Raw genomic sequence first — 55658 nt, 5'->3', positions numbered from 1 at the left:
CTCGCCGACCGTTTCGGCTGTCACGTCACCTGCCTGAACCTGTCGGAGACCCAGAACGCCTTCAACCGGGAGCTGACGGCCAGGGCCGGCATGAACGACAAGATCGATGTGGTCTACGGCTCCTTCGAGGAACTCGACGATCCGGACGACAGCTATGACATCATCTGGTCGCAGGACTCCTTCCTGCATTCGGGCGAGCGGCTGAAGGTGATGGACGAGATTGCCCGCATCATCCGTCCGGGCGGCGAGCTGATCTTCACCGACCCGATGCAGGCCGACGATTGTCCCGACGGTGTGCTGGACCACATCCTGCGCCGTATCCACCTGCAGACTTTCGGCTCGGTCGCCTTCTACCGGCACGCGCTGGAAAAACGCGGTTTTAAGGCGCTCGATCTCGACGAGACGCCGATGAATCTGCGCACGCACTACAACCGGGTGCGCGAGGTTCTGCTGGATCGCCGCGAGGAGCTCACGCGCCTGTCCGGCGCGGACTATGTCGATGGCATGATCGACGGGCTGAAACACTGGGTCGACGGTGCCGACAAGGGCTATCTCAACTGGGGCATCCTGCACTTCGCCAAGGCCTGACAGCCTTGTAACGCGCAAGCCGATGGACGCCGCCGCGCGCACGCCCTAGCGTGGCGGGGTCTGTCGTCGCAGGATATTCCCATGTTGTCGCGTCTGGTCCTGAGCCCCGTCCTTCTCGCCCTGTGTGCCATGCCGGCATCGGCCCAGAACGATGTGCGCCACGCGGAACGCATGCGCTACCAGTCCTGTATCGCGATGAGCGGCGACGATCCGGCCGAGGCGCTGGAGGAGGCCCAGATCTGGCGCATCGAGGGCGGCGGCTGGCCGGCCGAGGTGTGCGAGGCGCACGCCTATATCGCGCTTGGCGATTTCGACGTGGCGGCCGGGATCCTCGAGGAGCTGGCATCGGAACGGCGCGCCGGCATGGTCGATGCCGAACGGGTCGACTTCCTGACGCTGGCCGGCGAGACCCGCGCACGCAATGGCAATGCAGACGCAGCCTTCGACAATTACGCGGCCGCCCTGGCCCTGGACCCGTTTTCCATCCTCACCCTGTCCGGCCGGGGACGCCTGTATCTGGCCGAGGAAAACTGGGGCGGTCTGGCGCGCGACGCGCAGAGCCTGGTCGATCTGGTGCCGGAAAGCGCCGAGGGCTGGTATCTGCGCGCCGCCTTCCATCTGAATACCGGCAATCTGGATGCCGCCATGTCGGACATCGAGGCGGCCCGCGAACGGGCGCCCGAACGTATCGAGATCCTGGTTCTGCGCGGACAGATCAACGAGGCACGCCGGCTCGCCGCGAGCGGCGGCTAGGTCCTAGCCGGCAGCACGAACCGGCGCGTCCTCGCGGCAGGAGGCGGCCTCGACCACGCGATTGCGGCCGCCGGCCTTGGCGGCATAGAGCGCCTCGTCTGCTGCATGCAGCAGGCCTTCGGCCGTCTCCATCATCTTGTCGCCTTCCAGCACCGCGACACCGAGACTGGCCGTGACCGGAATCCGGTCGCCATTGTCCACACGCACATCCACAGCGGCTATCGCTTCGCGGATACGTTCCGCCGCGGCCACGGCAGACGCCGCCGTAGCGCCGGGCAGGACGACAGCAAACTCCTCGCCGCCCAGCCGGCCCAGCATGTCGCAATCGCGCAGGCAGGCTTGTACCTGACGCACGGTCTGGACCAGCACCTTGTCGCCGACGGCGTGTCCGTAAGTGTCGTTTGTGCGCTTGAAATGATCGAGATCGACCATGACGGCGGCCAGCGGCGCATCCTGGCGCCGGGCGCGATCCACCAGCGTGTCCAGATATTGCATGAAGGCGCGGCGATTGGCGGCGCCGGTCAGCGCATCGGTCTCGGCCATGTGGCGGAACTGCTTCTGCATCCGCACCAGGCGCGTCGCCGCCCGCAGGCGGGCGCGCAGCTCGGTCATGTTGACGGGTTTGCGGATAAAGTCGTCCGCGCCGGCATCCAGCGATTCCTCGAGCCGCTTTTCCTGACCGGATGCCGTTACGACGATGGTATAGACCGTCTCGGTTTCCGGATTGGACTTGAGCAGCCAGCAGGCTTCCAGCCCGCTGGTCGTGCCGACCTCGATCCCCGTCAGGAAGATATCGATCGGCATCAGGTTCAGCAGCGTCAGTGCATCCTCGGCATTGCTCGCCGTATGCACTTCATAGCCGGCATCCCGCACGGCTTCGCTCAGTATGCGCAATTGCACCTGGCTGTTCTCGCACACCAGAACGGATGTCCGGTCCGAGAAAACCTGTCCTGCCAGATGCGAGACCCCACTTGGCCTGTCGACCTGCATTGTGTCAGACGCTCCCCGTGCGTCAGCCCCTCCAAGGGGCGGAGCCTTAGCCCCAAAAAACTAACAAGCCCTCAACCCGAGGTAAGTTTCTTATTCACGCGCGCCCATTCTTCACGGACATGGGGATCGGTCTCCGTGTGTCCCCTGGCTTCGGCCTCCCGCACGGCCCCTTCCGGATCGAGCCGGGCCAGCGCCCAGACGGCCATGCCACGCACTTCTGGGGCGGCGTCCTCAAGACGGTCCAGCACGACAGGAATGAGCACCGCATCACCGGAATTGCCAATCGCTATAAGCACGTTACGCAAAAACCGGTTGCGTCCGATCCGTTTCACCGGCGAGGCGGTGAAGACCTGCCGGAATTCTGCGTCATCCAGCGCCGCCAGCTCGGCCAGCAGCGGCCCTTTCAACTCGGGACGCGGATGGAAGGCGGTCTCCTCGGCGACCGCCGCGAACTTGTTCCACGGGCAGACCGCCAGACAGTCGTCGCAACCATAGATGCGATTGCCCATCGGCTCCCGGAACTCCTCCGGGATCGGCCCCTTGTGCTCGATCGTCAGATAGGAAATGCAGCGCCGTGCATCGAGCCTGTAGGGCACCGGAAAGGCGTTGGTCGGGCAGATATCGAGACAGGCCCGGCACGAGCCGCAATGATCCGTCTCGGCGGCATCGGGCTCCAGATCGGCCGTGGTCAGCATGACGCCCAGAAACAGCCAGGAGCCGTGCTCGCGGCTGACCAGATTGGTGTGCTTGCCCTGCCAGCCCATGCCCGCCTTGCCGGCCAGCGGCTTTTCCATCAGCGGGGCGGTGTCGACGAAGACTTTCACATCCTCGCCGGTGTCCTGCGCAAAGGCCCGCGCCAGATGCTTCAGGCGCTTCTTCATCACATCGTGATAGTCGGCGTTGCGGGCATAGACCGATATCACGCCCTCGGACCGCCGCTCCAGCAGCGGCAGCGGGTCGAAACCGGGCCCGTAATTCATCGCCACCACGACCGCCGACTTCGCATCTGGCCACATGGCGGTGGGATGCTTGCGCCGCTCCAGCGTGTCTTCCATCCACGCCATCGAGCCGTGCAGCCCTTCACCGACAAACTGCGCCAGCCGCTCCCCCGCCTCCCAGGCCTCATCGGCCCGGCAGATGCGGACGTCGGTGAAGCCGAGTCCGGTGGCGAGGGATTTGACGGTGTCAGCGTGCATGCTGGCCTGCCCTAGAAATCCAGATCCGCATAATGCGCCGAGGGCGGGGTGCCCGGGAGTTTGTCGGTCAGGAGGCCGCGGAAGGCCGGGCGGCATTTGACGCGCTGATACCAGTGCTTCACCGGTTCGAACGCGTCCCACGGCACGTCGCCGAGATAGTCGGCGCAGGACAGGTGGGCCGCGGCGGCGATATCCGCGAGCGTATAGCGTGGGCCGGCCAGCCCGTCGCGGCTCTCCAGAAGCCAGGCCATATAGTCGAGATGCCAGCGCAGATGATCGCGGCCGGCCCGGAGTGCGGCGGGGTCCGGAGAGCCCAGCCCCTGGGCCCGCTTTTCCAGCTTCTCGTGCAGGAGGTAGGCGTTGACCTCGCCGTCATACTTGCGGTCGAACCAGTCGACGAGCCGCCGCGCCTCGGCGCGCTCGGCCGGACCGCCGGGCAGCAGGCAGGGCGTCGGCGTCGTTTCTTCCAGATATTCCAGGATGGCCCGGCTTTCCACGATCACCCGCCGCCCGCCGCCGGACTCGTCGATCAGCACCGGTGTCGTGCCTGCCGGATTGAGCGAAACGAGATCGTCCGGACGCTCCCAGGGAACCTCCAGCTGCAGGTCGTGCCGCAGGGATTTCTCCTCCAGCGCCAGCCGGACCTGGCGGGAAAACGGATCGAGGGGCCAGAAGTGCAGGATGCGCATGGTGCAAGGCTAGCCTGTTTCGGCGCGCGATCTAAGGGTCATGTGCTTCGACCGGATCGTCGCCCTTGAAGAATTCCGCACCATGCGGCTCGGCCGCGCCGTGAGGGTCGGCGTGGATGATGATGTCGGCAGCGGGCCAGGCGGCCAGGATGCGCCTCTCGCAATCCACCAGGATGGAATGGGCGTCGCGCAGGCTCATGTCCGGCTTCAGCGCCATGTGGAACTGGATGTGCAGCAGCGGGCCGGCCGCCCGCGTGCGCAATTGATGGATATTGATGATGCGCGGATCCTCTGCCGCGATGTGCATGATGCGGTCGCGCTCTTCCTCGGGCAGCTCCCGGTCCATCAGCTGATTGCCGGCCCCTCGGGCCACGCCCCAGGCCGTCCAGCCCAGCCAGGCCGCCACACCGAGCGCTGCCACCGCATCGAGCCAGAGCCAACCGAGAAGGGTGGCGCCTGCAATACCCGCGATCACGGCCACATTCGAACCGAGGTCGGAGAAGTAGTGTGCCCGGTCGCCTTCCACCGCGATCGAGCCGGTCTTTTCCAGGGCCCGGGTCTGGACGATCAGCAGAACCAGGGTCAGCGCAATCGACAGCCCCATCACGCCCAGCGCCCAGCCGCTCGCCTCGATCGGTTGCGGCTCGATCAGGTGGGCGATCCCCTCGCGCACCAGAAGCGCAGCGGAGACCGCGACCAGGATCGCCTGCAGGATGCCGGCAAAGGCTTCCGCCTTGCCATGACCGAAGCGGTGTTCCGCATCCGCCGGTTCGGCGGCATAGCGCACGGAGAAATAGACCGTCAGGGAGGCCGTCAGGTCGAGCAGGCTGTCGGCGGCAGAGGCCAGCAGCGCCACGGACCCGGACAGGTACCAGACAATCCCCTTGGTGATCGTCAGGACCAGCGCCACGGCAACGGACGCCGCTGTTGCGCGGCCGGTATGGCTCAGCGCTTCCCGGGGCTCCAGACGCCCGGGCCCGCCCGGCGAACCAATGTGATCATGGGGCATTGCTATTGTCCTTCCCGCTGCCGGTGTAGGGCCGGCCGCCAAGCGGCGTCAATTCCGCCGAGACCGCCAGGCAGGTTTCAATCCAGTCCAGCGCCCGGGCTGCATCGACATCGCGCGCCACCTCGATCCGCCGCGCCGCCGGATCCGGTCGCAACAGCCCGGTGAACGCCCCGTCTTCGCCCAGCGCGTAGCGGCCCGGCTCGATGGTGAACAGGCCGGCCCCGGGCGCCAGCGCCGCGGCCACCGCCAGGGCGTCGTGCGGATAGCAACCGTCAATCCCCTCCATGGCCTGGTAGGCATCCATGTAGTGGGCATGGGCCCGGCGCAGGAAGGTCAGCACCGGACGGTTATACCGGTCTGCCAGCCGGGCCAGCCAGGCCCGCTCCATCATGACGCGGCGGCAGGTATCGAGCGGCATGACCAGGAGGTTCGGCGCCCGTTCGAGCACGATGCGGGCGGCCTCGAGGTCGGAACTGGCATTGAATTCGGCCCGGTCCCGCCGGACGTCGGGAACACTCAGGCTTGTCCCCATGCACACGATGCGGCCGATCCCGGCAAAGGCTTCGGCGTCGCGCAGGAGTGCCCGCGCCAGATTGGTCATCGGACCGGTACACACCAGGCGTCCGGCTGCACCGGCCTCACGCGCGAAGGCGGCCAGCGCGTCGGCCGTCTCGTCGGGATGGGCCTCGCGAACGACGCCGGTTTCGAAGGCCAGCGCATGATCAGCCGTCACACCGCCCAGACCGTCCTCGCCATGGATTGCGTGCGCATCCTGCCAGGGATGCCCCGTCAACGGACGGTCGGCGCCGACATGGACCGCAGCGGACTTGCCGGGATAGAAGGCCTGGACCAGGGCGGCATTGCGCGCAGCCCGGCGCGGCGAGACATTGCCGAACACGGTCGATACGCCGGCCAGCCGCCCTTCGGAAACCGCAAGGGCGCAGACCAGGGCCAGCGCGTCGTCCACGCCGCCATCGGTATCGATCCAGATCCGCATCCCGTCTCCCGCTTGCCTGCGCAGTCGCCCACTGGCCAAGCACTGTGAACTGGCGGAATATGCCGCCGGCCCGTCCAGGGGAAGACCCGCATGCCACTCATTCAGCTGATTGTTCTCGCGCTCGTCCAGGGCCTCACCGAATTCCTGCCGATCTCGTCCTCGGCCCATCTCATCCTGGCGCCCGGTGCGCTGGGCGTGGAGGACCAGGGTCCGCTGATCGATGTGATGGCGCACGCGGGCTCGCTGGTTGCGGTCCTGGTGTATTTCTGGCGCGACATATTCGATGTGGCGCGCGGCAAGCTGGCTCTGCTGACCGGACGGATCACGCCGGGCGGGCGGATTGCTCTGCTGGTGGCCGCCTCCATGCCGCCGGTCTTCATCTTTGCCGGCGCGCTCTACGCCTTCGACCTGGTCGATGCATTGCGCTCGCCGGCCGTGATTGCAGGGGCCACGCTGGTCTTCGCCGTGCCGCTCTGGCTCGCCGACCGCTATGGCAAGCAGACCGGCACGCTGGAGACACTCGGCTTCAAGGACGCCGCCCTGATCGGCATCGCCCAGCTGTTCGCCCTCATCCCCGGCGCGTCCCGCTCCGGCGTTACCATGACGGCAGGCCGGGCGCTGGGCCTGAAACGCTCGGAAAGCGCTCGCTTCTCCATGCTGATGGCCATCCCCGTGATCGCCGCCTTCGCCCTGGTCTCGGTGATCGACCTGGCCGGCGCCGACGATGCCGGCGCGTCGCTGGAAGCGGGTCTGATCGTGGCTGTGCTGTCCTTCTTCGCGGCCTGGGCGTCGATTGCCGTGATGATGAAGCTCGTCGACCGTATCGGCTTCCTGCCCTTCGTGCTCTACCGGCTGGCCCTCGGCCTGGCCCTGATCGGCTTGATTATCCTCTAGCTTCCCGGGCACTGTGCCTCTGACACGCTTCAGCGGGGGGACGGCATGCGGGCCATCGGTGTTTTTCTGGTCGTGAGTTTCGGTGTCAGCTGGGCGATCGGGGCCTGGTTGCACAGTGAAGGCGGCCTTGCGGGCGCCGGCGCCTTCTCCACGCTCTACATGACGGGCTTCATGTTCGGACCGGCCATCGGTGCGATCGTGGCCACCGCCCTGTTCGACCGCAACCGCTTCCTGACCGCTCTGGGCTTCAGGCCCGGCCGCGCCGGTCCGGTTGTCGTCTGGACGGTCTGGGGCTGGCTTGTTCCCGTTGCGCTGGCAGCGCTGGCCTCGATCGTGACCCTGGTGCTGACCCGGTCCGAACCCGCCGATGCCGCAGCAGCCCTGGCTGCCGTGGTCGAAGCCTCGGGCCAGGAGGTGCCGATGTCGCCGGAAATGCTGCTCACCCTGCAGCTGGCCATCGGCGTGCCGGTCGGCATCCTGATCAATACCGTTCTGCTGACCATCAGCGAGGAGCTGGGCTGGCGCGGCTGGCTGCAACCGCGGCTGTCCGGTCTGGGTTTCTGGGTGCAATCGCTGGTGATCGGCGTGATCTGGGGCGTCTGGCACGCACCGCTCATACTGATGGGATACAATTATCCGGGCCTGGGCTGGACGGGCGTCGCCGTGATGACGCTCTTCACCGTCCTGCTGACGCCCTATCTCGCGCTCGCGCGCGAGCGGGGCGGCGGTGTCTATGCCGCCGGCGCCTTTCACGGCTCCATCAATGCGGTCGCCGGCGTTGGGCTTATCTTCCTGCCCGACCAGAACTGGCCCTGGAACGGCCTTCTGGGCCTGGGCGGCTTTGCGGTACTCGCGGCCGGTCTTGTGCCGATTGCGCTCTACCGGCAGGCCCGCACCAGACCCGGACAAGCCACTATCGACGTGTAATTGCAGATTGAACAGTTTAAGGTTACCCTCCTTCTGAAGGAGACAACCGATGCGCGACCGTGTTTTTCCGCGGACAGCCAGGGCGCGGATGGCCCTGGCGCTACTGACCGGTCTGGCCCTCGCCGCCTGCGGAACCCCGCGCCAGGTGCGGGACTTGTCGACAACCCAGCTTGCCACCCTGACGGCGATGGAAACGGCCGTGGGCGCGCAAGGACAGGCACTGGTCCGGCACGCCGACCAGCTGAGACAGCAACGCAAGGCCCGCTTCGAAGCGGAACTCGCCTGCGCCGATGCGCGGTTCTACGTCGCCGCTGGCGTGCTGTCGCCGGCCAGCGACGATCATTGCGACAATCCATCGGACGGCCCGGGCGGCGCCACGCTCGACGACGAGACCGCCCGTTGGTCCATTGAACAGCACAATCTCGGACGCGCCGGTATCCTCGCCAATATCGCCGCACTGGACACGCTTCACGCCCGCATCGTGGCCAAGTCTGCCGAGCTGGACGCCCTGATGGACGAGGTCGTTGCGGCACAGGCGCTGCTCAACACCCACATCCAGACCCCCACGGCGCTTGAACGGATCACCGGCCGGATTGTCGATGCCGACACCATCGCCGCACTCACCGAGCGCCTGGCCCGCATCCGCGCAGAAGCCGGCAGTACGGCAGACGATATCCAGGCCCTGCTCGACAGCATGGTCGCGCCCAACCCCGCCCGCGAGGTAACCCCGGATGACTGAAGAGGAAATGCGCGCACAGATCGCGGCGCTTGAAGACAGCCTCGACGCCCTGCCGCCGCTGGCACAGGCCGGCGTCCGCACCCGCATGACGGACCTGCAGCAGAAGATAGACCTGATCGGCTATGCGCAGCTGGCCGACGCCTACCTGACGCTGGACCTTCCTGACCGGACGGCGTTCAAGGAGGCTGTCGAAAAGGCCGGCAAGGCCCAGGCGCAATACACCGAGCGCCTGACCTGGCTCGACAAGGCGCTCGAACTGCTCGACAAGATCCTCTAGCGGGGCCCGGCTAGCTGGGCTGGCGCTCGTGGAACTGGCCGTAGCGGCGATAGCGCACGAGGTAGGACGGCACGATCGCGTCCACCGTTTCCGGCTCGATACCCAGGTCGGCGAGCGTCTTTGCTCCGTCAGCAACGACATTGTCGCGCTTGAGCTGGGTGAGCTGGTCGCGGGTGATGACCGGCTGCACGAAGGGCAGGATCGCTGCCATCTCGGACAGCATGGCGATCACCTGGCCGGCCGCCCAGGGCAGCGGCAGCAGCAGGCGCGGCCGGTCGATCTCGTCGAGGATGAAGCGCATCAGCTGTTCGAACGTGTAAACGCCCGGTCCGCCAAGCTCGAAGGTCTCTCCGCGCGCCGTGTCGCTCTGCAGTGCCTTGACCACCGCGGCTGCGACATCGCCGGCAAAGACCGGCTGGAAACGGGTCTTGCCGCCGCCGAACAGCGGCAGGGCCGGCACGAATCGCGCCATGGCGCCGAAACGGTTGAAGAAGCCGTCATCCGTTCCGAACACGATGGACGGCCGCAGCACGGTCGCGCCCGGCAGCGCCTTGCGCACAGCGGCTTCGCCTTCGGCCTTGGTGCGGGCATAGCGCGATGCGCTTTCGGCGTCGGCGCCGATGGCGGAGATATGCACCAGCCGCTCGATCCCCGCCGCAGCGGCGGCTTCGGCGACCGTCTTCGCGCCCTGGGCATGAAGGCGGGTGAAGGTCTGGCGGCCGTTCTCGTTCAGCACACCGACGAGGTTCACCACACCGCTGGCGCCTTCCAGCGCGCGCTCGACCGAGGCGGGAACGCGCAGATTGGCCTGGACCAGCTGTACCTGGCCCACCACGCCCATCACACGCAGGTCCTGGGCGATGTGGGGCCGCCGCGATGCGACGCGGACCCGATAGCCTTCACGGGCGAGCGCCCGGACCACATGACGGCCGACAAAGCCGGACCCGCCGAACACGGTGATGATTTCGTCTCGCAGCATGGCTGTCCCCCGCAAAAATGGGCTTGGTGCGGATAGACCAAAAAACCGCCCGCCTGTCCATGCGGCATTGCGCTTGAACGGCACCCGGCCCTGGTCGCCGCCGCTTTGCGCGGCCTCCTCGCGCTCGGGGAAGCTCAGGGACGAAGACCGCACCCCGCGCACCCGAACGGCTGTTTCCTGCAGGAATACTCCCCGGTTTCCGGACCGCACTGAGACGTCGCTTTGCCTCTCCTTGCCCGCACGGCGGCAGCACTCACGGCGCGATTTCGCGAGCATCGGCACAGGCTGCAAAAAGCGCCGCCAAATTGCGCATCACCCGTTGACTTGGCGGCATGGCGGCTTTAGGAACCGCGCCTCGACACCTGCCCAGGTGGCGGAATTGGTAGACGCGCTGGCTTCAGGTGCCAGTTCCCGTTAGGGAGTGGAAGTTCGAGTCTTCTCCTGGGCACCATCCTCTCCGGACCATTGATGAAGCCGCGGCGCATGCCGCGCCATAATTGATCCGGATCACTCTCCCCGAATGATGAAACCATTGCTGTGTCGTTCCTGCGTTCGCTGCTCGGCCAGTGCGGCCTCGAATGCCGCCAGAACCGGTCCGGCCCGGCCATTGTGGTTGGACAGCACCACCAGAACGACATCCAGCTGCGGATAGAGGGCCAGCTCGGCGTTGATGCCCGGCGCGCCGCCATTATGTCCCCAGCGCTCAATCCCCGGCGCCAGTTCGACACCGCCGCAGGCATGGCCGAAAATCCGCCCCGGGATCGGCACCAGGCTCTCGCACATCCGATCCAGCCGGTCCCGCTTTGTGAGCGTGCCGTCCAGCGCCGCACGCCCCACTGCGGCCAGTTCCGGCGCACTGATATAGAGGCCGCCCGCGGCCGAGCTGATCATGCTGCCCAGCGGGGTTTCCACGAGCCGGGGATAGGTTTGGGGCAAGGCCGCCTCGCCCCCGCCACGCGGCCGCATCGGCGCGCGCATGTCGAAATCCGCATCGACATAGGGCAGGGCCAGGCCCAGCGCATCCGCATCGCCTTGCCTGGCGAAGACGGCATTGTCAGCACCGGCCGGCGCCAGCACCAGATCGCGCAGCGCAGCCTCATAGGACTGCCCGTGCAGGGCCGCGATGATCTCACCCAGCACGATGGCGTTCGAATTGTTGTAGGCCAGCCCGTCCCGGCGCCGGGAAACCGGCACGTCCTGGGCTTCGCGGACCAGTTCGAACACATCCGCATTGCTGCGAAGTCCCGGCATGCGCTGCTCCGCCCCGTCAGCCGCGCCGAAACTGACGATCGTCGTGCGATGGCCCATCAGATCGCCCGCCGTTACATCCGCATCGAACAGGTCGGCATCGCCGGGCAGGAGCGATCCTGCAGGCAGATCCAGAAAATCGTCCGGCGGGCCCGCGACAGTCTCACTGGCGCTTGCAAAGGCGAGCCCGGTCAGGAACTTGCCGACCGATGCGATATTGAAACGGGTCTCCAGCGTGTTGCGGCGGCCCGCCGACTGATCGGCCAGACCCCGCACCTCAGCCAGTCGCGTCTCGCCGCGCTCGAGCACCACGACGGCGCCGGAAAAGCCGGGCCGGTCGATCTCCTGCCTGACGGCTTCCAGCGCCGCATCCAGATCCACAACAGGCGCCGGCCAGACCGGAGCTGTCAAACAAAGCGCCGCACACAGACCGGCCAGACAATTGCGCATGATCCATCTCTCCTGAAACTCGTTCCGGACAGATTGATCCCCGGACCGTCAAACGCGCGCGACTGCGGATTTGAGCCTCGCTTGAGCCAACGCGCGCTAAACTCCGCCCATCAGCGGAGGCCGAATGCGCATACTTCTGGTCGAAGACGACAGCGATATCGCCGCGAATATCAGCGACTTCCTCACTGCGACGGGGCATGTCGTCGACATCGCCCATGACGGCGCAGACGGGCTGCGGCTGGCGCGCGAGCATGCGCATGACCTCTTCCTGCTCGACGTCAATCTGCCGGTCCTGAGCGGTTTCGAACTGTGCCGGGTGCTGCGCGAGACCCTGCACATCGAGGCGCCGATCCTGTTCACGACTGCGCGCAGCGCGCTTCCGGACAAGCTGTCGGGCTTTGAAGCGGGTGGCTGGGACTACCTCGTCAAACCCTTCTCCCTTGCCGAACTGGACGCCCGCATACGGGCGACACAGCTGCGAACTTCTGCAGCCAGTACCTGCCGGCTGGGGCGTTCGAGCTTCCGCCCGGCAACGCGGTGCCTGACCGTCGAGAACACGGATATCCAGCTGCCGCGCATCCAGGCCGCCCTGCTCTCTGCCCTGCTGCGCGCTTATCCCCACCCGGCGGACCGGGGCGGGCTGATCGCGGAGATCTGGGGCGAGGAAGAGCCGGACAGCGCCCCCCTTCGCAGCCATGTCTCGAGCCTGCGCAATGTGCTGGCGCGCCACGGCGCCGGTATCGAAGTCCAGCTTGTGCGAGGACTGGGCTACCGTCTGGTCGAGACACGCCAATGATCAGATGGCCGGGACAGACGGGCGGCTTCACCCGCCATGCCGCAATCATTTTCGGGGCATGGGCTGCCTGTCTCGGCGCCATATTCATTGCCAGCTTTCTTGCGCTGATCGCCTCGGTCGAGAATGATCTCTACGCCCGCGTCCTGCGCGGCGAGAGCGAGGCCTTCCGGGCGTCGGACGAGCATGGCGGGGAGGTCTGGCAGCCCTATCTGCCCGGGGTTGATGGCGGTCCGTCGATGGATGCCCTGCGCGACCGGCTGCCGGACGGGTTCGACCCCAGCAATCCCGACCCCCAGATCCTCACAGGGCGGAACGGACGGGAAATCCGCGCCATCGCGCTTGACCCCGAACGCGGCGAGCACTCACGCGTGATCATGATGGATACCAGCGTCCTGCTCGACCGGCCGGAACGCAGCGTGCGCTATCTGGGCTATCTTGGCCTGGCAGCCCTGCTTGTCATTCTGTCGACTGCCTCGGTGAGTTATATCGCCGGCCGTCAGATCGCGCAGCCCGTGCGGCGCTTGTCCCGGCTTATCAGTGCGCCCCGGCAAACACTGCAGAACGGCGAACTCGTCCGGCAGTCCGGCCCCAGCGAGCTGCGGGAGATGGCGGCCGCGCTGGACGGAAGCCTGTCGGAAACGCGGGCCGCGCTGCAGCGGGAACGCGTTTTCAATCTCGGCCTGTCGCATGAGTTGAGGTCTGCCCTGCAGACGGCAGAGCAGGCCTTGGAGCTGCTGCAGATGGACGCGCCCGGCATGGACCATCCCGCGATCCACAAACGGCTTGGCCGCGCGCTGGGCCAGATGCGCGGTGCAGCTGAAGCTGTGTTGTGGCTGTCGCGCGAAGAGTCCGTAGAGCCGCGCGACCTGTCCGGGGATGTCCGAGCGGTTGTTGCCAGCTTCGAAGCCGACGCCCGCGCACGTCATTGCTCGCTGGAGCCGGACATCCAGCCGTCCGTCCGCGCCGCCCTTCCGCGTGAAGTCGTTCAGGTCCTGGCCGGCAATCTGCTGCGCAACGCGATCCAGCACTCCGGCAGCAAGCGGGTCGAGGTGATATTGACGGACGGCGCGCTATCGGTGCGCGACTTCGGGACCGGGCTGACAAGGCAGCAGCTCGACGCCGCACGTGCGGGATATCCATTGCCCGATGCCTCCGGAGCCGGGCTGGGCCTCAGCCTCTGCTACCGGCTGGCCAGGCGTTTCGAGGCCGGTCTGACCCTGACCTGCCCGGAAGACGGCGGAACCCTGGCTCGCATCGAATGGCACGCAAGCGACTGAACGGTCGACACACAAAGCAAAACGCCCGGCCGATTTCCCGGCCGGGCGTTTCATTGACCTGCAAGTGCTTCGTACAGGTTGGGGGACTTGCGCCGGTCGCTTACGAACCGGTGACAGCGCTCGCACCGGCCGAACGGCGGGTGATCTGGAAGCTGCCGCTATCGCCCGGCTGGAGATAGGCGCGGCAGAAGCCGGCCTCGGTCACCGTGAACGGGCAGTTGAACGCCGTGTGCTCGACATCCATCGTCAGGCGCAGCTCGCCGCGCTCGGGCACGGAGTAGGAGCACAGACCGCCGGTCACGTCGCCGATGGCGAAGCGGCCATTGTCGTGCAGGCCGCGGCCGCCCTCACGGGTTTCGATGGCATCGCCATCACCCTGGGTGAGGCGGCAGGACACTTCCCAACCGCGCTGACCCAGCATTTCGAGAACGAAGGCTTCACCCTGGACCGGGGCGCGCTGAGCGGTGACCTGACCGGCCAGGGCGAGGGCGCCAGCGAGGGAAGCAGCGATCATCATGCTTGTCTTTTTCATGACTTCTCCTCCTGTGAGAATCTGAAACAGCGTTTGTATGACGCTTATGTTACAATACCCACAACGCTTGTAAAGTCCGTACACGGATCATACGTGATTTCACGCAAATCCCTGCATGCGCTGATTTTTAAAGGTAATATGACAGTTGTTTCGTGATTTTACGATGAATTAAGATTTGGCTTCCGGCCAGTTTGTCACGGGTTCGTCACAAAACTGCGCGGCGTGTGCCCGACCGGAACGGGCCTCCGGCGTGCAGGCCTGTCTTGCCGCACCGGGCCCGGGCCGCTAGCGTCCCCGCACCTCGGGGGCCGGGCCGCGACATGCTCTTCAATTCGTTCGAATTCCTGTTTCTTTTCCTGCCCGGCGTGCTGGCAGCCTACTATCTGGCGCGGCGCTATCTGAGCCATCTGGCAGCGCTGTTCATCTTGAACCTCGCCTCGCTGGTCTTCTATGCTTGGTGGGATGTGCGGAATCTGCCGCTGCTGCTGTTTTCGGTGGCGATGAACCACATCGTGGCGCGCGCCATGGCGCGATGGGGAAACCAGCCCTTCCTCGCGATCGGCATCATCTTCAATCTGGCCCTGCTGGGCTTCTTCAAATACGCCGACTTCCTGATCGGCAATGTCAACGCGCTGACCCCGCTGGAACTGCCCCTGCTCAATGTCGGTCTGCCGCTGGCGATCTCCTTCTTCTCCTTCCAGCAGATCTCCTTTCTGGTGGATATCGCCCGCAAGAAGACGGCCCCCGGCCACATCTTCTCGCACACGCTCTTCGTCAGCTTCTTCCCGCACATCGTCGCCGGCCCGCTGGTGCAGCACCACCAGATCGCGGCGCAGTTCGCCGACGACAAGCGCAAGGACGACCTGTCGGCCAATCTGGGCATCGGCCTGACCATCTTCTCCATCGGCCTGGCCAAAAAAGTGCTGATCGCGGAAAATATCGAGCCCTTCGCCTCATCGCTGTTCGCGATGGCCGAGCGCGGCGGCGAGCCGGGCCTGATCGCCGCCTGGATTGGTGCGGTGGCCTATGCGCTGCAGATCTTCTTCGACTTTTCCGGCTATTCCGACATGGCCCTGGGCCTGGCCCGCTGCCTGGGCTACCGCCTGCCGGTGAATTTCAACGGGCCCTACAAGTCGGCCTCGGTGGTGGAGTTCTGGCGCCGCTGGCACATCACGCTGAGCCACTTCCTGCGCGACCACCTCTACATACCGCTCGGCGGCAACCGCAAAGGCGAGGTGCGCCGCTATGCGAACCTGTTCGCCACGATGCTGCTCGGCGGGCTCTGGCACGGCGCTGCCTGGACATTCGTCATATGGGGCGGACTGCACGGGCTGGGCCTGACGGTGAACCATTTCTGGGCGAAGTGGGGGCCGAAGAAGTGGTTTGCCGGCCGGCGCAAGGTGATCGCGATCGGGCTGACCTTTGCCTTCACAACGATTGCCTGGGTCTTCTTCCGGGCCGAAAGCTGGTCCGGTGCCGGCCGCATCCTGGCCGGCATGTTCGGCTTCTCCGGTCTGGGGCTGGAAGGCGTCACCGTGGAGGCGATCGCGTGGATCGTGCTGGGCCTGGGCATTGTCTGGTCACTGCCGGACACGCCGGAAGTCTTCTCCGACGTGATCGACGAGCAGACGATGAAGGATGCAGAGATCCGGCCGAAGCCCGGTCCGCGCTGGAAATTCTCGCGCGGCACCGCGATCGCCGCAGCGGCCTTGCTCTTCCTGTCGGTGCTGAACGCCTGGAAGACGTCCGAATTCATCTATTACACATTCTGAGGGGACAGGGATGACGCGCTACGCCTCGACATTGCTGATCGCCCTTCTCGCCGGCCTGGCCCTGTTCGGCGGGTTCAACGCGCTTGTCGATCCGTTCGGCATCACAGGCGCGCCGGATATTCCCGGCCTGACGGCGCGCGATACGCGCCTGCTGGAAGACGGTGGACGGGTGCATGTTGCCGACCGGCTGGCACGCGGTGGCGACCGGGCCATCCTGCTGGGTTCGTCGCGCACGGTGGACGGCTTTCCGCACGAGCCGGAACACTGGCCCGGCGGTATCTACAATGCCGGCATGCGCGGCACGAATATCTTCGAACTGTCGCAAGCCGCCGCCCTCGCGGCGCGGAATGAAGAACTGCGCTGCGTGGTGATCGGGCTCGATCTCGACGAGTTCGGCGTCCACTCCAAGGCCAAGGCGACCTACTGGCTGTCTGCGTTGACCGACGGGCGCCGCTGGCTGTCGCTCGCCCGCGTGTCGCTCTCGCCCAACACGTTTGGCGCCTCGCTGCAGCTGATCGCCGACAATCTGACAGGCGGCGCGCCGCGGGTGCCCTGGGCCGAAACCTATCCGGCCGGTGCCCAGCGCGAACGTTATGAAAGCGGCGCGCGCGGCATCTATTCCTGGTATCAGGGCTACACCTTCGACCCGGAACGCCTGATGATGTTCCAGGATGTGCTCGATGCGCTCACCGCCTCGGGCATCCAGGTGACCGGCTTCATTCACCCGCTGCATGCCTGGCGCGAGGAAGCGCTGGTCCGCTCCGGCGCGCTGGACGAATATCTCGCCTTCCGGCAATTGCTGGCAGAAACGTTCGAGGCCTACTCCGACCGCGAACCGGTCGAAGCCTGTGTTCCGGGCGGCGGCGCCGTATTGTGGGACTTTTCGGGCTTCCAGCCCTTCGCGCGCCAGCCGGCACCGGGACCGGAACAGACCGGCGCACACCCGGCCTTCTATGAGCCCTCGCACTATCTGCCGCATGTCGGCCAGGCGATGCTGGAGCGCATGCGCCTGGAACGGATGGAAGCCCCGTCAGGCACAGTGCCCTTCGGTGTGCGGCTGACGCCCGGGACCGCCGCCTCGACGGCCGACGCCCTGCGCGAACGGCGGCAGGCCTGGCTGGAGCGTCCGGACGGGCTGGCGGCAACTGCGCTGTTCGACGATCTGGAGCAGACCCGGCCGGAGCCCGAGGTGCCGACACCGCAATTCCTCAACCGGGACGACCGGCGCAGCCTGGACGACAAGCTCGAGCGCATTGCGCCGGCGGCGTCGCGGCGCTAGGACCGGTCTTCAAGAGCAAGGAAATCCGATCATGACCGTGCACTACCACAAGGGCGATCTTCCCGCCGGCCTCGACCTCGGCCCGGCCGTTGCCGTCGATACCGAGACGATGGGGCTGTCGCTGACGCGGGACATGCTGTGTGTGGTGCAATTGTCGGCCGGTGATGGCGATGCCCATGTCGTGCAGATGGACCGCAAGAGCTATGACTGTCCGAACCTGAAGGCGCTGCTGTCGGATCCGGGCACCGAGAAGATCCTGCACTTCGCCCGTTTCGATGTGGCGATGGTCGAGCGCTACCTTGGTGTGACACTGGCACCCGTTTTCTGCACCAAGATTGCCTCGAAACTGTGCCGTACCTACACCGACCGGCACGGTTTGAAGGACGTCACGCGCGAACTCATCGGCGTCGACATGAACAAGCAGCAGCAGAGCTCGGACTGGGGCGCCGACGAGCTCAGCCCGGCGCAGCTGGAATATGCTGCCTCGGACGTGCTGCACCTGCATGCCCTGCGCGACCGGCTGACGATGATGCTGGAACGCGAGGACCGCATGGCGCTCGCCAGGGCCTGTTTCGACTTCCTGCCGACGCGCGCAAGGCTCGATCTGGCCGGCTGGCCGGAAACCGACATTTTCGCGCACACCTGAACCGGATTGCCTTGAAAAGGCCTGCGAAGACTGGTCTTTCTACTGCCGCGCCCGGCACTGCGCCGGACGCCGCCAACCATTGACGGCTCATGAGCGTGACTGCCAACCCCGGCCTCGAGGCCTTTCAGCCCCCGCATCACGGCAGCTGGGAACCGCGCCGCGCGCTGGCACTCGGCGTTGCCCGGCGTCGTACGGCATTCGTGCGGCGGCTGCGCCTGGGCTTCATGATTGCCGCAGCTGCGATCGCGCTTCTGCTGGTCGTGCAGCTGATCATGGGCAGCCAGGGCAGCGTCACCGGCGAGACCGAGATGGTCAGCTCGGACAGCCGCATGGTCAATCCGCGCTTTGTGGGTCGCGACGACGCCCTGGTCCCCTATGTCCTGACCGCCGACGCCGCGATCCGGCAGCGGGGCGGGGCGCCGGACATCACCGATCTGGAACGTCCGCGCCTGGACTATGACTTCCTGGAGACCGACGCCTCCAGCGTGCTGGCGCAGACCGGCCGCTATGATGCCAATAATCGCGTGCTGGACCTCTATTCCGACGTCAATCTGGACACCGATGACGGCTACAGCTTTGCCTCCGAGCATGCGCGGATTTTCCTGCGCGAGGCGCGGGTTGTCGGCGAGCGTCCGGTCGAGGGCTCCGGGCCGATGGGCACGATCCGGGCCGACAGCTATGAAATCCGCGAAGGCGGGGATCTTTTGATTTTTGACGGAAACGTCCGCATGACTCTCGTTCAGGAGCGCACCGACCTGTCGCGCACCGCGCAAGAAGAAGGAAGCGAATGATGCGACTGACAGCACTCCGGGCCTGCGCCGCCGCACTGGTCGCCCTCGCCCTGGCCCCGACAGTCCTGACATCGGCCAGCCTGGCGCAGATCGGCGATTCCCGCCTGCCGCTGGACATCGAGGCCGACCATTCCGAGCTGTTCAACCCGGAAAACCGGGCCGTGTGGACGGGCAATGTCAATGTCGTGCAGGGGACCAGCAGCCTGCGCGCCGACCGGATCGAGGTCTTCTTCGACGGCCAGAGCACCGGCTCGGGCCCGACCGGAAACCTCGGCAATATCGAGCGTATCGTGGCGACCGGGAATGTCTTCTACACCACGCCGGAACAGCGGGCGCGCGGCGATCGCGGCGTCTATCTTCTGGCCGAGGAAACCATCACCCTGACCGGCGATGTCGTCATTACCCAGGGCGAGGACGTGTTTACCGCCACGCGTTTCGTGACCGATCTGGTGACCGGCAACTCCTCTTTCGGCGAGGCGGGCGATGGCGAGCGTGTGCGCATGGTCATCCATCCGCGCGGCAATGACGAGACCGCTGCGCCGGACGAAGGCGATGGCGGCGGCACCGAAGAGACGGACGGGTAGAACCGGCATGGCCTTCAGCGAATTCCATCCGGCGCCTGCGCCCGAAACCGCCACCGGCAACGGCCTCTTTGTCGAGAAGATCGGCAAGGCCTATGGCAAGCGCCCGGTCGTGAAGGGCGTGTCGGTTTCGCTCGAGCGCGGCGAGGTTGCCGGACTGCTTGGCCCGAACGGCGCCGGCAAGACCACCTGCTTTTATATGATTACCGGACTGGTGGCGGCAGACTATGGCCGCATCCTTCTCGACGGCGAGGATATCACCCGCCTGCCGATGTATCAGCGGGCCCGTCTGGGCATCGGATACCTGCCCCAGGAAAAGTCGATCTTTCACGGCATGACGGTCGAGCAGAATGTCCTGGCCGTCGCGGAAGTCGTTGAAAAGGATCGGGATGCACGCCACGAACTGGTGAACCAGTTGCTGGAGGAGCTGCGCATCGCCCACCTGCGCGACGCACCGGCACCCTCGCTGTCGGGCGGTGAAAGACGGCGTGTGGAAATTGCCCGTGCGCTGGCGACTCGCCCCTCCTTCATGCTGCTCGACGAGCCTTTCGCGGGCATCGATCCGCTTGCAATCACCGATATCCGGGACCTGATCCGCTTCCTCCGCGAGCGCGGGATCGGGATTCTCATTACCGACCACAATGTCCGTGAAACGCTTGAAATCACTGACAGAGCAACGATCATCCACGAGGGCGAGGTGCTGTTCGAGGGCTCGCCGGCGGAGATCCGGGCCGACCCTGACGTGCGTCGCGTTTATCTCGGAGAAAGTTTTGCCTGATTAACCTCTGCAGGAAACGTACCAAACAGAGGTTCACATGGCTGGATTGATGCAGAAGCTGGACATGCGCCAGGGCCAGTCCCTGGTGATGACGCCCCAGCTCCAACAAGCCATCAAGCTGTTGCAGCTCTCGAATATCGAGCTGGCCGAGTTCGTCGAAGGTGAGCTGGAACGCAATCCGCTGCTCGAACGCGACGACAGCGAAAGCTCGACCGAATCGCTGCGCCAGGAAGGCGAAGGCGAGCCGCGCGAACTGGAACTGTCCGCCCCGTCTGCCGATGCCAATGATTCCATCGATGCCGATTCGGACGTCATCCACGGCGATGACTCCAAGTCCGACCTGTCCGGCGTCGACAATGCCGGCGCGACCGGCGATGCACTGGGCGCCGGTCACTGGTCGCCCACGGGCGGCGGCGGTGCATCCGGCGAAGATTATGACGCGATCGCCAATTCCTCGCGCGAACTGTCCCTGTCCGAATACCTGCACGCCCAGCTGGCGACCGCCACGGCGGATCCGGTTGAAAAGCTGATCGGCGCCCATCTGATCGATCTGGCCGATGATGACGGCTATATGCGCGCCGATCTCGACGAGATTGCCGACCAGCTCGGCGTCGCGCGCGGCCGCATCGAAGCGGTCCTCGAACTGACCCAGGGCTTCGACCCGGTGGGTGTGATGGCCCGCGACCTGACCGAATGCCTGGCCCTGCAGCTGAAGGACAAGAACCGGCTCGATCCGGCCATGGCGACGCTGCTGGACAATCTCGAGCGTCTGGCCAAGCACGATTATGCCGCCCTGAAATCCCTGTGCGGCGTCGACAATGAGGATCTGGACGAGATGATCGCGGAGATCCGCGACCTCACGCCCAAGCCGGGCCTGGCCTTCTCGTCGGACACCACCCGCGCCGTCGAACCGGATGTCTTCATCCGCCAGTCGCCGGACGGCAGCTGGCAGGTCGAGCTGAATTCCGACACCCTGCCGCGCGTTCTGGTGAATAACCGCTATTTCAACGAGATCACGGCGGTCGCCCGCTCCGAGGCCGACAAGACCTTCATCACCGAGTGCTCGCAAAATGCCAGCTGGCTGGTGAAGAGCCTCGACCAGCGTGCCCGCACCATCCTGAAGGTCGCCAGCGAGATCGTCCGTCAGCAGGACATGTTCCTGGCCTACGGCGTTGCCTATCTGCGCCCGCTGAACCTGAAGACCGTGGCCGATGCGATCGGCATGCACGAGTCGACCGTCAGCCGCGTCACCTCGAACAAGTATGTCGCCACACCGCGCGGCATGTTCGAGATGAAGTATTTCTTCACCTCCGCCATCCCGTCTGCCGGCGGCGGGGACGCCCACTCTGCCGAAGCCGTCCGTTTCCGGATCAAGACCATGATCAACCAGGAAACCGCCGAGGATGTGCTGTCCGACGACAAGCTTGTCGAACATTTGCGTGACGAAGGGATTGAAATCGCACGCCGGACTGTGGCCAAATACCGGGAGGCGCTCAACATCCCCTCCTCGGTCCAGCGTCGTCGAATTTTGAAACGTGCTGGCTAGGGAAGGCCTGAACAAGCGCCCCGGCGGACCCCCGTCCGCCGCAGTCGCGGTTCGTCGGCTGACCGGAGCTCACACGCATTGACTCCCGGCCCGCCCCGCGACTAGGTTCCGCCCGCTTTCCGGGGAGGGGCGGCACCGTGATGTCAACGCCTCACGTGCTGGTGTATGGCCAGCGGGAAGGAGCGCATGCAAATACAGGTGGTCAGCAAGGGTATCGACGTCAGCGACGCGCTGCGGGAACAGATCCTGTCGCGGGTTGAGGACGGCGTATCCAAATACTTCAATCGTCCGGGCGAAGCCTATGTATCGATCTCGCGCGAAGGCATCGGCTTTCGCGTCGACTGTTCGGTGCATCTGCCCTCGGGCGCCATGCTGCAGGCACACGGCGAAGCCGACGATGCCTACAAGGCAGCGGAAAACACGATGGAGCGCCTGGAGAAGCGCCTCCGCCGCTACAAGCGGAAACTGAAGAACCACCACAATGCGAACAAGGCCGAACTGCCGGCCGAGTCGCTTCAGATTGTCGTGCTCAAGGGCAGTCCCGATACCTGGAATGACGATGATTTCGACGATGACGAGGATCACGGCGCGCCGGCAAACGGTGCACCGGAGCCGATCGTGATTGCCGAGCGGCCGGGCGAAGTGCGTACGCTGACGGTCGGCATGGCCTCGCTGGAGCTGGATGCGGCGGATTCGCCCTTCCTGATGTTCCGCAACGCGGCCAATGGCGGTCTGAACATCGTGTATCGCCGCCCTGACGGGCATATCGGCTGGGTCGATCCCTCCCGAGTTGACCGACCGGAGCCGGCCGAGTAGCAACCGGCCCAGCAACGAGAAGCGAAGCATGGCGTTAGCTGATTTGATCCCCAGCGGGGGGGTGCATGTCGATCTGGGTGCGTCCAGCCGGAAACAGGCCCTGCAGGCCATGTCCGAGCTGGCGGCCGACCTGACCGGTCAGCCGGCCCGCGCGATTTTCGACGCGGTCCTCCAGCGCGAACGGCTCGGCTCGACCGGCGTCGGCCAGGGCGTTGCGATTCCGCACGCCCGTCTGGCCGGTATCGATACCGTGGTCGGCATCTTCGCGCGCCTGCGCACGCCGGTTGATTTCGAGTCGATCGACGGCCGCCCTGCCGATCTCATCTTCATGCTGATCGCGCCGGAAGATGCCGGCGCGGAACACCTCAAGGCCCTGGCCCGGGTTTCCCGGCTCCTGCGCCGCGAGGATGTGCGTCAGCGGCTTCGCGCGGCACCGGACAGCGAGGCGATTCATGCCGTTCTCGCTGGCGAGCCGGCGACCGACGCAGCCTGAGAACCGGTCCGGACGGAGCAAGATTTCCGTCCGGACCGCCAGGCTTTTTGTCACAGCCCCTCGAGGCGTCAGACAAGCCTGCCTGATCGCGCTATCATGCGAGCCGCCCCGCAGCGGAGATCGCCATGAGAGCCGAGATCGACGACCTGATTGCCAGAATTCGTTCCCTCGAGGGCGAGCTGGAGAACCGGCTCGCCGAGCGGCGGCGCGCCTTCGGCTATCGCATGCGTCAGGGTCGGATCGTGATTTCGCGCCGCGTGCGCAAGCGGCAGCAGGCGCTGAAGATCGGACTGCACCGATATCTCCTTGCCTCGGGCGTCATGGCCGTACTCACGGCGCCCTTCATCTACATCGTCGTCCTGCCGATCGCGGCGCTCGACGCCTTTGCCAGCCTGTACCAGTCCATCTGCTTCCGGGTTTACGGCCTCGCCCGTGTCCGCCGGCGCGACTATGTCGTCTTCGACCGGCACAAGCTGCCCTACCTCAACGTGATCCAGAAGCTGAACTGCCTCTACTGCGCCTACGCCAACGGCGTGCTGGCCTATGTGGCGGAAATCGCGTCACGGACGGAACAGTACTGGTGCCCGATCAAGCATGCCGCGCGGGTCACGGGGACCCACCGGCGCTATGACGGTTTTCTCGAATACGGCGATGTCGCCGACTATCCCGAAGGGCTGGAAGGCCAGCGCCAGAAGCTCAAACAGGAACTCGAGGCCGGAAAAGCAAAAACCCCGCCGGAGGGCGGGGCTTGATGGTGCGGCCGCAGAGCCTGTCCTCGACAGTCCCCCTTCGCCAAGGCTTCGGGGGACACCGCTTCGCCCCAAGTGCGTGCTGCGGGTGGTTTACTACCCGAAGCCCGCAGGGCGGTGGCGGGGATGGGTGGGAGTTTGTCCTCGACAGTCCACCTTCGCCAAGGCTTCGGGGGACACCGCTTCGCCCCAAGTGCGCGCTGCGGGTGGTTTACCACCCGAAGCCCGCAGGGCGAAGGGTGGTGGAGCCAGGCGGAATCGAACCGCCGACCTCTTGAATGCCATTCAAGCGCTCTCCCAACTGAGCTATGGCCCCTTATCCCGTCCGCCGGATTGGGTCCCGGCGAGGAGCGCGGAAACTAGTCCCGGTTTTCCCCGGGATCAAGCCTCTTGTGCGCGTCAAATGCAGATACCCGGAACGACCTAGATATCCTCTTCATCCTCGATCGAGAAGCCCGCGAAATCCTCGTCGTCTTCCTCGTCGATCAGGACCTTGGTCGAGTCATCGTCATCATCATCGTCGCTGACATCGTCGTCGTCGAAATCGTCCGGCAGGTCGTCGCTGAGGCCCGAACCGTTCTCGTCATCTTCGTCGTCGTCGTCATCGGGGATGCGATCGGCTTCAGCGTCGACTTCCGGCGTATCGTCGTCCTCGTCGCCATAGCCGTCATCATCGGCCGGCGCCTTCTTGACCGGAGTCTCGTCCTCTTCCTCCGGTTCCGGGGCCGGCGCTGCCTTCAGACGCGGATCCTCGAGTTCGGGATCGAACTCGGTCTCGCACTTCGGACAACGAGCCGGACGGCGGCCCAGATCGTAGAATTTGGCGCCGCAGCTCGGGCAGGCGCGTTTCGTTCCCAGTTCTGGCTTGGCCATGACTTCCCTTCACAACCAGATTCGAATTTCGGCCGGACCCGTTGCCACGATCATCGCGCTCTGTCAAAACCTGATCGCCGTCTTGTCACCTCAAACCCAGTTTTTCCTTTCATGAGCGAAATTCCGTCCCGCCGAAGCGGGCCTTTCAGGGCCTTGCCGGCCAAAGCGCTGTCCGGCCGCCTGAAGGCTCCCGGCGACAAATCCGTATCGCACCGCGCCCTGATCCTCGGCGCGCTCGCGCACGGCGAAACCCGGATCACCGGCCTTCTCGAAAGCGAGGACGTTCTGAATACGGCCAAGGCCATGGCGGCACTCGGCGCCGGTGTCGAGCGGACGGGTGCGGGCGCATGGACCGTCCTGGGCACCAGCGGCCGCCTTGCAACGCCCGATGCCCCGCTCGATTTCGGCAATTCCGGTACCGGAGTCCGCCTGGTGATGGGCGCCGTCGCCGGCAGCGGTGTGGCAGCGGAATTCGTCGGCGATGAAAGCCTGTCCTCGCGCCCGATGCGCCGGGTGACCGACCCGCTGGACGCCATGGGCGCGCTGTTCGAGACCAGTGACGGCCGGCTGCCGGCCCGTCTTTCGCCCAGCAAGCTGCACGGCATCGACTACACGCCACCGGTCGCCTCGGCTCAGGTCAAATCGGCCATTCTTCTGGCCGGGCTGAGCGCCGACGGTGAAACCTGCGTGCACGAGCCGCAGATCACGCGGGACCATACCGAAACCATGCTGGCGGCCTTCGGCGCCTCGATCGACGTACGGCGCGACGGCCCGGCCTCCACCATCCGCCTCACCGGCCCGCAGACGCTCACCGCATGTAATGTCGATGTCCCCGGTGACCCGTCCTCCTCGGCCTTTGCGATCGTGGCGGCGCTCGTCACGCCCGGCTCGGAGGTGACGCTGACAGGCGTCATGGACAATCCGGCCCGCACCGGCCTGATCGAGACGCTGCGCGAGATGGGGGCCGGGCTGACGGTCGAGCCGGGTCCCGACATGGCCGGCGAGCGGACCATGACGGTAACGGCCCGTGCGAGCACGCTGCGCGGCATCGAGGTGCCGGCCGAACGCGCTCCGGCCATGATCGACGAATATCCCATCCTCGCCGTCGCGGCGGCCTTTGCCGAAGGCACGACTTTCATGCCCGGCCTGGCCGAACTGCGCGCCAAGGAAAGCGATCGCCTCGAGGGAACGGCGGCGCTGCTGCGCGCCAGCGGTGTCGACGTCGAGACAGGGGAAGACAGCCTCACCGTCCATGGCGCAGGCCCGGGCGGTGTGAAGGGCGGCGGCCGCACGATCACGCACCACGATCACCGCCTGGCGATGAGCGGGCTGGTGCTCGGCCTGGCCTCGCGCGAGGGCGCGTCGGTCGACGATGTCGCCATGATCGCCACCAGCTATCCCGATTTCTTTGCGCACATGGCCGGACTGGGCGTGCAGCTGGAGCCGGCGTGACATGATCATCGCCGTCGACGGACCGCTCGCCTCGGGCAAGGGCACGATCGCCAGGGCGCTGGCGGATCATTTCGGCCTGCCGCATCTGGACACGGGCTCGCTCTACCGGGCGACCGGTCTCGCTGTCATCGAGGCCGGGATCGACCCGGCCGATGCCGGGGCCTGCGCCCGGCTGGCCGCACAGCTCGATCTGGCCGCAATCGACGAGGACCGGATCCGCACGGCCGAGGCCGGCGCGATGGCCTCCCGCGTCGCCGCGATCCCGCAGGTGCGCGAGGCGCTGTTCGACCTGCAGCGCACCTTTGCCACCCAGCCGGGCGGGGCGATCCTGGACGGACGCGATATCGGCACGGTGATCTGTCCGGATGCCGAGGTGAAGCTGTTCGTGACGGCCGATGCCGAGACCCGCGCCCGCCGCCGCTGGGAGGAGTTGCGGGCGAAGGGCGAGGCGCTGAGCTTCGAGACAATGCTCGAACAGACCCGCGAGCGGGATGCCCGCGATGCCGAGCGCACCGACGCGCCGATGAAGCCCGCAGACGACGCGACCTTGCTTGATACGTCTTCCTTGAGTATAGACGCGGCCGTTGCAACAGCGATCCGTATTGTGGAAAAGCGCCAAAAGGCGTGACGCTTCCACCGCTAGCGCAACGAAATAGCCGGGTGTTCCAGACGCGATTTCCGTGACGACGATCGTTGTGGCGGTCCGGACTGGCGCCCTTTTGTACAACGTCCAACCGGCCGGAAACGGCCAAGCGGCGACAGGACAGACAGACGCAACACTGTCGCTGCATCGGAGCAACCCTTTAACATGTCTACAGAATCTCTCACCCCGACGACCGACGATTTCGCCGCAATGCTTGAGGCGAGCCTCGCCGGCCGCGATCTCGCGGAAGGCCAGGTCGTCAAAGGAAACGTGACCGCGATTGAAAACGATTTCGTGGTGGTCGATGTCGGCCTGAAGACCGAAGGCCGTATCCCGCTGCGCGAGTTCACGGGTCCGGGCTCGGAAGCCCCCAAAGTGGGTGACGAAGTCGAAGTTTATCTCGAGCGTATCGAAAACGCGCTCGGCGATGCCATTCTGTCGCGCGACAAGGCCCGCCGCGAGGAAAGCTGGGATCGCCTCGAGAAGTCCTTCGACAAGAAGGAACCGGTCAACGGTGCCATTGTCGGCCGCGTCAAGGGCGGCTTCACCGTCGATCTGGGCGGCGCTTCGGCCTTCCTGCCGGGCTCGCAGGTGGATATCCGCCCCGTGCGCGATGTCGGCCCGCTGATGAACCAGGAACAGCCGTTCGCGATCCTGAAGATGGACCGTCCGCGCGGCAATATCGTGGTCTCGCGCCGCGCCGTGCTGGAAGAAAGCCGTGCCGAACAGCGCGCCGAACTCGTCGGCCAGCTGGCCGAGGGCGAAGCCCGCGACGGCGTGGTCAAGAACATCACCGATTACGGTGCGTTCGTTGACCTGGGCGGTATCGACGGCCTGCTGCACGTCACCGACATGTCCTGGAGCCGCGTCGGCCATCCGTCCGAAGTGGTGGAAGTCGGTCAGACCGTCAAAGTCCAGATCATCAAGATCAACAAGGAAACCCAGCGCATCTCGCTCGGCATGAAGCAGCTGATGTCCGACCCGTGGGAAGGCGTTGCCGCTAAATACCCGGTCGGTGCTGTCTTCGAAGGCCGCGTCACGAACATCGCCGAATACGGTGCCTTCGTGGAACTGGAAGAGGGCGTCGAAGGCCTCGTCCACGTGTCCGAGATGTCCTGGACCAAGAAGAACGTCCATCCGGGCAAGATCCTGTCCACCTCGCAGGAGGTCCAGGTCATGGTGCTCGACGTGGACGCCGAGAAGCGCCGCATCTCGCTGGGCGTCAAGCAGACCCAGCGCAATCCGTGGGAAGTCTTCGCGGAAACGCATCCGTCCGGTACGGCCATCAAGGGCGAGATCAAGAACATCACCGAATTCGGTCTGTTCGTGGGTCTCGAGGGCGATATCGACGGCATGGTGCACCTGTCGGACATCTCCTGGGAGCAGTCCGGCGAGCAAGCCATCGAGAGCTTCAAGAAGGGTGACGTCGTCGAAGCCAAGGTGCTCGATGTCGACGTCGAGAAGGAGCGCGTCTCCCTGGGCATCAAGCAGCTCGGCGGCGACCCGATGGACTCGTCCGGCGTGTCCCGCGGCGATACCGTGACCTGCACGGTCACCGAGATCACCTCGGGCGGTATCGAAGTCTCCTTCGGCGACGACGGCTCGATGAAGTCCTTCATCCGCAAGTCCGACCTGTCCCGCGACCGTGCGGAACAGCGTCCGGAACGCTTCGCGGTCGGTGACAAGGTCGATGCCCGCATCACCAACATCGACAAGGCCTCGCGCCGTATCTCCCTGTCCATCAAGGCGCTGGAGATCTCCGAAGAGCGTGAAGCCGTCGAACAGTACGGTTCCTCCGACGCCGGCGCTTCGCTCGGCGACATTCTCGGCGCCGCGCTGCGCGAGAAAGAGGGCGAGAAGGGCGACAACTAGTCGTCCTGACCCGGACAGAAGAACGGCCGGAGCGCGAGGCTCCGGCCGTTTTTTTATTGCTGCGCATTGACGGCCGGGTCCGCAGGCGCAAGGATCGGATTTTCTGGTGCGGAGGTGCTCAATGATCAAATCGGAATTGATCGACAAACTAGCCGAAGCCAACCCCCATCTTTACCACCGCGATGTGGAGCGGGTGGTCAATACGATCCTCGACGGGATCACGGATGCGCTTGCCGAAGGCGACCGCGTCGAGCTGCGTGGTTTCGGTGCGTTTTCGGTCCGCCGGCGGCCGGCCCGCGTCGGCCGCAATCCGCGGACCGGTGAAAGCGTTGCCGTGAAGGAAAAGCACGTACCCTTCTTCAAGACCGGCAAGGAGCTGCGCGAGCGGGTGGATGCGTCGCGGGAAACCCATCCGGAACTCGCCGAATAAACGACAATCCGATTGCATGAACAAAGGGCCCGGCATTGCCGGGCCCTTTGTCGTTGGAGGGAATTCTTTCAGGGGAGGGAAACTCTTCGGGCCGGAAGGATTTGGCGGCGGGTCCGGTGTCCGGCATCCGGGCAGAATACCGGCCCTTCGTCATCGGCATCACGAAGGTCCGGATCCCGCCGCCCGGCCGGCAGCCCATCGGCATCGGGCCGCCGGCAAGTCGTCAGATCTTGCGGTTCCAGTCCTCATGGCCGGAAAGCCAGTTGAACCGGGGCACCAGCCAGCCGGTCCAGCTCGTGCTGCGGCGTTCGTGCGTGCGGTCCACAATCCGGGGCAGGGTGTGTTCAATCATCAATTCCGCGAGGGTCATGACCATCTCCGTCATAAGCGAGACCATGATTTAGGCGTCCACAATCGCCTTGACCAACGCGATTTCGAGGGTCTTTGATAAGGACCGCTTATGACTGATACTCGTCCCCTCCCGCCCATTCACGCCATCCGCGTGTTCGAGGCCGCCGCCCGGCTGGGGAATTTCACCCGGACCGGCGAAGCCCTTGGCATGACCCAGGCCGCGGTCAGCTATCAGATCAAGCTGCTGGAAGACCGGCTCGGCTTTGCCCTGTTCGAGCGCAAGGCGCGGCATGTGGAGCTTACGGCCCGCGGCCGCCAGCTGGCACAGGGTACCTCGGAAGCCTTCCGCATGCTCGAACGCACCTTCCGCGAGGTGCGGGAGGATCGCGACAGCGTGCTGACCATCACGGCGCTGCCGACCTTCTGCTCGAACTGGCTCGTCCCCCGGATCGGCAATTTCCAGATCGCCCATCCCGAATTCGCCGTGCGGATCGACAGCCGCTCTGAAGTGGTCGACATCGCCGGCGGCGACGCCGATATCGGCATCCGGCTGGGTCATGGCCGCTGGGACGGGCTGGAGGCGCGCTTCCTGTTCGCCGACACGATCACCCCGCTGGTTCCGGCGCGTGCTGTCGAGCAGTTCGGCCCGATCGACACGCCCGCCGATCTCCTGAAGCTGCGCCTGTTCGGGCCGATGTCCTGGTGGCGCGACTGGTTCGAGAACGCCGGTGCCGACCCGTCCGGCCTGCCCGAACGTGCCGCGCTGGAGCTGGAAACCCAGTCGATGGAGATCGCCGCGGCCGTTGCAGCCGGGGACGCTGCCGTGGCCGTGTCACCGCTCTATTTTGCCGAACAGATCGCCGCCGGGATACTGGTCCGCCCCTTCGAATCCGAGCTGGACCACAAGGTGGCCCATTACCTCGTCTATGACCGCAACCGCGCACGGGAGCCGAAAATCCGGTCCTTTGTCGAATGGATGTTGTTCCAGCCAATGGCCTTCTGCCTCAACCAGCCCGTCCCGGCCTTCCCGGAAGCGGGAGAGACCGTGTAGCGCAACGCCGTGTCGCGCTTCCCAAGCCGCCCCGGACAGGTTAACCGGTCTGGCATGACGGATATCAAGTTCTGCGGATTGAAGACGGGACGGGATGTGGCAGCAGCCGAACAGGCCGGTGCACGCTGGACCGGTTATGTCTTTTTCGAGAAGAGCCCGCGCCATGTCAGCCCGTCGCTGGCCGGCGAACTGGCCCATCTGGCAAAGACCAGCGAAACGGTTGCCGTGACCGTGAATCCGGATGACGACCTCCTGGCGCGCATCCGCGATGCCATGCATCCGGACTGGATCCAGCTGCACGGATCCGAGACGCCGCAGCGCGTCGTGCAGGCCCGCGCCTACGCAAAGCGGGGCGTTATCAAGGCCTTGCCCGTCGCCGAAGCGGCAGATCTCGACGCCGCGAAAGCCTTTGACCGCATCGCCGACATGATCCTGTTCGACGCCAAACCGCCGAAGGGCGCCGACCGGCCGGGCGGTCACGGCACGGGTTATGATTATGCTCTGCTGAAATCGCTGCAGATTTCCGTGCCCTGGCTCTTGTCCGGCGGGCTGGATGCAACCAATGTCTCCGCCGCTGTCGCGGCTGCAGGCGCCGGCGCGGTCGATGTGTCTTCAGGCATAGAGAGCGCACCGGGCGTCAAGGACGCCGCGAAGATGCAAGCCTTTGCCGCCGCCCTGGCGGTCTGACCGCGCCAGAGCGCACCAACCAAGGAGCCGAGCCATGAGCGAACCCGTGTCCGCCGATACACGTCCCAATGCGCTCTCGGCCTGGCCGGATGCGCGTGGCCGGTTCGGCGATTATGGCGGTCGTTTCGTCGCCGAAACATTGATGCCGCTGATCCTGGAGCTGGAAGAAGCGTACGAGACCGCCAAGGCGGATCCGGACTTCCGCGCCGAGATGGACCTTTTCCTGAAGGATTATGTCGGCAAGCCCAGCCCGATCTATTTCGCCGAGCGCCTGACGGAAGAATTCGGCGGCGCCCAGGTCTGGTTCAAGCGCGACGAGCTGAACCATACGGGCAGTCACAAGATCAATAACTGCCTCGGCCAGGTCCTGCTGGCCCGCCGCATGGGCAAGACGCGCATCATCGCCGAGACCGGCGCCGGCCAGCACGGCGTGGCGACGGCCACGGTGGCCGCGCGCTTCGGCATTCCCTGCACCGTCTTCATGGGCGCCACGGATGTGGAGCGCCAGGCACCGAACGTCTTCCGCATGAAGCTGCTGGGCGCGCAGGTCGTGCCGGTGACCTCGGGCACGGGCACGCTGAAAGACGCCATGAACGAGGCGCTGCGCGACTGGGTGACGAATGTGCACGACACCTTCTATGTCATCGGCACGGTCGCCGGCCCGCACCCCTATCCAGCCATGGTGCGCGATTTCCAGTCGATCATCGGCCGTGAGGCGCGCGCGCAGATGAAGGAGCGGCTGGGCCGCCTGCCGGATGCCTGCGTCGCCTGTATCGGCGGTGGGTCGAATGCGATGGGGCTTTTCCACCCCTTCATCGAAGACGAGGACGTGCGCCTGATCGGCGTCGAGGCGGCCGGCGAAGGCGTGGAGACCGGCAAGCACGCGGCCTCGCTGAAGGGCGGCAAGCCGGGCATCCTGCACGGCAACAAGACCTATCTGCTGCAGGATGATGACGGCCAGATCATCGACGCCCACTCGATCTCGGCCGGCCTCGACTATCCCGGCATCGGTCCGGAACACGCCTTCCTGCACGACATGAAGCGCGCCGAATACGTCTCGGCCACGGATGCCGAGGCCATGGAGATGTTCCAGCTGTGCACCAGGCTGGAAGGCATCATCCCGGCCCTGGAACCCGCCCACGCCCTGGCTCGCGTCCGCGATCTGGCGAAGGAGCTGGGCAAGGATGGCATCATCCTGATGAATATGTGCGGCCGCGGCGACAAGGACGTGCCCCAGGTGGCGCGCATGCTGGGGGTGGAGCTCTAGATGACCAACCGCCTCAACACCCGTTTTTCCGAGCTTTCGGCCTATAACCGGGCCGGCTTCGTGGCCTACATGATGGCCGGCGATGGCGACAGCCAGGCGCTTCTGAACGCTTTGCCTGCAGCCGGCGCCGACGTGATCGAGCTGGGCATGCCCTTTACCGATCCGATGGCCGACGGCCCGGCCATCCAGGCCTCGGCATTGCGGGCCCTGGAAGCCGGCATGACGCTGAAGGGCACGCTGGCCCAGGCCGCCGCCTTCCGCAAACACGACAAGGACACGCCGATCGTCCTGATGGGCTATGCCAACCCGATCCATCACATGGGCTGGGAAGCATTTGCGAAGGCCGCTGCAAAGGCCGGCGTGGACGGGCTGATCTGCGTCGACGTGCCGCCGGAGGAAGACGACGAGCTGCGCGCGGCACTGGGCAAATACTCCATCGCCCTGATCCGCCTGGCGACCCCGACCACCGATGACAAGCGTCTGGCGACCGTTGTCGCCAACACGTCGGGCTTCGTTTATTACGTTTCCACGACCGGGGTGACCGGTGCCGGCTCCGGCGCGGTCACCGAAGTCGGCGAGGCCGTTGCGCGCGTCCAGCGCGCCAGCGGCCTGCCCGTGGCAGTCGGCTTCGGTGTGAAGGAACCGGAACAGGCCGCCGCCATTGCCCGTACGGCCGATGCGGTCGTGGTGGGCTCGGCGATCGTCGATGCAATGCATGCAGGCGGTGTTGCCGGAGCACAAGAGTTGGTAAAGCGCCTGTCGTCCGCTGTGCACGCTGCACGCCGCTGAGGAAGACAAGCCGATGAACGATCGGGATACGGGAATGAACTGGCTGTCCAAGATTACCCCGCCGGGCATGTCGAAAATCTTTTCCAAGCGGGACACGCCGGACAATCTGTGGATCAAGTGCCCCAAGTCGGGCGAGATGGTGTTCCACAAGGATCTGGAAGCCGGCCTGTTCGTGACCCCCGCCGGGCATCACATGCGCATCGGGCCGGCCTGGCGCTTCCAGTTCACCTTCGACGGTGAGTACACCGAGCTGGACACGCCGGAGGTTCCCCGCGATCCGCTGAAATTCAAGGACGACAAACCCTACACCTCGCGCCTGACCGCAGCCCGCAAGAAGACCGGACGCGACGATGCGATGGCGATTGCGGTCGGCCGTATCGGCGGTCTGGAAAGCGTCGTTCTCGTCCAGAATTTTGCCTTCATGGGCGGCTCGCTCGGCATGGCGGCCGGCGAGAGCTTCATCAAGGCGGCCGAGGAAGCGATTGCCCGCAAGGCACCGCTGATCGTCTATACGGCTGCGGGCGGCGCGCGCATGCAGGAAGGCACGCTCTCCCTGATGCAGATGCCGCGCACCACGATCGCCGTGGAAATGCTCAAGGATGCCGGCCTGCCCTATATCGTGGTGCTGACCGATCCGACCACGGGCGGCGTCACCGCCTCCTACGCCATGCTGGGCGATGTCCACATCGCCGAGCCGGGCGCCCTGATCGGCTTTGCCGGACCGCGCGTCATCGAGCAGACCATCCGCGAAAAACTCCCGGAAGGCTTCCAGCGCGCCGAATACCTGCTGGAAAAGGGCATGGTCGACAAAGTGGTGCATCGCCGGGACATTCCGGGTACACTGGCGCGCATGCTGAGGGTCATGATGAAACGCCCCGGAACGTCGATGCCGGCCTCTCTCACACCGCCGCCGGCCGACCATGTGGCCAGCGACGGGGGCGGCCATTAGCACGCGCCGTCAGGACCTTGATGACGCGCTGGTGCGCCTTGCGAGCCTGCACCCGCAGAAAATCGATCTTTCCCTTGGACGCCTGCAGCGCCTTCTGACGGCGCTGGGCAATCCCCAGGACCATCTGCCGCCGACCGTCCATGTCGCCGGGACGAACGGCAAAGGCTCGACCTGTGCCTATCTGGCCGAGATGGCCCGCACCAAGGGTGAGCGGGTGCATATCTACACCTCGCCGCACCTGGTGAATTTCAACGAACGCATCCTGCTCGACTCGACGCCGGTCGACGACAAGACGCTGATCGAGGCCTTCGCCCGCTGCGAGGCGGCGAATTTTGGCGAGCCGATCACCTTCTTCGAGATCACGACTGCGGCGGCCCTGCTGCTCTTCTCCGAACATCCTGCCGACCGGCTGATCCTGGAAGTGGGGCTGGGCGGCCGCTTCGACGCGACCAATGTCATCGCCCGGCCGGCCCTGAGCGTGATCACACCGGTCAGCCTCGATCACCAGGAATTCCTGGGATCCGACCTGCGCCAGATCGCCCGCGAAAAGGCCGGTATCTGCAAGTTCGGCGTTCCGGTCGTGGTCGGCAACCAGGTCGACGATGCCGAAGCCGCCATTCTCGACGAGGCCGCCAAGGTCGGTGCGCCGGCCTTCGTCTGGGGCCGCGACTATAATGCCTATATCCAGCACGGACGGCTGATCTACGAGGACGAAAGCCGCGTCTGGGACCTGCCGGCACCGGGCCTGCTGGGCCCGCACCAGATCCTCAATGCCGGTGCCGCCGCGGCCGCCGCCGCCGTGCTGCAATGGCCCGAGAGCGCCGCGGCCGCCGGTATTGCCAACGCAACCTGGCCGGCCCGGCTGCAGAGCATCACCCGCGGTCCGCTCGGCGAGATCGCGCGCAAGGCCGGTGCCGAGCTCTGGCTGGACGGCGGCCACAATGAAGCCGCTGCCAAGGCCCTCTCCCACGCCCTCGCCGACATGGACGAGCGTGACGAGCGCCCGCTGGTCATCATTGCCGGTTTCTCGCCCAACAAGGACGTCACCGCCTGGTGCAGCCAGTTCTCCGGCCTGGCCCGGCGCCTCATCGCGGTGGAGTTCAAGTCCGGCCGCGGCGGTTCGCAGTCCGCACATGATGTCGTCGCCGCCTGCCAGGCCGGCGGCGTGAGGGCGGAGATCGCCAGCGGCCTGATCCCGGCGATGAAGAATGCCGTGAAGGAACGCCCCGCGCCGCGCATCCTGATCGGCGGCTCGCTCTACCTGGCCGGCGAAGCCCTCGCCCTCGGCGACGCCCCGCCGCACAGGACACCGGGCTAGCTTTCTTCCCCACAGCAGTGGGAAAGTGGGCCGATGCGCAGCATCGGGTCGAAAGGGGTTGCGGCCGCAGGCCGCAAAGGGCCATCAGCTCCGCTCCGCCATTCCGCCGCTGACGCGGCGGCCCCTCCCCCGTGAAGCCTGTCCTCGGGTTGGCCTGCGGCCAATCCCGGGGGCGGGTCCCCCTCCACATGAAATGGGGAGGAAAGAAAAACGGGCGCCCCGGTGGAGCGCCCGTTTCAGCATTCGAAAAGCGTCGGGAAGCCTAGAGGCTTTCCTTGACCCATTCGGAGATCTTGCCCTTGGCCATGGCACCGATCTTGGTGGAGACGACCTGGCCGTCCTTGAAGATCATCATGGTCGGGATGCCGCGCACGCCATACTTGCCGGGCGTCATCGGGTGGTCGTCGATATTCACCTTGGCGATGGTCAGCTCGCCGGCCATCTCGTCGGAAATCTCCTCGAGCGCCGGAGCGATCTGCTTGCACGGCCCGCACCATTCGGCCCAGAAGTCCACGAGGACCGGACCGGGTGCATTGAGAACGTCGCTTTCGAAGGATTCATCGCTGACCGCCTTGGTCGCCATGGGAAACTCCTTTTTTCGGGCCTTTAAAGAACACGTGCCCGAAGATCCGGACACGATGGATGGCGCGTGAGGTAAGGAGAGCCGCCGCCGCCGTCAAGCCGTTGCCCCGTCCAGCACGGCGTCCATCACCTCATCTGCCACTTCCATGAGCCGCGCTGCATCCGTCCAGAGCAGGGCGCAACGTACCGTTTTTCCGGGATGAACCGCGCGGAGCAGGGCACGATAGGTCGCCAGCTGGCCGATATACACTTTCGCCACTGCAGCAACGTCTTCCGGCGGCGGGCGATTGGTCTTGTAGTCGACGATCAGCACTTCGCTGTCCGTCACCACCAGCCGGTCGACCTGGCCGCGCACGATCACATTTCCGGGAAGATCCGGCGCCCGGCCGACCAGCGACACCTCGGCCCGGCTGCCCGGTCCGAACAGGGGCGCAAAGTCGGGATGATCGAGAATGCCCAGCGTCTCTTCGATCATCACCTGCCGGTCGGTGTCGGAGAAACCGGGCTGCGCCGCGACAAAGCGCTCGGCCGCCTCACGCCGGCGCTCGCGGTCCAGGTCCGGCAGGGTCTGCAGGAGTTTGTGGATCACATCGCCGCGGCGGAAACGGTGCGCGCCTGGATCGGCGAGCGGCGAGAGCACCGGCGGTTCGAAATCCGCCTCCTCGCCACCGAGGAAGCTCGACGGCGCCACACCGCGCACGCCGGACTGTTCGCTGCGCGCCGGAATGCACGCCCAGTCCGGAACCGCCATGACCGCGCGGCGGGCCCGTTCGGCCTCGCCCAGCGCGACCGGCGCAGGACCGAAACGCAGGCCCGCGCCGATGTCCTCGATACGGGCGGACAGCGGCGTGTCGGTCTCGTCCCAGCCCTCCCCGCCCCAGTGTTCGGCCAGGCGCGCATACCAGCTGTCATCGGAAATCTGGCCCAGCGCACCAGTGCCCTGACGCCAGCCGCACACGATCAGCCGGTCCCTCGCACGGGTGAGGGCCACATAAAGCAGACGGCCATGCTCGGCTTTCAGGCGGTTGGCGGCCGTCTCGCGCAATTCGGCCACGGCCGGCGGATCCTCCGCCTTGCGCTGTGACCAGATCAGGCCGGCTTCGGGGTGGGTCAGGATCGCATCGCCCTTGCCGGTGAGCGGCGAGCGCGTCGTGTCCGGCAGGATGATCACCGGCCGCTCCAGCCCCTTGGAGGCGTGAACCGTCATCACCTGGACCTCGTCCCGGTCATGGCTCATCTCGCGCTTGAGCTGGGTGTCCTCGGTCCCGATCGCAGCGAGGAAGGAAGACAGTGCCCCGCCGCCTTCACGCTCGTGATCCAGCGCCCGCGCCAGGAATTCCTCCAGCGGATCGCACGCCTCCTCGCCCAGGCGTGCATAGACCCGCGCCCAGCGCGTCTCGCCCGTCGGCGTGCGCGCATTGAGAAAGCTGGCGAAGAGATCGTAGAGCCGGTCGCTGTCAGCCGCATCGCGCACGGCCTTCAGGGCCTCGCGCGCTTCGAACAGGCGCGGATCGTCGCTGGTGAAGAGCGCGCTCCACAGCGTGCCGCGGCGCGTGGAGGTGCGGCGGCGCGCCAGATCGAGCAGCACATCATCGTCAATCGCCGGCGGACCGCCGTCGGCAGGATCGAAGAAGGGCGATTTGAGCAGTTCGGCCAGCGCCAGATCGTCGCCCGGCGTGATCGCGAAGCGCGCCAGCGCCAGCATGTCCTTCACCGCCGTCTGCTCCTTGAGCACCATGCGGTCGGCACCCGCCACAGGCACGCCCTTCAGCTTGAGCTGGCGGATCACTTCCTCGAAGAAGCCGCCGGTGCGGCGCCAGACCAGGATGGCGATATCGCCGGGCCGGACGGGGCGCTGGCTGAACGCGCCGCGCGCCTCTTCCCAGACGCCGTCACCGCGCGCCAGCATGGCGCGGATCTCCTCGGCGACCGTCTCGGCCAGGATATCCCGCGCCGAACCGCGCGCGCTCGAATCGACCGGATCGAAGATCGAAGCCTCCTCGACGCTTTCCGGCTTGGGCACGGCGGGCCAGAACTCGACACAGCCGGGCGTATTCATGCGCGCGGCACGATGGCTCTGATAGCGGGCAAAGGGGCGGTCTGACGCCTGGAATTTCGTCTCCGGCGCCATGAAGGCAGCGGCTTCCGGCGCGAAGGCCTGGTCCACAGCGGCGAGGATTTCCGGTGCCGAGCGGAAGGACACATCCAGACCGGGGCGTTCGAAACCCAGCTCGGCCGCGCTGGCGGCCGCGGCAAGACGGTCGCCTTCCTCCATGAAGCGGGCCGGCTCGGCGCCCTGGAAGGAGTAGATCGACTGCTTTTCATCGCCGACGATGAAGAGCGTCCGTCCGCTTTCGCGCGCGCCCGCACCGGCGAAAAACTCCGCCGTCAGTCCGCGGATCATGTCCCACTGCCGCGGCGCAGTATCCTGGGCTTCGTCGATCAGCGCGTGCGCCAGCGTGCCGTCGAGCTTGTAGCCGACCCAGCCGGAAAACGCGTTCTCTGGCCGAAGGAGATCGCCGGCCAGCCGGACGAGATCGTCGAAATCAAGCGCCCGGCGGCGTTGCAGCTCGTCCTCATAGGCCTCGACAAAGCGCGCCGCGATATGGATCGCCGCCGCGCTCGCTTCCGCAACCGCCGCCGCCCGGACCTGGTCGCGGACCTTTTCCAGCCGGGCACATTCGCGCTCCAGCATCGGCTTCACGGTCGGCGCGACCTTGTCGCAGCTGGCGGTTAGCAACGACTTGGCCGGCGTGCCGCGCCCCTTGTCGGTGAAGAAAACCTGGACGTAGAGATCGAACGCATCTTCCGCGCGCGCGGATTTCAGGGCCTGCTCGATCAGATCGGCGCGCCCGGCATCGGTCTTGCCGCCATGATTGCGCTGGACGATCACGGTCTCTTCGAGATGATCGTGCGGCGCCTGCGCCCAGGCTTCGGCCTTCAGCGCATCCGCCGTAGCACCGGTCTCCAGACCGAGCGTCGCATAGAGTGTGTCGACCAGCCCGTCCGGACCGCCCGCCCGGTCCAGCGCATCGCGGAAATCATGCCGGCGGCCGCGGGCCCACCCCATGATGGAGGCGAACGCGTCCGGCCCGCCTGTGCGCAGCACCAGATCCACCGTTTCCTGCGGCAAGGCACACAGCACGCGCTGGCGTGCAGCATCGATCCGCCGTGCCGCCTCGGCCTCGTCCAGCGTGTCGAAGCCGGGCGGCGCGCCGGCTTCCAGCGGGAAGCGCCGCAACAGGTTCTCGCAGAAGGCGTGGATAGTCTGGATTTTCAGGCCGCCCGGCGTTTCCAGGGCGCGGGCAAACAGGCGGCGGGCATCCTCGATCTGCCCGACCGGCAAATCGTCATGACCCAGCTGTTCCTTCAGGTCGCGCTCGAGCTCCTCCGCCCCGGCGACCGACCAGCGCCCCAGACGGGTGAAGAGACGATCCTTCATCTCGGCCGCGGCGGCCTTGGTATAGGTGACGCAGAGAATTTCCTCCGGCGCGACGCCCTGGAGCAGGATGTTCACCACCCGGTCGACCAGCACGCGGGTCTTGCCCGAGCCGGCATTGGCCTCCACGAAGACGCTGACACCGTGATGGGCGGCCCGCTTCTGGGCGTCGGACGCAGCCGCGCGAATCGTATCGTCGAAGCCGGGCGCGTTCATGTGTCGCCCTCCGACCCGTCCGGCGCGCTTGCCCACTCGCCGCGGCGAGCGAGATGGTCGAAGTCGCCGTAATCATTGGTATACTTGGCACGCGTCTGGCTTTCATACGGCATCGTTTCGTCATCGAAACGGGCGATCCAGCCGGTAAGATCTTCCAGTGCCTTCTCCGCCATCTCCATGGCATCGGGCTGGTTGCGGCCACTGTCCACGCGCCGCTCCTCGCCGCCCTTCGCATTGCCCGGCAGCGCCAGATAATAGAGCCCCGCCACCGGCGCAGCCGCCAGATCGGGAAAGCCGTTCCCGGTCGCCGCGATCGCCGCCGTCAGCGGCAATTGCGGATCGAACCCGGCGGCGACTTCCTTGGGCGAAGCACTGGAGCCGGTCTTGTAGTCGATCACATCTATCCGGCCATCGGGGTGGCGGTCGAACCGGTCAGCCCGCCCATAGAGCACGAAATCGCCGGCCGGCCCGTCCAGTGTCCGCTCGCCCCGGATCTCCACCTGGTCGACCGTGATGCCGAGATCGCGACGGCGCCGTTCCCAGGCGACCAGCCAGGCCGCAGCCCGGCGGAAGCGCGCGAGCTCCACCGCCATCTCGCCCGGCTGGAATCCCCATTCAAGGAGATAGGGTTCCGCGGCCGCGACGAGCTGGTCCTCGGCATCGGCGGGCACGGCAGCGCGCCAGAGCGGAACCACATCCTGCAGCGCGGCGTGCAGGGCCGTCCCGCGCTCACGCGCGCCCGGCGGCATGTCGGCCGGATCGAGCCGGCGCAGGCCGAGAACATGGCGCGCGAAGATGGAATAGGGGTCGCGGACCCAGGTGCGGATTTCCGTGATCGACAGCTTGCGCGGCCGTTCGGCAACGGGCGGAGACGGGGCAGGCCTCGGTGCCGGTACAGGTGCCCTGCCGGTCTCGTCGAGCACGCGCGCCAGGGCGAGATAGTCGGTCTTCGGCGCCAGCGCGGCTGCGGCCCCCACTTCGCCCAGCGCGCCGCTGGCCAGCGTCTTCAGGCGCCAGACCCAGCGCGAGGCAACAGTCGGCGCGCCATCGGCCTTGCCCGCCCGGGTCAGGATCACATCAGGCGCGGCAGCCAGCTGTGCGAAATCGTGCGCGGCCAGGCCATAGCGGCGCTCCGGCGCGCCCAGCTTGGCCGCGATCCGCATGCCGCGGGAGAGCCAGGGGTCCGCGCCCAGTCCCGCCGGCCAGACGCCTTCATTGAGCCCGGCGAGGATCACCCGGTCGGCCGAGATCAGACGCGCTTCCAGCGGACCGAGAACCTGCAGGCGCGGATGCACGCCCAGCCTGGGCGGCACGCGCCGCGCGCCGATCAGTTCGCGCACGGCTGCGGCATAATCGGTCAGCGACATCTCCGGCAGGCTGTCGCTCTCCTCCAGCAGCGAACGGACCAGTCCGGCCGCCGCCTCACCGCCTTCCCCGCCCCACAGCGCGCCCTCGCCCTGCGGTGTTGCCGACAGGGCCTCCGCCGCGCGGGCATGCGCTTCCGCCCAGGCGGCCGCGCTGCGCGTCGCACCGTCGATCAGCGGCGCGAAGGCTTGTTCCAGACGGTCGAGCAGCGTCCGGACCAGCGCCTTGTCGTCGTCGAACAGCTCGACATATTTGCCGTCCAGCCGCTGGCGCACGGCGGCAAGATCATGTCCGGGCCGCGCACCGCGCAGGGCTTCAGCCTCGAACTTGGCCAGGACGGTGTGGACCATTCCGCGCGGATAACCGGCGCTGAACAGGGGTGAGCTCCACAGCGCCGACAGAGCGACAACGCTGCCGGGATCCTCGGCCACATCGAGCAGGCGTGTCAGGAAAGCCCCGGCCGGTGTCTCGGCCAGCGAGGCGCCGCCGGAATCGTCCAGCTTCACGCCGAAGCGGGTCATCTCGGCGGAGACCCGCCGCGCCAGCGCGCGGTCGGGTGTGACGAGGATGGCGGTGCAGTCGGGCGTCTCCAGCGTCTCGCGCAGCATCAGCGCACAGGCCCGCGCCTCGCTGATCGGATCCGGTGCCTCGATCAGTGCGAGGCCCGACAATGCGCGTTCGAAAAAGTCCTCGCCGAAGCGCCCGCGCAGATGCCCGATCCGCGACATCCATTCATCCGTCGTCCCGGCCGGGCGCAAGGCCTCGGCAATCAGCCGGCGACGCATCTCGGCGGGACGCGCCTCGGCAGCACCCGGCCAGGCACGAACGTCGGACCGCGCCACCCCGCAGCGAGCGACGAATTCCTTCATCGCCCATTGCGGGTGCACGTCGTCAATGGCGGCCCAGGCGGTATCATCCGCATCCCAGTCAAAGCCGGGCAGCACGACAGCGCCCTGCGGCAGGCCGGCGATCACCTGCATCAGGTCGCGGGCCGCCGGGATCGACCCGGTCGAGCCGATGGCGAGCACGGGATGATCGGGCGGGCTGGTCTGCCAGCGCTCGATCAGCTTGCGCAGGACGAGCGAGCGACGCGCCGCGGCATCGGTGAGGCCCAGCTCGGCCAGGCGCGCCGGCCAGACACGCTGCACGATGTCGATAAACTCGACCGCCTCGCGCCGGTCGGCCGGCAGATGATCGCGCATGGCCTCGTCGATGGCGGACAAGTCGTTGACTTCCTCGGTCGCCAGATCGTCCATCAATGCAGCCAGGGGTTCGGCCAACGCCAGCGCTCCGCCGATGCCGATCGGCCGGCCCAGGGCGGCTTCCTTGGCCAGTATCAGCCGCGCCAGTTCGAACCGGCGGCGGGCGGGCGAGACGGGCGGCGGCGCAATGCCCGCCAGCTCGCCGGGCTCGAAGGGCGGATCGTCGACATCGACATCGCCGATCGGCCGGATCAGCGGCAGAAGCGCGACGCCGGTACCGGCTTCCTCGGCGAAGATGTCGCCCAGCGCCTTGGCCGCCCGGCGGGTCGGCGTGAGGATCAGGATACGGGTCAGGGCATCCGGATTGCCCGCCGCATCGAATTCGGCGCGCAGGGTGCGGGCAACGGTGCGAAGGAAATCGTCCTGCGGCGGCAGGGTGAAGAGGCGCGGGGCCGGCGTATCGAAGATCCGCGCGCTCACCCTTTCAGCCGCGCCTCGGCCTCTCGCAGGGCGCCCGGGTCGCCGACATGCATCCAGAAGCTCTCCATGGCGATGCCATGGACACGTCCCTCCGGCTGCAGTGCCTTCCAGATCTCCATCATGGAGAAGCGCTCGGCCTTGCGGCCGGCCAGAATGCGCGGATGGACGATATGGACACCGGCAAAGGCGTAGGGGGCCGACGGGGCTGCGCCCCGGAACCGCACCTGCCCCTCCGCTTCGAGGAAGACATCGCCGGCACCGCCAAAGCCGAGTGTGCGTTCCATCGGCGCGAGGAGCAGGAGCACATCCATCCGCTCCGGATCCCAGGCCGCCTGCATGCGGTCGAGTTCGCGCGCGCCCTCATCGACCCAGACCGCGTCAATATTGGAGACGAAGAACGGATCATTGCCCAAGGCAGGCAGCGCCTTCACCACGCCGCCGCCGGTCTCCAGAACCTCGCCGGTTTCGTCCGAGATGGCGATGGCCGGCGTGCCGGTATGGCGTTCGAGATGAGCGCGCATCAGCTCCGGGAAGTGGTGGATATTGACGACGCAGTCCTCGACACCCGCCGCGGCGAACCGCTCCAGCGCCCAGTCGACCAATGCCTTGCCGCCGACCTCGACCAGCGCCTTGGGCCGCTCATCGGTGATCGGCCGCATCCGCGTGCCCAGCCCGGCGGCCAGGGCCATGCCCCGTGTGATCCGCGTCATTTGTGCGCTTCCAGCAGCACGGCGCCGGCATGCGCCTTGACCCACAGGTTCAGCTCCATCAGCGCGGGATGCTGGATATCGCCTGCGAAGTGGCGGGCGACGCGCGGCAGCATGTCGAGATAGCGCGCCTTGCCGTCGCGCACCGCCAGCCGCACGAAAATGCCGAGGATCTTGGCATTGCGCTGGGCCCCGAGGACGGCATAGGCGGCGTCGAACCCGGCCGCATCGCGCAGGCCGGCACGCTCGACGAAGCGCGCCTTCAGCGGCACGGCGAGCTTGCGGTCGACATTGCGGCGGGCGTCCTCCAGCAGGGAGACGAGATCATAGGCCGGATGGCCGATCAGCGCGTCCTGGAAGTCGAGCAGGCCGACCGAAGCCTCGCCCTGGCGCTCCGGCAGATAGATCAGGTTCTCCGCATGATAGTCGCGCAGCACGAGGCCGGGCGGGCAGTTTTCCAGCCGGCCGAAGGCGCGGGTCCAGATGGCGCGCCATTCGTCCAGCGCCGCCTCGGACAGGGTCACGCCCGCATGCCGGCCCAGAAACCATTCGACGAAGAGATCGGCCTCGGCCATCAGGGCCGTCGCATCATAGGCCTGCAGCGGCCAGCTCTGCCCGCCGGCCTCGACCGCATCGGGGAAGCTGGACCGGTAGATCGCCGCCAGAGTGTCGACGGCGGCGGCATAGAGAGAGCCTTCGTGCATCTGGTCCGGCAGCAGCCGCGCGAACAGCGCGTCACCCAGATCTTCGAGCAGCAGGAAGCCGTGTTCCAGATCGCTCGCCAGGATGGACGGGGCAGAAAAGCCACGCTCGCACAACGCGTCCGACAGTCCGGCAAAAGCCGTCAGGTTCGGACCGGCCAGACGCGCCTCGGCATTATAGCCGAGCGCCTTGCGTTCTTCGGGGCTGGCATCGGGCGGGCAGGCAGGCGCCTCGGCGCCGGAGGGCGCATCCATCAGCATCGCCGTGCGCGCGCCGTCGGCCAAGCGGACATAGCGGCGCGTCGAAGCATCACCGGCCAGGGGGTGGCGCTGTGCCGTGGCCCAGCCGGCTCGGTCGAGAAACGCGTCGAGGGCGCGATCGCGATCAGATGTCGTCAACTCTTTCCTCCCACCGGCCATACCCCGTTATCCGGGCTTTGCGGCCTGACTCCAAGTCGGTGTTTTCACCGCTCAACAGGATTTCCAGACGGTCCGGCGGCAGCCTGTCGCCCAGGCGGTCCGGCCACTCCACGAGACAGATCGCCGAGTCGAACGCGTCGTCCAGTCCAAGCTCGTCGAGCTCGGACGGGTCCTCGATACGGTAGAGATCTGCATGCCAGACCTCGTCGCCCGCATCCGTGTCATAGACCTGGACCAGCGTGTAGGTCGGGCTGGGCGCTTCCTCGATTCCACACAATTGCGCGATCACGGCGCGAGCGAGCGTGGTCTTGCCCGCCCCCAGATCGCCGGTCAGAAGCACGGCATCGCCGGGCGCTAGTACCGCGGCCAGGCGGGCGCCGAGGCGGCGTGTGGCTTCCAGTCCATCGAGGTGATGCGTGTGTGAAGACCCCATGCCATGCGATTAGCGAAGCCCGGGCGCAGCGGCAAGCGGTGAGGCTGTATCTTGACTCTGCTGTGAACGCTGTTCATGTCCATGGCGGTTCACGGAGTTACGCATGCCGAAGATCACCTATATCGAGCACAACGGTACCGAGCACGAGATCGACGTTCCCAACGGCCTGTCGGTCATGGAAGGCGCGGTGCGCAACCTTGTCCCCGGTATCGACGCCGATTGCGGCGGTGCCTGCGCCTGCGCGACATGCCACGTCTATGTCGACCCGGCCTGGGCGGACAAGACCGGTTCGCGTGAACCCATGGAAGAGTCGATGCTGGACTTCGCCGAAGACGTCCAGGAGACCTCGCGCCTGTCCTGTCAGATCACCGTGACCGACGCGCTGGACGGCCTGATCGTCCGCATGCCGGAGCACCAAGGCTAGCGCGCCAGGCGTCCTGCTTCCAGCTGCAGCGCCTCGCGGATGGACAGCGGTCCCAGGAGCGCGACCTCGTAACCGCCGGCCGCAACCTCGATCGTGGATTCGCGGAAGGTGAAGATGAAGTGCCGCAGCTTGCGGAAGCGCTCGCCATTGTGCGACGGGCGAATACTGTCCACCTGTCGCAGCGCATCGATCCAGTCCGACCGGCGCACTTCAAACGCACCGCAGGGATAAAGCCCTCGCGACGCCAGCGGGTGTCCAGACAGTGTCTCTTCGCCCGGCGGCCCGGCCTTGTGGGCATGAGGCCGGACGAAGCGGATGGCGGCAACCGGCAGGTCGGCGGTGTCGAAGTCGATGGCGCGTGCCGTCTCCCCGTCCCAGTCGGGATCGGTGTCCTGCATCAGATAAACCAGGCTCATCCGTCCCTCGCAGGCCGACAGCATCGGACAGGGCGCACCGAAATCGCATTCAGGGATATCGTCGAGCTCGATCAGCCGGGGCGTGCGCCGGAACGGCCACATCGCCCCCGCCTCAGGCGCGGCCCGACGCCGGGCGGCGGGCCAGGTCGAGTTCCGGCGGCACGGCATTGCCATGCGGTTCCGACGGGAAGTGACAGGACACTTTGGTGCCCTTGCCCGGCTCGGACTGCAGCTCCACCCAGCCGCCGTGCAACTGGGCGATTTCCTTTACCAGGGACAGGCCGAGGCCGGCGCCGCCGCGCTCGCCGCGCGAGAAGCGTTCAAACACGGTCGCCTGTTTCTCCGGTGCAATGCCTTCACCGTCATCAGCCACCCAGAGCGTCAGCTGGTCTTCCGAGCGGCGCGCACCGATGGTCACTTCGCCACCGGTCTGGACGTGCCGGATCGCATTCGACAGCAGGTTCATCGCGACCTGCTTGATACGGTTCCGGTCGGCGCGGATCAGGCCGGACGCGCCCTCGACATCGACACCAAGCTTGATCGAATGATGGTCGGCGCGCGCCTGAATGAGCTCGGCGGCCTCGCGCGCCACATCGGCCACGTCGACATCACCCAGATCCAGTTCGAGCTGGCCGGCATCGATCGCCGCGACATCGAGAATGTCGTCGACCAGCTTGGCCAGATGCTCGGCGGCCATCTGGATCGCCGCCATCGGCTCCTTCTGCCGATCGCTCAGCGCCCCGGCAAAGCCCTGGGCGAGCATGTCGGCATAGCCGTTGATCGTGGTGAGCGGCGTGCGCAGCTGGTAGCTCACATGTTCGACGAATTCGGTCTTGATGCGCTCGGAGGTTTCCAGCGCCTCGGCACGTTCGCGCAGGGCTTCCTCGATGCGGCGGCTGTCGGTGACGTCATCCCAGCAGATCAGCGTCGCGCCATCGGGCAGAGGACGGGTGAGATAGGTCAGCACGCGATCGTCGGACCGGCGCATCTCGCCGGTCACCTGCTTGCGGGCCTGCGGGCTGGGATCGGTGACGCGCGCCTTGATGTCGTTCCACACCCGGTCGTCGGCAAACAGCGCGGCGCAGGTCTCGGCGACCTGGTCGAACTCCGGCTGGCCGTCCAGCTCTTCGGCCTCGAAACCCCAGATATCCTCGAAGGCATTGTTGTGCAGCTGCAGGCGGCCATTCGCACCGAACACGGCGACCGCCTCGTGCAGCTTGTCGAGCGTGGCGCGCTGGACATTGATCAGCGTGTTGTAGCGGGCGCGCAGGGCGAGCTCGTCGGTCTTGTCCTCGAAGATCAGCATCAGGCCGCCCAGCGGGTGGCGTTGACGGGCAACGCGCAGGGTGCGGCCATCGGGCAGCGGCCACAGCTCGTCCGGCGTCTCGTCGGTCGGCGGCAGGTCGTAGCGGGCCAGCTCGTCGGTTTTCCAGCCGGAATAGTCCGCCTGTTCGGGCAGCAGCCGCTTTTCGCGCATCCGGTCGAGGAACTGGCCATGGCCCGGGCGCTCGTTCAGCCAGGCATCGTCCAGCTTGAACAGGCGCGAAAAGGCCGTGTTGTAGAAATTGAGACGCTTGGACCGGTCGAACACCACCACGGCCTCGGCCATGTGGTTCAGGGTTTCGTCATGAGCCCGGCGGAAGCGCGCCAGATCGGACTTGGCCTCCTCGGCTTCGGTCGAATCGATTGCGAAGCCGGCGGCTCCGCCCGATACCGGGAAGACAAGGAACTGCATCGAGCGGCGGCGGCCCTCGACAACGACCGTGCGGGTTTCCGACACGGGTTCACCCTGCTCGGCAGCCTGCACCGCCTGGTCGGACATGCCCGCATCCAGTGCCGTCTGCTTTTGCAGCACCGTATCGAGATCCTTGCCCTCGACGGCGGCGACATAGGCCTGGTTCACCCATTCCAGCCGGCCGGACACATTCATCCGCCAGGCCGGAACCGGGGCGCGGCCCAGCATGTCCAGAAAAGCCATCGGGTCCTTCGAAACCAGCCGTCGCGCCTCTTCCATGCGGCCGCGGGCATTGGATTCCTCCAGCCCCCGGATCGTCGCGTCGGACAGCCAGACGACCAGCTGGGTTCCGGCAGCGCGGCCGTCGGCTTCCAGGAAGCGGCCGGACGGCCCGAGAATCGTCAGCGAGAAGGGCTGGCCCTTCTGCGCAAGCTCGTTGAAGCGCCGGCGCAGCGTGGTTTCGTCACCGCCCGCGGAGCGCGCTTCATAATCCGCCAGACCTTCCATCAGGATGCCGGCGGGATTGGGACCATCGGTCGCTTCGGCAAAACGCAGCAGGGAGGCCAGGGCGACGGAGGAGCCGAAGATGCGCGGCTGGCCCCAGCCCGTATCGCTTTCGTCGAAGGTAGCGTCGTCCCAGACAAGTACGAGGCCGGGATGGGCGCCGAACACGCTGTCGGCGCGGGCAAGACGGTCTTCCAGCTCGGCCAGCTTGCGGCGCCAGACCAGCTGGGCCGTGCGGGCGCCGGCCGTGAGACGGTAGGCCCACAGCCCGACGGCGACGGCGAAAGCCATCGCACCGACGGTGACAATGAGCGTCACGATCTGAAATGTCTGTCCCGTCATCGAGCTGTCCTGGGCGCGGCCCTTTGCCCACCCATGTCGGGTCCGCGCGAATCAGCATGATACCGGGCGCGCGAGTCCGGGGCGATGCCTGAGGCCGCAAAAATAATTAACGCTACAGCCGCAACAGCACGCGTCTAGCGCAGGGCGACTTCACCGGCGCGGAATTCGAACATGACCACGCAATTGTCCAGACGGTCCACACCCGCGTCGAGCGGGCGGAACTGCCAGGCGCGCACGGTCTGACGGCTCTCCCGGTTGAACGGGCCGTCCGGCACGGCACGCGCGATGCGGACATTGTCGACATCGCCATTGGCCTCGACATCGAACCGCACCACGACCCAGCCCTGCCGCCCCAGCGACCAGGCACGCACGGGATAATCGGGGATATCGGCCGAGACCGCTGCCAGCGTGGAGCCGCGGCAGTCTTCGGGCCCGATCAGGCGTTCGACATTGGGCGGAACCGGGAATTCGTCGCGCGGGATGAAGGGGCCGCGCGTCGCGCCTGTTCCGGGCAGCGGTATCGCCTGCGGCACCGCCGTGCAGGACGAAAAGGCAAGAAGGAGGGGGATCAGGATCGCGCGCATGACCGGCAAGCTATCGCTTTATCCGGGTCACTCAAGCCGGTTCCTCACGGCCGCGGCAAGACGAACATTTTGTTAAGAGAGGATTAAGGCGTTCAATTTTCGGCCCCGAACTTGTAGGGTTCGCCTTCAATTGGGTGAGGGACGCGCCGATTTGATCCATTCCGGCACGCGGACCTGGTGTATGACCTGATGTCAGAGGTGCGTTGAACCATGTCTTTGTTACCAACCGCGCATGCCGGGCAGGCCTATGGCGCCCGCCGGATCGACTTCTTCACGATTTCCGGAGAAATCAGACAGGCTGACGGCGCGTCCGGACAATTGCGCGACGATGACGGCATGGATCACGATATCCGGCTGGCCGAAGCGTCCAATGCCCTGACGCCGGGCGACAGCGCCACGATCCTGCGCGTGCAGGCCGGCCCGAACCGCCGCTCCCGCCCGGCGGCCCTGATCAATCACACCCGCGAGACCTGGGTCCGCACGACACCGGACGCGACGACGCTGCTGGCCCGCTCCGGCGTGACGCGCGGCTTCAATTGGTGGCTTTCGGTCCTGCTGCTCGCGCTCACTGCGCTCGCTGCCGTCTGGCCGCTGCTGCACGCTTTCCTGACGGAAATGAATGGCGGCATGATGGCCGGCATCCCTGCCTTCAGCATCATGGACGAGCTTGCGGCCGTCGCCCCGGGCCTGGCCGGCTGGCGCCTGGAAGCCGCGCTGCCCACCGGCCTGCTCGACGCGATCGCCGGCCTCGGCTTCGTGCCGATGGACCAGCTCACGGAATGGGGGATCGCAATCGGTGGCGGCGTGCTCGCACTTGTCGCCTATCTCGCGCGGTCCTGGCGCCTGCTCTACGTGCCCGCCTTTGCCGCATTCGCCGTCATGGCGGGTGTTATCTTCGGCGGGGTCGGGGCGACGCTCGCCCTGATCGGCGGCGCAGTCCTTCTCTTCCTTGCGGCCGGCTTCTTCAACCGGGTCCGCGATGCCGGGCGTTTCAATGCGCGCGTCGAACGTCTGGCCGGACATGTTCTGCGCAATCCGCCGCAGGAAAGCGTGCGCGGCAGCGATGCCGGCGGTGTCGCCGCTGCAGCCGCCACGGCGGCGGTTGCGGCCACGGCTCCCGCCGATACTGCAGCCCGGCCGGAGGATGATACGGAAACGACCGCGGACGACGCAGAAGCGGCTGAGCCCGCCGATGACGCGGCCAATGGTGAAGCAGAGGCCGGACCGGAACTGGAACTGCCGCCCGCGGCAGCTGACGGCGATCCCAGCCCGACCGCCGAGACCAGCGCCCGCCCCGGCGATGCCGGCGAAGCAGAAGCCGTGCATGCCGAAGACGAGACCGCCAGTTCGGCTGCGGCCGATGATGAGATGGACGATCAGTCGAGCACGGCTGATGACGCGACCCCGGACGCCGAGGCTGCACCCGTTCCGGCGGAAGCGGATGACGCGCCCGTTGCGGCCGAGACCGAGCCGGAAACCGGCAACACAACCCCGGCCCCGGTCGAAGCCGTGCTGCCGGCCGAGATCGCTGTGGTCGAGCCGGCTGCCGAAGACGACGCCGAGCCGCCGGTCGAGGCGGAGGCGGATCCGTCTGTCGCGTCCGACGATGACGCTGCCGCCAGCGACGCGGCGCCCGAAGTCGAAGCGGCCGAACCGCAGGCCGGCGCTGCCGGGACCCCTGAACAAGCCTCGGAGACCGCCGAGCCGGAAACGGCGACACCCGCCGAGACCGCGGCCCCGGAAGAGGATGACGATCTTCCCAGCCTTGATGCCGTTGCCGCGGCTGCCGCGCTGAGCGCGGCCGAGCAGGGCTCGGACGATGACGCACCGGCCACGGATGCCGATGAGGCCGAAGACACCGCATCGATGGAAGACGAACGCACCATGCCGCTCGCTTCGCCTCCGCCCATGCCGGCTTCAAGCCAGCCAGCCGTTCAGGCCGGAGCAGCGGACACATCCGATGCTGACGCAACAGCGGCGGCCGAAACGGCCGGTGCCACGCCTGCAGAACCGGCCGGTCTGCCTGCAACCCCGTCGACCTCGCCGGCGCTCGATGAGGTCGAGTCGCGCGTGGCTGCGGCCGTGGAAGCGGCGGGCAATGCAGCACCGGCTGCGGCGGCGCCGGTCGACGACCCGCTGTTCGACGATGACGGGAATGACCCGATGCTGCCGGCGCGCCAGGCAGGCGACACGGCGCCCGGCACCCCGGACCTGGATGTCGAGCGCAGCGAAGCGGACACGCCGGCGTCCTGACAGCGGCACCACCGGACACGAAAAGGCCCGCACATCTGCGGGCCTTTTTCATGCGCAATGCCGGGCGGAGGCGGCGTCAGTCTTCCTCGTGGAACCCCGCCTCGACCAGCTCGGTCAGGGAGTCCGCCGCCTTCTCCGCGTCGGGACCGGACGTCTCGATGCCGATCTCGGAACCCTTGCCTGCCGCCAGCATCAGCAATTCCATGATGGAGTCGGCATTCACCCGTTCGCCGTCGCGCGAGACGTGGATCTCGGCGTCGAAGCCCTGCGCCATCTCGACGAATTTGGCGGCTGCCCGCGCATGCAGGCCGCGGGCATTGCGGATCACGGCCCGCCGGGCAATCTGGGTCACTTGCCGGCCCCTTCCAGCACATTCGAGGCAATCGCGATATAGCGCTTGCCGGCGTCCTCGCCCATGCGGGCCAGGCTGTCCAGATCGGCCCGCGAGCGGGCCTCTGCGAGCTTGATCAGCATCGGCAGGTTGACCCCGGCAATGACCTCGACCTTGCCCGGATCCAGCAACGAGATCGCAAGATTGGACGGTGTGCCTCCGAACATGTCGGTCAGCACAAGCACGCCTTCGCCGCGATCCGCGTCGGCAATGGCCTCGCGAATGTCGGCACGGCGCTTTTCCATGTCGTCATCCGGTCCGATGCAGACAGCCAGAAGCGCATCCATGGGGCCCACCACGTGTTCCGTGGCGGCCACGAATTCATCAGCCAGACGGCCGTGAGAGACTACGACGACTCCGATCATGACGGATATCTAACCGCGCCTTGGAACGGCGGGAAAGCGTCTTTTTGCAACGGTCGGATCAATTTGTCAGTCAGCCGTGGCTGCAGGAAGCTCCACGGTGAAGCGTGCACCGGCGACCCCGCCCTCCTCGGCCCTGCGGTTCGAGGCGGTGATACGGCCGCCATGCGCCTCGACAATCTGGCGCGCAATCGCCAGGCCCAGGCCGGAGTGCGTGCCGAAGGCCGCGCCACGCGGGCGCTCGGTATAGAAGCGCTGGAAGACGGTCTCCAGATTGGCCTCGGGAATGCCGGGCCCTTCATCATCGACCTGCACCAGAAGGCTGGGCCGGCCATTGCGATGCCCCCGCACCAGCCGCACCCACACCTTGCCGCCCTCGGGGCTGAAGGTCATGGCGTTGTCGAGCAGATTGCGGAAAACCTGGCCCAGCGGTCCGTCGCGGCCCAGAACCAGCCCGTTGCGCACCTTGCGCTCGATCACGATCTCGGCGCGCCGACCATCCATCGCGTTATAGGTGTCGGCCAGCTCGGACAGCAGGCCGGCCAGATCGAACCGGCCGACATCCTCGCGCGCCAGTTCCGCATCGACCCGCGACGCACGCGAGATATCCGAGATCAACCGGTCCAACCGGCGCACATCGGCGAGGATAACGGCGAGAAGCTTGTCGCGGCGTTCCGCATCGCGCGCATTGGGCAGGACTTCGGCAGCCGAGCGGATCGAGGTCAGCGGGTTCTTCAACTCATGCGACACGTCGGCGGCGAAGCTCTCGATCGCGTCGAGCCGATCATAGAGCGCCTCGGTCATGTCGGAGAGGGCAACGCCAAGCTCGCCGATCTCGTCATTGCGCGAGCGCAGATCGGGCATTTTCACGCGGCGGCCGCCGGCCCGCCGGGCTTCACGCGCCGCACGGGCCAGACGCCGTACCGGCCGGGCGATGAAGACTGTCAGTGCCAGCGACGACATGGTCGTCACCAGGGCGGCGATCAGTATGAAGGGCAGGAGCGCACGCCGTTCCGCCTCGATCAGACGGTCGAGGTCGTAGCTCTCGATGGTGACGACGCCCACAACCGCGCGCACGGGCTGGATCGGGATCGACACGGACACGACACGGCGGCCATCGGCTTCGCGGCGTACGCCGGCGACGATCTCGCCATTGATGACCTGGCGTACCTCGTCTACCAGATCCCGGTCGAGCGCGGCGCGCTCCTCGGGCGAGCGCAGCAGGTTGGACACCGTATCGAGTATCCGGCTGGGCAGGCTGCGGGCCGTATTGGCCAGATCCGGGCGCGGCTGGCCGGGCGGGGGCAGCACGGTTTCCTCGAACACATCGGCCAGCAGATGGCTGTCGGCAACGATCTGCCCGCCCTTGTCGAAAACGAGCACGCGCGACTCTTCGGGCACGTAGAGCTGGCGCAGGATAGCCCGCGCATCGTCATTGCGCAGCACGGGCGCCGGCGCGCCGTCGGACGCGCCCTCGGCCAGGACATTGGCGATCAGCTCACCCTGGGCCCGCAGCGAATCCAGTTTGGCATTGACCAGGCCGCGGCGGGTCTCGGTCAGCGCCAGCATGCCGGCGACCAGCACTCCCAGCGCCACGAAATTGGCGACAAGGATCAGCTGGGCCAGCCGCGAGCTGGGACGCGGCGTCAGATTGCGCAGGACCGTACCGGCCCGGCGCAATCCGCTTCGCCAGGATGCCGTGTCAGTCTTCCTTATAGCGGTAACCCACCCCGTAGAGGGTCTCGATGGCGTCGAAGGACTTGTCGACTTCGCGGAACTTCTTGCGGATGCGCTTGATGTGGCTGTCGATCGTCCGGTCATCGACATAGACCTGGTCGTCATAGGCCGCATCCATCAGATTGTCGCGGCTCTTCACATAGCCCGGGCGCGTCGCCAGGGCCTGCAGGATCAGGAATTCGGTGACCGTCAGACGCACGGGCTCGCCGCCCCAGGAACAGGCGTGGCGATTGGGGTCGAGCACCAGGCTGCCGCGCTCGAGCGGCTTGCTGTCGCCCGGCTCCAGCGGGCCGCTGCCGACCGGCGCATCCTGTCCGCGGGCACGGCGCAACACCGCCTTCACCCGTTCGCCCAGGAGGCGCTGGGAGAAAGGCTTGGTGATATAGTCGTCGGCACCGAGATTGAGCCCCAGAGCCTCGTCGAACTCGTCATCCTTGGAAGTCAGGAAAATGACCGGGATGTTCGAGGACTGGCGCAGGCGGCGCAGAAGTTCCAGACCGTCCATCCGCGGCATCTTGATATCGAAAATACCCAGGTCCGGCGGATCTTCTGCCAGGGCCGTCAGCGCAGACGCACCATCATTGTACGTGCGCACGTGATAGCCCTCGCCTTCGAGGAAAATGGAAACCGATGTGATGATGTTCTCGTCGTCGTCGACCAGTGCAATCGTAGCCATGCTGTCTCCGGGCTCGGTTATGTCCAGGCCGTCATGGAAACCTGAATTTGTGGCGACAATAGACACGCACTGCACATCGCGCCAAGCATCGAGCGCCGATTATCCCCATGGTTCACCGGGTTTTAAGTCTCTTGCGACAGTATTCCGCCGTTCAAAGGGGCTGGGTACATGCCGGGCGATATCCACTACGAGGTTTTTTTCAAGAAGAACCGGAAGGCCGGCTGGGCACTGGCGGAGGCGCATGACAGCCGTGATGCCGCTCTCAAGCTTGCTCATACGCTGCTGGCCAAGAACAAGGACGGTTCTGCACGGGTCAGCAAGGAAACCTTCTGCCACGATGCCCGCAAATTCCGTTCGATGACGGTTTTCGAGGGCGGGGCAGAGACCTATGGCGCCATTGAAGAAAAGACCAATGAAGCACAATTGCCGTGCCTGACGCCGGACGACCTGTCCAAGCCCCACGCCCGGCACACCATCAAGCGGGTGCTGACCGGCTGGCTGGAACGCATGCAGGCCCTGCCCATGGAGCTTCTGCACCGCGCCGACCTCGTGGAAAGCCTGGAAGCCTCGGGTACCGAGCTGCAGCATGCGGTGCAGAAAGTGGCCGTCGCCAGCGCCCGCGATCAGGACGCCAATGTCCAGACCCTGGTCAAACAGCTCAACGAGCTGGTGCAGAAGGCGCTGGGCCGCATCTACAAGGATGCCCGTGACGCCAAGCTGCCGGAATACCCCAGGAAAGCGAAGTTCGCCGACATCGCAAACGGTATTTTCTCCGGCGACAAGCGCGCCTACACGCTGCGCGCCGCGATGGCCGACCGTCTGCGTCACGAGCGCAAGTATGGCGACAAGCTGGAAGCCCTGCTCGACATGGCCGACACACTGCCCGAGGCCGAGGACGCACGCGCTTTTGCCCTGGGCGAGGTGGACAGCTATGTGTCGGAAGTCATCAGTTTCGACGCAGGGCGCGAGGCCCTGCTGGGCAAGTGCAAGGATCTCGGCGAGACCATCGAGCGCCTGACCTGCCTGTTCGACGGTGACGGCAAGGCAGATGCGCTGCGCATGGCGCCGAACTGTGCCCGCCGTCTGGCGAAATGGACCCATTCACGCGAATTCGACAGTTGCCGCGCGGTGATCGCGCAATGCCTGCTCAAGGAGCTGGAACGCCCGGCCCGCCTGCGTCCGACAAGCGTGCGCGAAGAGGTCCGCCTGGCGCGC

General features: G+C 66.4%; 54 protein-coding genes and 2 tRNA genes (2 of these 56 only partly in view). 32 read left to right on the top strand and 24 right to left on the bottom strand.

Going from position 1 to position 55658, the window contains the following annotated elements; all coding sequences use genetic code 11:
• Nucleotides 1-588, top strand: partial view of an SAM-dependent methyltransferase gene (locus PKE71_RS13600; RefSeq protein WP_271187533.1) — the 3' portion only. It extends 246 nt beyond the left edge of the window; the window shows 588 of its 834 coding nt (coding positions 247-834); the start codon falls outside the window, past its left edge; it ends in the stop codon at nucleotides 586-588.
• Between the two features lie 81 nt (nucleotides 589-669).
• Nucleotides 670-1341 (top strand): tetratricopeptide repeat protein, encoded by a 672-nt coding sequence (locus PKE71_RS13595; protein WP_271187532.1) that lies wholly within the window; start codon nucleotides 670-672, stop codon nucleotides 1339-1341.
• 3 nt (nucleotides 1342-1344) lie between these two features.
• On the opposite strand, the gene PKE71_RS13590 is transcribed toward PKE71_RS13595, so the two are convergent.
• The 5 genes from PKE71_RS13590 to PKE71_RS13570 all read right to left on the bottom strand — a co-directional run bounded on the left by PKE71_RS13590 (nucleotide 1345) and on the right by PKE71_RS13570 (nucleotide 6222).
• Nucleotides 1345-2331, bottom strand: coding sequence for a GGDEF domain-containing response regulator (locus PKE71_RS13590; protein WP_271187531.1), 987 nt, complete (start codon nucleotides 2329-2331; stop codon nucleotides 1345-1347).
• 71 nt (nucleotides 2332-2402) lie between these two features.
• Complete coding sequence (gene queG / locus PKE71_RS13585; RefSeq protein ID WP_271187530.1) at nucleotides 2403-3527, bottom strand: tRNA epoxyqueuosine(34) reductase QueG; 1125 nt, start codon at nucleotides 3525-3527, stop codon at nucleotides 2403-2405.
• Nucleotides 3528-3538: 11 nt separating this feature from the next.
• A complete protein-coding gene (fzlA, locus tag PKE71_RS13580) occupies nucleotides 3539-4216 on the bottom strand; it encodes an FtsZ-binding protein FzlA (protein ID WP_271187529.1) in 678 nt (225 codons plus the stop codon).
• A 31-nt stretch (nucleotides 4217-4247) separates the two neighbouring features.
• Complete coding sequence (locus tag PKE71_RS13575) at nucleotides 4248-5225, bottom strand: cation diffusion facilitator family transporter (protein WP_271187528.1); 978 nt, start codon at nucleotides 5223-5225, stop codon at nucleotides 4248-4250.
• Nucleotides 5215-6222, bottom strand: a complete 1008-nt coding sequence (locus tag PKE71_RS13570; RefSeq protein WP_271187527.1) for a nucleoside hydrolase — start codon at nucleotides 6220-6222, stop codon at nucleotides 5215-5217. Before PKE71_RS13570 ends, PKE71_RS13575 begins: the two co-directional genes overlap by 11 nt.
• A gap of 90 nt (nucleotides 6223-6312) precedes the next feature.
• On the opposite strand from PKE71_RS13570, the gene PKE71_RS13565 reads away from it, so the two are divergent.
• Genes PKE71_RS13565 through PKE71_RS13550 form a run of 4 tightly spaced genes read left to right on the top strand, consistent with a single transcriptional unit; the run spans nucleotide 6313 to nucleotide 9059 of the window.
• The gene (locus PKE71_RS13565; protein ID WP_271187526.1) at nucleotides 6313-7116 is read left to right on the top strand and encodes an undecaprenyl-diphosphate phosphatase; all 804 of its coding nucleotides are present in this window, start codon (nucleotides 6313-6315) and stop codon (nucleotides 7114-7116) included.
• 45 nt (nucleotides 7117-7161) lie between these two features.
• Entirely contained in the window at nucleotides 7162-8043 is an 882-nt protein-coding gene (locus PKE71_RS13560) for a CPBP family intramembrane glutamic endopeptidase (protein ID WP_271187525.1), read from the top strand.
• Between the two features lie 49 nt (nucleotides 8044-8092).
• Entirely contained in the window at nucleotides 8093-8782 is a 690-nt protein-coding gene (locus tag PKE71_RS13555; RefSeq protein WP_271187524.1) for a hypothetical protein, read from the top strand.
• The gene (locus PKE71_RS13550) at nucleotides 8775-9059 is read left to right on the top strand and encodes a hypothetical protein (RefSeq protein WP_271187523.1); all 285 of its coding nucleotides are present in this window, start codon (nucleotides 8775-8777) and stop codon (nucleotides 9057-9059) included. The genes PKE71_RS13555 and PKE71_RS13550 overlap by 8 nt, the downstream gene beginning before the upstream one ends.
• Before the next feature lie 10 nt (nucleotides 9060-9069).
• Here PKE71_RS13550 and PKE71_RS13545 read toward each other — a convergent pair whose 3' ends face one another.
• Nucleotides 9070-10038 (bottom strand): complex I NDUFA9 subunit family protein, encoded by a 969-nt coding sequence (locus PKE71_RS13545; RefSeq protein WP_271187522.1) that lies wholly within the window; start codon nucleotides 10036-10038, stop codon nucleotides 9070-9072.
• A 364-nt stretch (nucleotides 10039-10402) separates the two neighbouring features.
• On the opposite strand from PKE71_RS13545, the gene PKE71_RS13540 reads away from it, so the two are divergent.
• Nucleotides 10403-10489 (top strand) — tRNA-Leu (locus PKE71_RS13540).
• A gap of 56 nt (nucleotides 10490-10545) precedes the next feature.
• On the opposite strand, the gene PKE71_RS13535 is transcribed toward PKE71_RS13540, so the two are convergent.
• Nucleotides 10546-11736: a serine hydrolase domain-containing protein gene (locus PKE71_RS13535; protein WP_271187521.1), complete on the bottom strand. Its 1191-nt coding sequence runs from the start codon at nucleotides 11734-11736 to the stop codon at nucleotides 10546-10548.
• Between the two features lie 124 nt (nucleotides 11737-11860).
• Between PKE71_RS13535 and PKE71_RS13530 the strand changes: the two genes are divergently transcribed.
• Together PKE71_RS13530 and PKE71_RS13525 are read left to right on the top strand one after the other, a co-directional pair.
• Nucleotides 11861-12532 carry a response regulator transcription factor gene (locus tag PKE71_RS13530; RefSeq protein ID WP_271187520.1) on the top strand — a complete coding sequence of 224 codons (672 nt, stop codon included), beginning with the start codon at nucleotides 11861-11863 and terminating at the stop codon, nucleotides 12530-12532.
• On the top strand, nucleotides 12529-13809 hold the full coding sequence (locus PKE71_RS13525; RefSeq protein WP_271187519.1) for a sensor histidine kinase: 1281 nt from the start codon (nucleotides 12529-12531) through the stop codon (nucleotides 13807-13809). Before PKE71_RS13530 ends, PKE71_RS13525 begins: the two co-directional genes overlap by 4 nt.
• Before the next feature lie 100 nt (nucleotides 13810-13909).
• Here PKE71_RS13525 and PKE71_RS13520 read toward each other — a convergent pair whose 3' ends face one another.
• Nucleotides 13910-14341 carry a hypothetical protein gene (locus PKE71_RS13520; RefSeq protein ID WP_271187518.1) on the bottom strand — a complete coding sequence of 144 codons (432 nt, stop codon included), beginning with the start codon at nucleotides 14339-14341 and terminating at the stop codon, nucleotides 13910-13912.
• Nucleotides 14342-14661: 320 nt separating this feature from the next.
• On the opposite strand from PKE71_RS13520, the gene PKE71_RS13515 reads away from it, so the two are divergent.
• The 10 genes from PKE71_RS13515 to PKE71_RS13470 all read left to right on the top strand — a co-directional run bounded on the left by PKE71_RS13515 (nucleotide 14662) and on the right by PKE71_RS13470 (nucleotide 23795).
• Nucleotides 14662-16113, top strand: a complete 1452-nt coding sequence (locus PKE71_RS13515; protein ID WP_271187517.1) for an MBOAT family O-acyltransferase — start codon at nucleotides 14662-14664, stop codon at nucleotides 16111-16113.
• A gap of 10 nt (nucleotides 16114-16123) precedes the next feature.
• Complete coding sequence (locus tag PKE71_RS13510; RefSeq protein WP_271187516.1) at nucleotides 16124-17392, top strand: hypothetical protein; 1269 nt, start codon at nucleotides 16124-16126, stop codon at nucleotides 17390-17392.
• A 31-nt stretch (nucleotides 17393-17423) separates the two neighbouring features.
• Nucleotides 17424-18038, top strand: a complete 615-nt coding sequence (locus tag PKE71_RS13505; RefSeq protein ID WP_271187515.1) for a ribonuclease D — start codon at nucleotides 17424-17426, stop codon at nucleotides 18036-18038.
• Between the two features lie 89 nt (nucleotides 18039-18127).
• On the top strand, nucleotides 18128-18829 hold the full coding sequence (lptC, locus tag PKE71_RS13500; protein ID WP_271187514.1) for an LPS export ABC transporter periplasmic protein LptC: 702 nt from the start codon (nucleotides 18128-18130) through the stop codon (nucleotides 18827-18829).
• On the top strand, nucleotides 18826-19413 hold the full coding sequence (locus PKE71_RS13495; protein ID WP_271187513.1) for an LptA/OstA family protein: 588 nt from the start codon (nucleotides 18826-18828) through the stop codon (nucleotides 19411-19413). Before lptC ends, PKE71_RS13495 begins: the two co-directional genes overlap by 4 nt.
• A gap of 7 nt (nucleotides 19414-19420) precedes the next feature.
• Nucleotides 19421-20188 (top strand): LPS export ABC transporter ATP-binding protein, encoded by a 768-nt coding sequence (gene lptB, locus PKE71_RS13490; RefSeq protein WP_271187512.1) that lies wholly within the window; start codon nucleotides 19421-19423, stop codon nucleotides 20186-20188.
• 37 nt (nucleotides 20189-20225) lie between these two features.
• A complete protein-coding gene (rpoN, locus tag PKE71_RS13485; RefSeq protein ID WP_271187511.1) occupies nucleotides 20226-21734 on the top strand; it encodes an RNA polymerase factor sigma-54 in 1509 nt (502 codons plus the stop codon).
• Between the two features lie 186 nt (nucleotides 21735-21920).
• A complete protein-coding gene (gene hpf, locus PKE71_RS13480; protein ID WP_271187510.1) occupies nucleotides 21921-22550 on the top strand; it encodes a ribosome hibernation-promoting factor, HPF/YfiA family in 630 nt (209 codons plus the stop codon).
• 28 nt (nucleotides 22551-22578) lie between these two features.
• Nucleotides 22579-23043: a PTS IIA-like nitrogen regulatory protein PtsN gene (ptsN, locus tag PKE71_RS13475; protein ID WP_271187509.1), complete on the top strand. Its 465-nt coding sequence runs from the start codon at nucleotides 22579-22581 to the stop codon at nucleotides 23041-23043.
• Nucleotides 23044-23168: 125 nt separating this feature from the next.
• On the top strand, nucleotides 23169-23795 hold the full coding sequence (locus PKE71_RS13470; protein WP_271187508.1) for a hypothetical protein: 627 nt from the start codon (nucleotides 23169-23171) through the stop codon (nucleotides 23793-23795).
• Nucleotides 23796-24032: 237 nt separating this feature from the next.
• On the opposite strand, the gene PKE71_RS13465 is transcribed toward PKE71_RS13470, so the two are convergent.
• Both PKE71_RS13465 and PKE71_RS13460 read right to left on the bottom strand, forming a co-directional pair.
• Nucleotides 24033-24108: transfer RNA gene (locus PKE71_RS13465), tRNA-Ala, on the bottom strand.
• A 107-nt stretch (nucleotides 24109-24215) separates the two neighbouring features.
• A complete protein-coding gene (locus PKE71_RS13460) occupies nucleotides 24216-24665 on the bottom strand; it encodes a TIGR02300 family protein (protein WP_271187507.1) in 450 nt (149 codons plus the stop codon).
• Between the two features lie 111 nt (nucleotides 24666-24776).
• Here PKE71_RS13460 and aroA point away from each other — a divergent pair, with 111 nt between their 5' ends.
• The 4 genes from aroA (at nucleotide 24777) to PKE71_RS13440 (ending at nucleotide 29062) form a co-directional block, all read left to right on the top strand.
• A complete protein-coding gene (gene aroA / locus PKE71_RS13455; protein WP_373878822.1) occupies nucleotides 24777-26117 on the top strand; it encodes a 3-phosphoshikimate 1-carboxyvinyltransferase in 1341 nt (446 codons plus the stop codon).
• Between the two features lies 1 nt (nucleotide 26118).
• The gene (gene cmk, locus PKE71_RS13450; protein ID WP_271187505.1) at nucleotides 26119-26745 is read left to right on the top strand and encodes a (d)CMP kinase; all 627 of its coding nucleotides are present in this window, start codon (nucleotides 26119-26121) and stop codon (nucleotides 26743-26745) included.
• A gap of 24 nt (nucleotides 26746-26769) precedes the next feature.
• Nucleotides 26770-28632: a 30S ribosomal protein S1 gene (gene rpsA, locus PKE71_RS13445; RefSeq protein WP_271187566.1), complete on the top strand. Its 1863-nt coding sequence runs from the start codon at nucleotides 26770-26772 to the stop codon at nucleotides 28630-28632.
• A 121-nt stretch (nucleotides 28633-28753) separates the two neighbouring features.
• The gene (locus PKE71_RS13440) at nucleotides 28754-29062 is read left to right on the top strand and encodes an integration host factor subunit beta (RefSeq protein WP_271187504.1); all 309 of its coding nucleotides are present in this window, start codon (nucleotides 28754-28756) and stop codon (nucleotides 29060-29062) included.
• A gap of 223 nt (nucleotides 29063-29285) precedes the next feature.
• Here PKE71_RS13440 and PKE71_RS13435 read toward each other — a convergent pair whose 3' ends face one another.
• On the bottom strand, nucleotides 29286-29432 hold the full coding sequence (locus tag PKE71_RS13435) for a hypothetical protein (protein WP_271187503.1): 147 nt from the start codon (nucleotides 29430-29432) through the stop codon (nucleotides 29286-29288).
• 90 nt (nucleotides 29433-29522) lie between these two features.
• Between PKE71_RS13435 and PKE71_RS13430 the strand changes: the two genes are divergently transcribed.
• The 6 genes from PKE71_RS13430 to PKE71_RS13405 are packed head-to-tail and all read left to right on the top strand — an operon-like array spanning nucleotide 29523 to nucleotide 35474.
• A complete protein-coding gene (locus PKE71_RS13430) occupies nucleotides 29523-30464 on the top strand; it encodes a LysR substrate-binding domain-containing protein (RefSeq protein WP_271187502.1) in 942 nt (313 codons plus the stop codon).
• A gap of 54 nt (nucleotides 30465-30518) precedes the next feature.
• Nucleotides 30519-31151 carry a phosphoribosylanthranilate isomerase gene (locus PKE71_RS13425; protein WP_271187501.1) on the top strand — a complete coding sequence of 211 codons (633 nt, stop codon included), beginning with the start codon at nucleotides 30519-30521 and terminating at the stop codon, nucleotides 31149-31151.
• A gap of 34 nt (nucleotides 31152-31185) precedes the next feature.
• Nucleotides 31186-32418, top strand: coding sequence for a tryptophan synthase subunit beta (gene trpB, locus PKE71_RS13420; protein ID WP_271187500.1), 1233 nt, complete (start codon nucleotides 31186-31188; stop codon nucleotides 32416-32418).
• Nucleotides 32419-33207 carry a tryptophan synthase subunit alpha gene (gene trpA / locus PKE71_RS13415; RefSeq protein WP_271187499.1) on the top strand — a complete coding sequence of 263 codons (789 nt, stop codon included), beginning with the start codon at nucleotides 32419-32421 and terminating at the stop codon, nucleotides 33205-33207.
• 34 nt (nucleotides 33208-33241) lie between these two features.
• A complete protein-coding gene (accD, locus tag PKE71_RS13410) occupies nucleotides 33242-34156 on the top strand; it encodes an acetyl-CoA carboxylase, carboxyltransferase subunit beta (protein ID WP_271187498.1) in 915 nt (304 codons plus the stop codon).
• Entirely contained in the window at nucleotides 34128-35474 is a 1347-nt protein-coding gene (locus PKE71_RS13405; protein WP_271187497.1) for a bifunctional folylpolyglutamate synthase/dihydrofolate synthase, read from the top strand. The genes accD and PKE71_RS13405 overlap by 29 nt, the downstream gene beginning before the upstream one ends.
• 262 nt (nucleotides 35475-35736) lie before the next feature.
• Here PKE71_RS13405 and trxA read toward each other — a convergent pair whose 3' ends face one another.
• From trxA to tsaE, 6 genes are all read right to left on the bottom strand, one after another.
• A complete protein-coding gene (gene trxA, locus PKE71_RS13400; RefSeq protein ID WP_271187496.1) occupies nucleotides 35737-36057 on the bottom strand; it encodes a thioredoxin TrxA in 321 nt (106 codons plus the stop codon).
• Nucleotides 36058-36150: 93 nt separating this feature from the next.
• The gene (gene addA / locus PKE71_RS13395) at nucleotides 36151-39711 is read right to left on the bottom strand and encodes a double-strand break repair helicase AddA (RefSeq protein ID WP_271187495.1); all 3561 of its coding nucleotides are present in this window, start codon (nucleotides 39709-39711) and stop codon (nucleotides 36151-36153) included.
• Nucleotides 39708-42758, bottom strand: coding sequence for a double-strand break repair protein AddB (gene addB, locus PKE71_RS13390; RefSeq protein WP_271187494.1), 3051 nt, complete (start codon nucleotides 42756-42758; stop codon nucleotides 39708-39710). Before addB ends, addA begins: the two co-directional genes overlap by 4 nt.
• Nucleotides 42755-43468 carry a nucleotidyltransferase family protein gene (locus PKE71_RS13385; protein ID WP_271187493.1) on the bottom strand — a complete coding sequence of 238 codons (714 nt, stop codon included), beginning with the start codon at nucleotides 43466-43468 and terminating at the stop codon, nucleotides 42755-42757. Before PKE71_RS13385 ends, addB begins: the two co-directional genes overlap by 4 nt.
• The gene (locus PKE71_RS13380) at nucleotides 43465-44565 is read right to left on the bottom strand and encodes an aminoglycoside phosphotransferase family protein (RefSeq protein ID WP_271187492.1); all 1101 of its coding nucleotides are present in this window, start codon (nucleotides 44563-44565) and stop codon (nucleotides 43465-43467) included. The genes PKE71_RS13385 and PKE71_RS13380 overlap by 4 nt, the downstream gene beginning before the upstream one ends.
• Nucleotides 44552-45019, bottom strand: a complete 468-nt coding sequence (gene tsaE, locus PKE71_RS13375; RefSeq protein ID WP_271187491.1) for a tRNA (adenosine(37)-N6)-threonylcarbamoyltransferase complex ATPase subunit type 1 TsaE — start codon at nucleotides 45017-45019, stop codon at nucleotides 44552-44554. The genes PKE71_RS13380 and tsaE overlap by 14 nt, the downstream gene beginning before the upstream one ends.
• 103 nt (nucleotides 45020-45122) lie before the next feature.
• On the opposite strand from tsaE, the gene PKE71_RS13370 reads away from it, so the two are divergent.
• A complete protein-coding gene (locus PKE71_RS13370) occupies nucleotides 45123-45443 on the top strand; it encodes a 2Fe-2S iron-sulfur cluster-binding protein (RefSeq protein ID WP_271187490.1) in 321 nt (106 codons plus the stop codon).
• Here PKE71_RS13370 and PKE71_RS13365 read toward each other — a convergent pair.
• The 3 genes from PKE71_RS13365 to PKE71_RS13355 form a co-directional block, all read right to left on the bottom strand.
• Nucleotides 45440-45961: a hypothetical protein gene (locus tag PKE71_RS13365; protein ID WP_271187489.1), complete on the bottom strand. Its 522-nt coding sequence runs from the start codon at nucleotides 45959-45961 to the stop codon at nucleotides 45440-45442. The genes PKE71_RS13370 and PKE71_RS13365 overlap by 4 nt on opposite strands.
• A gap of 10 nt (nucleotides 45962-45971) precedes the next feature.
• Nucleotides 45972-48440, bottom strand: coding sequence for a sensor histidine kinase (locus tag PKE71_RS13360; protein ID WP_271187488.1), 2469 nt, complete (start codon nucleotides 48438-48440; stop codon nucleotides 45972-45974).
• 134 nt (nucleotides 48441-48574) lie between these two features.
• Nucleotides 48575-49024: a TonB family protein gene (locus tag PKE71_RS13355; protein WP_271187487.1), complete on the bottom strand. Its 450-nt coding sequence runs from the start codon at nucleotides 49022-49024 to the stop codon at nucleotides 48575-48577.
• A gap of 210 nt (nucleotides 49025-49234) precedes the next feature.
• On the opposite strand from PKE71_RS13355, the gene PKE71_RS13350 reads away from it, so the two are divergent.
• Nucleotides 49235-51277 (top strand): TVP38/TMEM64 family protein, encoded by a 2043-nt coding sequence (locus PKE71_RS13350; protein ID WP_271187486.1) that lies wholly within the window; start codon nucleotides 49235-49237, stop codon nucleotides 51275-51277.
• 76 nt (nucleotides 51278-51353) lie between these two features.
• Here the strand turns inward: PKE71_RS13350 and PKE71_RS13345 are convergent, their stop codons facing one another.
• From PKE71_RS13345 to PKE71_RS13330, 4 genes are all read right to left on the bottom strand, one after another.
• Complete coding sequence (locus tag PKE71_RS13345; protein ID WP_271187485.1) at nucleotides 51354-51629, bottom strand: HPr family phosphocarrier protein; 276 nt, start codon at nucleotides 51627-51629, stop codon at nucleotides 51354-51356.
• A complete protein-coding gene (locus tag PKE71_RS13340) occupies nucleotides 51626-52033 on the bottom strand; it encodes a PTS sugar transporter subunit IIA (protein ID WP_271187484.1) in 408 nt (135 codons plus the stop codon). Before PKE71_RS13340 ends, PKE71_RS13345 begins: the two co-directional genes overlap by 4 nt.
• 66 nt (nucleotides 52034-52099) lie before the next feature.
• A complete protein-coding gene (locus PKE71_RS13335) occupies nucleotides 52100-53710 on the bottom strand; it encodes a stimulus-sensing domain-containing protein (RefSeq protein WP_271187483.1) in 1611 nt (536 codons plus the stop codon).
• Nucleotides 53711-53732: 22 nt separating this feature from the next.
• A complete protein-coding gene (locus tag PKE71_RS13330; RefSeq protein WP_271187482.1) occupies nucleotides 53733-54443 on the bottom strand; it encodes a response regulator transcription factor in 711 nt (236 codons plus the stop codon).
• A 168-nt stretch (nucleotides 54444-54611) separates the two neighbouring features.
• Between PKE71_RS13330 and PKE71_RS13325 the strand changes: the two genes are divergently transcribed.
• A protein-coding gene (locus tag PKE71_RS13325) for a hypothetical protein (protein ID WP_271187481.1) crosses the window boundary here: on the top strand, nucleotides 54612-55658 show its 5' portion. It continues 654 nt past the right edge of the window; the window shows 1047 of its 1701 coding nt (coding positions 1-1047); it begins with the start codon at nucleotides 54612-54614; its stop codon lies beyond the right edge, outside the window.

Source organism: Maricaulis virginensis (assembly GCF_027922185.1).
Lineage (GTDB): Bacteria > Pseudomonadota > Alphaproteobacteria > Caulobacterales > Maricaulaceae > Maricaulis > Maricaulis virginensis.
This window is presented reverse-complemented; position numbering and strand designations above follow the sequence as displayed.

What these genes read in the sequence shown, in the direction of transcription:
- PKE71_RS13470 (WP_271187508.1), top strand. Translation starts at nt 23,169, where the DNA reads ATGAGAGCCGAGATCGACGACCTGATTGCCAGAATTCGTTCCCTCGAG.
- PKE71_RS13360 (WP_271187488.1), bottom strand. Translation starts at nt 48,440, where the DNA reads ATGACGGGACAGACATTTCAGATCGTGACGCTCATTGTCACCGTCGGT.
- PKE71_RS13570 (WP_271187527.1), bottom strand. Translation starts at nt 6,222, where the DNA reads ATGCGGATCTGGATCGATACCGATGGCGGCGTGGACGACGCGCTGGCC.
- aroA (WP_373878822.1), top strand. Translation starts at nt 24,777, where the DNA reads ATGAGCGAAATTCCGTCCCGCCGAAGCGGGCCTTTCAGGGCCTTGCCG.
- PKE71_RS13565 (WP_271187526.1), top strand. Translation starts at nt 6,313, where the DNA reads ATGCCACTCATTCAGCTGATTGTTCTCGCGCTCGTCCAGGGCCTCACC.
- PKE71_RS13365 (WP_271187489.1), bottom strand. Translation starts at nt 45,961, where the DNA reads ATGTGGCCGTTCCGGCGCACGCCCCGGCTGATCGAGCTCGACGATATC.
- ptsN (WP_271187509.1), top strand. Translation starts at nt 22,579, where the DNA reads ATGGCGTTAGCTGATTTGATCCCCAGCGGGGGGGTGCATGTCGATCTG.
- PKE71_RS13595 (WP_271187532.1), top strand. Translation starts at nt 670, where the DNA reads ATGTTGTCGCGTCTGGTCCTGAGCCCCGTCCTTCTCGCCCTGTGTGCC.
- PKE71_RS13535 (WP_271187521.1), bottom strand. Translation starts at nt 11,736, where the DNA reads ATGCGCAATTGTCTGGCCGGTCTGTGTGCGGCGCTTTGTTTGACAGCT.
- PKE71_RS13505 (WP_271187515.1), top strand. Translation starts at nt 17,424, where the DNA reads ATGACCGTGCACTACCACAAGGGCGATCTTCCCGCCGGCCTCGACCTC.
- fzlA (WP_271187529.1), bottom strand. Translation starts at nt 4,216, where the DNA reads ATGCGCATCCTGCACTTCTGGCCCCTCGATCCGTTTTCCCGCCAGGTC.
- rpoN (WP_271187511.1), top strand. Translation starts at nt 20,226, where the DNA reads ATGGCTGGATTGATGCAGAAGCTGGACATGCGCCAGGGCCAGTCCCTG.
- trpB (WP_271187500.1), top strand. Translation starts at nt 31,186, where the DNA reads ATGAGCGAACCCGTGTCCGCCGATACACGTCCCAATGCGCTCTCGGCC.
- lptB (WP_271187512.1), top strand. Translation starts at nt 19,421, where the DNA reads ATGGCCTTCAGCGAATTCCATCCGGCGCCTGCGCCCGAAACCGCCACC.
- PKE71_RS13340 (WP_271187484.1), bottom strand. Translation starts at nt 52,033, where the DNA reads ATGATCGGAGTCGTCGTAGTCTCTCACGGCCGTCTGGCTGATGAATTC.
- PKE71_RS13425 (WP_271187501.1), top strand. Translation starts at nt 30,519, where the DNA reads ATGACGGATATCAAGTTCTGCGGATTGAAGACGGGACGGGATGTGGCA.
- PKE71_RS13355 (WP_271187487.1), bottom strand. Translation starts at nt 49,024, where the DNA reads ATGCGCGCGATCCTGATCCCCCTCCTTCTTGCCTTTTCGTCCTGCACG.
- PKE71_RS13350 (WP_271187486.1), top strand. Translation starts at nt 49,235, where the DNA reads ATGTCTTTGTTACCAACCGCGCATGCCGGGCAGGCCTATGGCGCCCGC.
- trpA (WP_271187499.1), top strand. Translation starts at nt 32,419, where the DNA reads ATGACCAACCGCCTCAACACCCGTTTTTCCGAGCTTTCGGCCTATAAC.
- queG (WP_271187530.1), bottom strand. Translation starts at nt 3,527, where the DNA reads ATGCACGCTGACACCGTCAAATCCCTCGCCACCGGACTCGGCTTCACC.
- PKE71_RS13460 (WP_271187507.1), bottom strand. Translation starts at nt 24,665, where the DNA reads ATGGCCAAGCCAGAACTGGGAACGAAACGCGCCTGCCCGAGCTGCGGC.
- PKE71_RS13530 (WP_271187520.1), top strand. Translation starts at nt 11,861, where the DNA reads ATGCGCATACTTCTGGTCGAAGACGACAGCGATATCGCCGCGAATATC.
- cmk (WP_271187505.1), top strand. Translation starts at nt 26,119, where the DNA reads ATGATCATCGCCGTCGACGGACCGCTCGCCTCGGGCAAGGGCACGATC.
- PKE71_RS13510 (WP_271187516.1), top strand. Translation starts at nt 16,124, where the DNA reads ATGACGCGCTACGCCTCGACATTGCTGATCGCCCTTCTCGCCGGCCTG.
- accD (WP_271187498.1), top strand. Translation starts at nt 33,242, where the DNA reads ATGAACTGGCTGTCCAAGATTACCCCGCCGGGCATGTCGAAAATCTTT.
- trxA (WP_271187496.1), bottom strand. Translation starts at nt 36,057, where the DNA reads ATGGCGACCAAGGCGGTCAGCGATGAATCCTTCGAAAGCGACGTTCTC.
- PKE71_RS13430 (WP_271187502.1), top strand. Translation starts at nt 29,523, where the DNA reads ATGACTGATACTCGTCCCCTCCCGCCCATTCACGCCATCCGCGTGTTC.
- PKE71_RS13370 (WP_271187490.1), top strand. Translation starts at nt 45,123, where the DNA reads ATGCCGAAGATCACCTATATCGAGCACAACGGTACCGAGCACGAGATC.
- PKE71_RS13495 (WP_271187513.1), top strand. Translation starts at nt 18,826, where the DNA reads ATGATGCGACTGACAGCACTCCGGGCCTGCGCCGCCGCACTGGTCGCC.
- PKE71_RS13545 (WP_271187522.1), bottom strand. Translation starts at nt 10,038, where the DNA reads ATGCTGCGAGACGAAATCATCACCGTGTTCGGCGGGTCCGGCTTTGTC.
- PKE71_RS13590 (WP_271187531.1), bottom strand. Translation starts at nt 2,331, where the DNA reads ATGCAGGTCGACAGGCCAAGTGGGGTCTCGCATCTGGCAGGACAGGTT.
- PKE71_RS13385 (WP_271187493.1), bottom strand. Translation starts at nt 43,468, where the DNA reads ATGACGCGGATCACACGGGGCATGGCCCTGGCCGCCGGGCTGGGCACG.
- PKE71_RS13520 (WP_271187518.1), bottom strand. Translation starts at nt 14,341, where the DNA reads ATGAAAAAGACAAGCATGATGATCGCTGCTTCCCTCGCTGGCGCCCTC.
- PKE71_RS13435 (WP_271187503.1), bottom strand. Translation starts at nt 29,432, where the DNA reads ATGACCCTCGCGGAATTGATGATTGAACACACCCTGCCCCGGATTGTG.
- tsaE (WP_271187491.1), bottom strand. Translation starts at nt 45,019, where the DNA reads ATGGGGTCTTCACACACGCATCACCTCGATGGACTGGAAGCCACACGC.
- addA (WP_271187495.1), bottom strand. Translation starts at nt 39,711, where the DNA reads ATGAACGCGCCCGGCTTCGACGATACGATTCGCGCGGCTGCGTCCGAC.
- PKE71_RS13560 (WP_271187525.1), top strand. Translation starts at nt 7,162, where the DNA reads ATGCGGGCCATCGGTGTTTTTCTGGTCGTGAGTTTCGGTGTCAGCTGG.
- lptC (WP_271187514.1), top strand. Translation starts at nt 18,128, where the DNA reads ATGAGCGTGACTGCCAACCCCGGCCTCGAGGCCTTTCAGCCCCCGCAT.
- PKE71_RS13555 (WP_271187524.1), top strand. Translation starts at nt 8,093, where the DNA reads ATGCGCGACCGTGTTTTTCCGCGGACAGCCAGGGCGCGGATGGCCCTG.
- PKE71_RS13525 (WP_271187519.1), top strand. Translation starts at nt 12,529, where the DNA reads ATGATCAGATGGCCGGGACAGACGGGCGGCTTCACCCGCCATGCCGCA.
- hpf (WP_271187510.1), top strand. Translation starts at nt 21,921, where the DNA reads ATGCAAATACAGGTGGTCAGCAAGGGTATCGACGTCAGCGACGCGCTG.
- PKE71_RS13515 (WP_271187517.1), top strand. Translation starts at nt 14,662, where the DNA reads ATGCTCTTCAATTCGTTCGAATTCCTGTTTCTTTTCCTGCCCGGCGTG.
- PKE71_RS13330 (WP_271187482.1), bottom strand. Translation starts at nt 54,443, where the DNA reads ATGGCTACGATTGCACTGGTCGACGACGACGAGAACATCATCACATCG.
- PKE71_RS13405 (WP_271187497.1), top strand. Translation starts at nt 34,128, where the DNA reads ATGTGGCCAGCGACGGGGGCGGCCATTAGCACGCGCCGTCAGGACCTT.
- PKE71_RS13440 (WP_271187504.1), top strand. Translation starts at nt 28,754, where the DNA reads ATGATCAAATCGGAATTGATCGACAAACTAGCCGAAGCCAACCCCCAT.
- PKE71_RS13550 (WP_271187523.1), top strand. Translation starts at nt 8,775, where the DNA reads ATGACTGAAGAGGAAATGCGCGCACAGATCGCGGCGCTTGAAGACAGC.
- PKE71_RS13575 (WP_271187528.1), bottom strand. Translation starts at nt 5,225, where the DNA reads ATGCCCCATGATCACATTGGTTCGCCGGGCGGGCCCGGGCGTCTGGAG.